This is a genomic window from Amycolatopsis sp. FBCC-B4732, assembly GCF_023008405.1.
Classification (GTDB): domain Bacteria; phylum Actinomycetota; class Actinomycetes; order Mycobacteriales; family Pseudonocardiaceae; genus Amycolatopsis; species Amycolatopsis pretoriensis_A.
On record NZ_CP095376.1, the window covers coordinates 7517967 to 7573263 of the forward strand.

At 69.2% G+C, this 55297-nt stretch carries 59 protein-coding genes and 3 tRNA genes (1 of these 62 running past the window's edge); 11 read left to right on the plus strand and 51 right to left on the minus strand.

Annotated features, from left to right (window positions below; translation table 11 throughout):
- The 17 genes from rplN to MUY14_RS33430 all read right to left on the minus strand — a co-directional run.
- Positions 1-212, minus strand: partial view of a 50S ribosomal protein L14 gene (gene rplN, locus MUY14_RS33350; RefSeq protein ID WP_004558867.1) — the 5' portion only. The gene continues 157 nt to the left of window position 1, outside the view; 212 of the gene's 369 nt are visible here — the first part of the coding sequence; the start codon lies at positions 210-212; the stop codon falls past the left edge of the window.
- A 78-nt stretch (positions 213-290) separates the two neighbouring features.
- Positions 291-569, minus strand: coding sequence for a 30S ribosomal protein S17 (rpsQ, locus tag MUY14_RS33355; protein WP_247015086.1), 279 nt, complete (start codon positions 567-569; stop codon positions 291-293).
- Complete coding sequence (gene rpmC / locus MUY14_RS33360) at positions 566-811, minus strand: 50S ribosomal protein L29 (protein WP_086675500.1); 246 nt, start codon at positions 809-811, stop codon at positions 566-568. Before rpmC ends, rpsQ begins: the two co-directional genes overlap by 4 nt.
- The gene (rplP, locus tag MUY14_RS33365) at positions 811-1230 is read right to left on the minus strand and encodes a 50S ribosomal protein L16 (RefSeq protein WP_004558864.1); all 420 of its coding nucleotides are present in this window, start codon (positions 1228-1230) and stop codon (positions 811-813) included. The genes rpmC and rplP overlap by 1 nt, the downstream gene beginning before the upstream one ends.
- Positions 1231-1233: 3 nt before the next feature.
- Complete coding sequence (rpsC, locus tag MUY14_RS33370) at positions 1234-2061, minus strand: 30S ribosomal protein S3 (RefSeq protein ID WP_086857324.1); 828 nt, start codon at positions 2059-2061, stop codon at positions 1234-1236.
- Positions 2061-2477, minus strand: coding sequence for a 50S ribosomal protein L22 (rplV, locus tag MUY14_RS33375; RefSeq protein WP_247015088.1), 417 nt, complete (start codon positions 2475-2477; stop codon positions 2061-2063). Before rplV ends, rpsC begins: the two co-directional genes overlap by 1 nt.
- Before the next feature lie 31 nt (positions 2478-2508).
- Complete coding sequence (rpsS, locus tag MUY14_RS33380; RefSeq protein ID WP_003102083.1) at positions 2509-2790, minus strand: 30S ribosomal protein S19; 282 nt, start codon at positions 2788-2790, stop codon at positions 2509-2511.
- A 17-nt stretch (positions 2791-2807) separates the two neighbouring features.
- The gene (rplB, locus tag MUY14_RS33385; protein ID WP_086675502.1) at positions 2808-3644 is read right to left on the minus strand and encodes a 50S ribosomal protein L2; all 837 of its coding nucleotides are present in this window, start codon (positions 3642-3644) and stop codon (positions 2808-2810) included.
- 15 nt (positions 3645-3659) lie between these two features.
- Entirely contained in the window at positions 3660-3971 is a 312-nt protein-coding gene (gene rplW / locus MUY14_RS33390; RefSeq protein WP_003102087.1) for a 50S ribosomal protein L23, read from the minus strand.
- Positions 3968-4657, minus strand: coding sequence for a 50S ribosomal protein L4 (gene rplD, locus MUY14_RS33395; protein WP_247015090.1), 690 nt, complete (start codon positions 4655-4657; stop codon positions 3968-3970). The genes rplW and rplD overlap by 4 nt, the downstream gene beginning before the upstream one ends.
- A complete protein-coding gene (gene rplC, locus MUY14_RS33400; RefSeq protein ID WP_247015093.1) occupies positions 4654-5310 on the minus strand; it encodes a 50S ribosomal protein L3 in 657 nt (218 codons plus the stop codon). The genes rplD and rplC overlap by 4 nt, the downstream gene beginning before the upstream one ends.
- 34 nt (positions 5311-5344) lie before the next feature.
- Positions 5345-5650, minus strand: coding sequence for a 30S ribosomal protein S10 (gene rpsJ / locus MUY14_RS33405; protein ID WP_003102098.1), 306 nt, complete (start codon positions 5648-5650; stop codon positions 5345-5347).
- 421 nt (positions 5651-6071) lie between these two features.
- Entirely contained in the window at positions 6072-7265 is a 1194-nt protein-coding gene (gene tuf / locus MUY14_RS33410; protein ID WP_247015095.1) for an elongation factor Tu, read from the minus strand.
- A gap of 132 nt (positions 7266-7397) precedes the next feature.
- Positions 7398-9497: an elongation factor G gene (fusA, locus tag MUY14_RS33415; protein ID WP_247015097.1), complete on the minus strand. Its 2100-nt coding sequence runs from the start codon at positions 9495-9497 to the stop codon at positions 7398-7400.
- A 74-nt stretch (positions 9498-9571) separates the two neighbouring features.
- A complete protein-coding gene (gene rpsG, locus MUY14_RS33420) occupies positions 9572-10042 on the minus strand; it encodes a 30S ribosomal protein S7 (RefSeq protein ID WP_003102106.1) in 471 nt (156 codons plus the stop codon).
- Entirely contained in the window at positions 10042-10416 is a 375-nt protein-coding gene (gene rpsL, locus MUY14_RS33425; protein ID WP_003102113.1) for a 30S ribosomal protein S12, read from the minus strand. Before rpsL ends, rpsG begins: the two co-directional genes overlap by 1 nt.
- 689 nt (positions 10417-11105) lie before the next feature.
- Complete coding sequence (locus MUY14_RS33430) at positions 11106-11261, minus strand: hypothetical protein (RefSeq protein WP_086857727.1); 156 nt, start codon at positions 11259-11261, stop codon at positions 11106-11108.
- Positions 11262-11417: 156 nt separating this feature from the next.
- Between MUY14_RS33430 and MUY14_RS33435 the strand changes: the two genes are divergently transcribed.
- The 4 genes from MUY14_RS33435 to MUY14_RS33450 are packed head-to-tail and all read left to right on the plus strand — an operon-like array spanning position 11418 to position 14140.
- A complete protein-coding gene (locus MUY14_RS33435; RefSeq protein WP_247015099.1) occupies positions 11418-11981 on the plus strand; it encodes a YbaB/EbfC family nucleoid-associated protein in 564 nt (187 codons plus the stop codon).
- The gene (locus MUY14_RS33440) at positions 11981-12322 is read left to right on the plus strand and encodes a hypothetical protein (RefSeq protein WP_247015101.1); all 342 of its coding nucleotides are present in this window, start codon (positions 11981-11983) and stop codon (positions 12320-12322) included. The genes MUY14_RS33435 and MUY14_RS33440 overlap by 1 nt, the downstream gene beginning before the upstream one ends.
- A 13-nt stretch (positions 12323-12335) precedes the next feature.
- Complete coding sequence (locus MUY14_RS33445; protein WP_247015103.1) at positions 12336-13526, plus strand: WXG100 family type VII secretion target; 1191 nt, start codon at positions 12336-12338, stop codon at positions 13524-13526.
- Positions 13526-14140, plus strand: a complete 615-nt coding sequence (locus MUY14_RS33450; RefSeq protein ID WP_247015105.1) for a hypothetical protein — start codon at positions 13526-13528, stop codon at positions 14138-14140. Before MUY14_RS33445 ends, MUY14_RS33450 begins: the two co-directional genes overlap by 1 nt.
- Here the strand turns inward: MUY14_RS33450 and MUY14_RS33455 are convergent.
- A complete protein-coding gene (locus MUY14_RS33455) occupies positions 14124-14348 on the minus strand; it encodes a hypothetical protein (RefSeq protein ID WP_247015107.1) in 225 nt (74 codons plus the stop codon). The genes MUY14_RS33450 and MUY14_RS33455 overlap by 17 nt on opposite strands.
- A gap of 58 nt (positions 14349-14406) precedes the next feature.
- Between MUY14_RS33455 and MUY14_RS33460 the strand changes: the two genes are divergently transcribed.
- Complete coding sequence (locus MUY14_RS33460) at positions 14407-14886, plus strand: GNAT family N-acetyltransferase (protein WP_247015109.1); 480 nt, start codon at positions 14407-14409, stop codon at positions 14884-14886.
- Here MUY14_RS33460 and MUY14_RS33465 read toward each other — a convergent pair.
- From MUY14_RS33465 to MUY14_RS33490, 6 genes are all read right to left on the minus strand, one after another.
- Positions 14879-15346: a hypothetical protein gene (locus MUY14_RS33465; RefSeq protein ID WP_247015110.1), complete on the minus strand. Its 468-nt coding sequence runs from the start codon at positions 15344-15346 to the stop codon at positions 14879-14881. The genes MUY14_RS33460 and MUY14_RS33465 overlap by 8 nt on opposite strands.
- A gap of 52 nt (positions 15347-15398) precedes the next feature.
- Positions 15399-15629, minus strand: coding sequence for a hypothetical protein (locus tag MUY14_RS33470; RefSeq protein ID WP_247015113.1), 231 nt, complete (start codon positions 15627-15629; stop codon positions 15399-15401).
- 14 nt (positions 15630-15643) lie between these two features.
- On the minus strand, positions 15644-15850 hold the full coding sequence (locus MUY14_RS33475; RefSeq protein ID WP_247015115.1) for a hypothetical protein: 207 nt from the start codon (positions 15848-15850) through the stop codon (positions 15644-15646).
- Between the two features lie 25 nt (positions 15851-15875).
- Entirely contained in the window at positions 15876-17564 is a 1689-nt protein-coding gene (locus MUY14_RS33480) for a hypothetical protein (RefSeq protein WP_247015117.1), read from the minus strand.
- 71 nt (positions 17565-17635) lie between these two features.
- Complete coding sequence (locus MUY14_RS33485; RefSeq protein WP_247015119.1) at positions 17636-19483, minus strand: selenium-binding family protein; 1848 nt, start codon at positions 19481-19483, stop codon at positions 17636-17638.
- Between the two features lie 309 nt (positions 19484-19792).
- Positions 19793-20434: a zinc ribbon domain-containing protein gene (locus MUY14_RS33490; RefSeq protein ID WP_247015121.1), complete on the minus strand. Its 642-nt coding sequence runs from the start codon at positions 20432-20434 to the stop codon at positions 19793-19795.
- 139 nt (positions 20435-20573) lie between these two features.
- On the opposite strand from MUY14_RS33490, the gene MUY14_RS33495 reads away from it, so the two are divergent.
- On the plus strand, positions 20574-21347 hold the full coding sequence (locus MUY14_RS33495) for a M15 family metallopeptidase (protein ID WP_247015123.1): 774 nt from the start codon (positions 20574-20576) through the stop codon (positions 21345-21347).
- Positions 21348-21650: 303 nt separating this feature from the next.
- Here the strand turns inward: MUY14_RS33495 and MUY14_RS33500 are convergent, their stop codons facing one another.
- The 15 genes from MUY14_RS33500 to rplJ form a co-directional block, all read right to left on the minus strand.
- A complete protein-coding gene (locus MUY14_RS33500; protein WP_247015125.1) occupies positions 21651-25562 on the minus strand; it encodes a DNA-directed RNA polymerase subunit beta' in 3912 nt (1303 codons plus the stop codon).
- Between the two features lie 93 nt (positions 25563-25655).
- Positions 25656-29159, minus strand: a complete 3504-nt coding sequence (locus MUY14_RS33505) for a DNA-directed RNA polymerase subunit beta (protein ID WP_247015127.1) — start codon at positions 29157-29159, stop codon at positions 25656-25658.
- A 746-nt stretch (positions 29160-29905) separates the two neighbouring features.
- On the minus strand, positions 29906-30892 hold the full coding sequence (locus MUY14_RS33510) for a hypothetical protein (RefSeq protein WP_247025376.1): 987 nt from the start codon (positions 30890-30892) through the stop codon (positions 29906-29908).
- Between the two features lie 85 nt (positions 30893-30977).
- Positions 30978-31556, minus strand: coding sequence for a hypothetical protein (locus MUY14_RS33515; protein WP_247015129.1), 579 nt, complete (start codon positions 31554-31556; stop codon positions 30978-30980).
- 36 nt (positions 31557-31592) lie between these two features.
- Positions 31593-32858, minus strand: a complete 1266-nt coding sequence (locus MUY14_RS33520) for an MCE family protein (RefSeq protein ID WP_247015131.1) — start codon at positions 32856-32858, stop codon at positions 31593-31595.
- Entirely contained in the window at positions 32858-34036 is a 1179-nt protein-coding gene (locus MUY14_RS33525) for an MCE family protein (RefSeq protein ID WP_247015133.1), read from the minus strand. The genes MUY14_RS33520 and MUY14_RS33525 overlap by 1 nt, the downstream gene beginning before the upstream one ends.
- Positions 34033-35214 carry an MCE family protein gene (locus tag MUY14_RS33530; RefSeq protein ID WP_247015135.1) on the minus strand — a complete coding sequence of 394 codons (1182 nt, stop codon included), beginning with the start codon at positions 35212-35214 and terminating at the stop codon, positions 34033-34035. Before MUY14_RS33530 ends, MUY14_RS33525 begins: the two co-directional genes overlap by 4 nt.
- Positions 35211-36197: an MCE family protein gene (locus MUY14_RS33535; RefSeq protein WP_247015137.1), complete on the minus strand. Its 987-nt coding sequence runs from the start codon at positions 36195-36197 to the stop codon at positions 35211-35213. The genes MUY14_RS33530 and MUY14_RS33535 overlap by 4 nt, the downstream gene beginning before the upstream one ends.
- Positions 36194-37222: an MCE family protein gene (locus MUY14_RS33540; RefSeq protein WP_247015139.1), complete on the minus strand. Its 1029-nt coding sequence runs from the start codon at positions 37220-37222 to the stop codon at positions 36194-36196. Before MUY14_RS33540 ends, MUY14_RS33535 begins: the two co-directional genes overlap by 4 nt.
- Positions 37219-38556, minus strand: a complete 1338-nt coding sequence (locus tag MUY14_RS33545; protein ID WP_247015141.1) for an MCE family protein — start codon at positions 38554-38556, stop codon at positions 37219-37221. Before MUY14_RS33545 ends, MUY14_RS33540 begins: the two co-directional genes overlap by 4 nt.
- Complete coding sequence (locus tag MUY14_RS33550) at positions 38553-39389, minus strand: ABC transporter permease (RefSeq protein ID WP_003060266.1); 837 nt, start codon at positions 39387-39389, stop codon at positions 38553-38555. Before MUY14_RS33550 ends, MUY14_RS33545 begins: the two co-directional genes overlap by 4 nt.
- Before the next feature lie 4 nt (positions 39390-39393).
- The gene (locus MUY14_RS33555) at positions 39394-40146 is read right to left on the minus strand and encodes an ABC transporter permease (RefSeq protein WP_013222532.1); all 753 of its coding nucleotides are present in this window, start codon (positions 40144-40146) and stop codon (positions 39394-39396) included.
- A gap of 38 nt (positions 40147-40184) precedes the next feature.
- On the minus strand, positions 40185-41384 hold the full coding sequence (locus tag MUY14_RS33560; RefSeq protein WP_247015143.1) for an ABC transporter ATP-binding protein: 1200 nt from the start codon (positions 41382-41384) through the stop codon (positions 40185-40187).
- A 387-nt stretch (positions 41385-41771) separates the two neighbouring features.
- The gene (gene rplL / locus MUY14_RS33565) at positions 41772-42158 is read right to left on the minus strand and encodes a 50S ribosomal protein L7/L12 (RefSeq protein WP_247015145.1); all 387 of its coding nucleotides are present in this window, start codon (positions 42156-42158) and stop codon (positions 41772-41774) included.
- 52 nt (positions 42159-42210) lie between these two features.
- Positions 42211-42765: a 50S ribosomal protein L10 gene (gene rplJ, locus MUY14_RS33570; protein ID WP_247015147.1), complete on the minus strand. Its 555-nt coding sequence runs from the start codon at positions 42763-42765 to the stop codon at positions 42211-42213.
- A 277-nt stretch (positions 42766-43042) separates the two neighbouring features.
- Between rplJ and MUY14_RS33575 the strand changes: the two genes are divergently transcribed.
- A complete protein-coding gene (locus tag MUY14_RS33575; protein ID WP_247015149.1) occupies positions 43043-43945 on the plus strand; it encodes a hypothetical protein in 903 nt (300 codons plus the stop codon).
- Positions 43946-43949: 4 nt separating this feature from the next.
- Here the strand turns inward: MUY14_RS33575 and MUY14_RS33580 are convergent, their stop codons facing one another.
- The 6 genes from MUY14_RS33580 to MUY14_RS33605 all read right to left on the minus strand — a co-directional run bounded on the left by MUY14_RS33580 (position 43950) and on the right by MUY14_RS33605 (position 47552).
- Positions 43950-44723, minus strand: a complete 774-nt coding sequence (locus MUY14_RS33580) for an alpha/beta fold hydrolase (RefSeq protein ID WP_247015151.1) — start codon at positions 44721-44723, stop codon at positions 43950-43952.
- 70 nt (positions 44724-44793) lie between these two features.
- Positions 44794-45513 (minus strand): 50S ribosomal protein L1, encoded by a 720-nt coding sequence (gene rplA / locus MUY14_RS33585; RefSeq protein WP_247015153.1) that lies wholly within the window; start codon positions 45511-45513, stop codon positions 44794-44796.
- A gap of 80 nt (positions 45514-45593) precedes the next feature.
- The gene (gene rplK / locus MUY14_RS33590) at positions 45594-46031 is read right to left on the minus strand and encodes a 50S ribosomal protein L11 (RefSeq protein ID WP_003079266.1); all 438 of its coding nucleotides are present in this window, start codon (positions 46029-46031) and stop codon (positions 45594-45596) included.
- Between the two features lie 75 nt (positions 46032-46106).
- Complete coding sequence (nusG, locus tag MUY14_RS33595) at positions 46107-46949, minus strand: transcription termination/antitermination protein NusG (RefSeq protein WP_247015155.1); 843 nt, start codon at positions 46947-46949, stop codon at positions 46107-46109.
- A 63-nt stretch (positions 46950-47012) separates the two neighbouring features.
- A complete protein-coding gene (gene secE, locus MUY14_RS33600) occupies positions 47013-47453 on the minus strand; it encodes a preprotein translocase subunit SecE (RefSeq protein ID WP_247015158.1) in 441 nt (146 codons plus the stop codon).
- A gap of 26 nt (positions 47454-47479) precedes the next feature.
- Positions 47480-47552, minus strand: a tRNA-Trp gene (locus MUY14_RS33605).
- Positions 47553-47758: 206 nt separating this feature from the next.
- Between MUY14_RS33605 and MUY14_RS33610 the strand changes: the two genes are divergently transcribed.
- The 4 genes from MUY14_RS33610 (at position 47759) to MUY14_RS33625 (ending at position 50997) form a co-directional block, all read left to right on the plus strand.
- The gene (locus tag MUY14_RS33610) at positions 47759-48688 is read left to right on the plus strand and encodes a TIGR03619 family F420-dependent LLM class oxidoreductase (protein WP_247015160.1); all 930 of its coding nucleotides are present in this window, start codon (positions 47759-47761) and stop codon (positions 48686-48688) included.
- 64 nt (positions 48689-48752) lie between these two features.
- Positions 48753-49103 (plus strand): GntR family transcriptional regulator, encoded by a 351-nt coding sequence (locus tag MUY14_RS33615; RefSeq protein WP_247015162.1) that lies wholly within the window; start codon positions 48753-48755, stop codon positions 49101-49103.
- Entirely contained in the window at positions 49100-50056 is a 957-nt protein-coding gene (locus MUY14_RS33620) for a hypothetical protein (RefSeq protein ID WP_247015165.1), read from the plus strand. The genes MUY14_RS33615 and MUY14_RS33620 overlap by 4 nt, the downstream gene beginning before the upstream one ends.
- Positions 50057-50091: 35 nt before the next feature.
- The gene (locus MUY14_RS33625; protein WP_247015167.1) at positions 50092-50997 is read left to right on the plus strand and encodes an SGNH/GDSL hydrolase family protein; all 906 of its coding nucleotides are present in this window, start codon (positions 50092-50094) and stop codon (positions 50995-50997) included.
- Between the two features lie 26 nt (positions 50998-51023).
- On the opposite strand, the gene MUY14_RS33630 is transcribed toward MUY14_RS33625, so the two are convergent.
- From MUY14_RS33630 to MUY14_RS33655, 6 genes are all read right to left on the minus strand, one after another.
- The gene (locus MUY14_RS33630; RefSeq protein WP_247015169.1) at positions 51024-51422 is read right to left on the minus strand and encodes a MaoC family dehydratase; all 399 of its coding nucleotides are present in this window, start codon (positions 51420-51422) and stop codon (positions 51024-51026) included.
- Positions 51419-51868 carry a MaoC family dehydratase N-terminal domain-containing protein gene (locus MUY14_RS33635; protein ID WP_247015171.1) on the minus strand — a complete coding sequence of 150 codons (450 nt, stop codon included), beginning with the start codon at positions 51866-51868 and terminating at the stop codon, positions 51419-51421. The genes MUY14_RS33630 and MUY14_RS33635 overlap by 4 nt, the downstream gene beginning before the upstream one ends.
- Positions 51869-51946: 78 nt before the next feature.
- The gene (gene rpmG / locus MUY14_RS33640) at positions 51947-52111 is read right to left on the minus strand and encodes a 50S ribosomal protein L33 (RefSeq protein ID WP_005152047.1); all 165 of its coding nucleotides are present in this window, start codon (positions 52109-52111) and stop codon (positions 51947-51949) included.
- Between the two features lie 49 nt (positions 52112-52160).
- A tRNA-Met gene (locus tag MUY14_RS33645) sits at positions 52161-52233 on the minus strand.
- 50 nt (positions 52234-52283) lie between these two features.
- Positions 52284-52356, minus strand: a tRNA-Thr gene (locus MUY14_RS33650).
- An 80-nt stretch (positions 52357-52436) separates the two neighbouring features.
- Positions 52437-55091: a bifunctional diguanylate cyclase/phosphodiesterase gene (locus MUY14_RS33655; RefSeq protein ID WP_247015173.1), complete on the minus strand. Its 2655-nt coding sequence runs from the start codon at positions 55089-55091 to the stop codon at positions 52437-52439.
- Between the last annotated feature and the right edge of the window lie 206 nt (positions 55092-55297).

Sequence of the window (55297 nt, forward strand, 5' to 3'; positions counted from 1 at the left end):
CGACGACGCTCCTTGACCGTGCGGACGATGACGGCCTTGACGACGTCGCCCTTCTTCACCCCGGCGGCCGGGATGGCGTCCTTCACGGTGGCGACGATGATGTCGCCGATGCCGGCGTAGCGCCGCCCGGAACCACCGAGAACGCGGATGCAGAGGATTTCCTTCGCACCCGTGTTGTCGGCTACCCGAAGCCGCGACTCCTGCTGGATCACGTCAACTCCTGTATGTCGCGCCGGTTCTCGCCCGACGAGCGAGCCTTGCGGAACTAAGAACTCTCGAAAGAGCCCTGCTTACTTGGCCTTCTCCACGATCTGCACGAGGCGCCACCGCTTCGAAGCCGACAGCGGGCGGGTCTCCATCAGGGTGACCCGGTCGCCCACGCCCGCCTCGTTGTTCTCGTCGTGCACCTTCACCTTGGAGGTGGAGCGGACGACCTTCGAGTAACGGGGGTGCTTCTTGCGGTCCTCGAGCTCGACCACGATCGTCTTGTTCATCTTGTCCGAGACGACGTAGCCCTCGCGGACCTTGCGGTCGTTCCGGGCCGGCGTCTCGGTGGTGGGCTCGCTCATGCGGCACCTTCACTCTCGGCGTCGGGGGCAACGGACAGGCCGAGTTCGCGCTCGCGCATGACCGTGTAGATCCGCGCGATGTCCGTGCGGACGGTGCGCAGACGGCGGTTGTTGTCGAGCTGCCCGGTCGCCATCTGGAAGCGGAGGTTGAAGAGCTCCTCCTTGTATTCCTTCAGACGCAGGACGAGCTCTTCCGCGGTGAGCTCACGCAGCTCCGATGCCAGAGCACCAGCGTTCGCCATCAGAACTCACCACCTTCACGGGTCACGATGCGGCACTTCATGGGCAGCTTGTGGATCGCGCGGCGGAGCGCCTCACGGGCGGTCTCCTCGTTCGGGAACGAGATCTCGAACATCACGCGGCCCGGCTTCACGTTGGCGATCCACCACTCGGGCGAACCCTTACCGGAACCCATGCGGGTCTCGGCCGGCTTCTTCGTCAGCGGGCGGTCCGGGTAGATGGTCGTCCACACCTTGCCACCACGCTTGATGTGACGGGTCATGGCGATACGAGCGGACTCGATCTGCCGGTTCGTCACGTAGCTGTGCTCAAGCGCCTGGATGCCGTACTCGCCGAAGCTGACCTTCGTGCCACCCTTGGCGGCGCCGTGGCGCTTCGGGGAGTGCTGCTTCCGGTGCTTGACCCTGCGCGGGATGAGCACGTCTCAGCCCTCCGTCTTTTCTGCGGTCTCGGTGGCCGGGGCCGCCGGGGCCTCGGTCGTGGCGGCAGCGGCGGCCCGACCGGCTTCGGTCGAGGTCGCCGTGGTGCCCGACGCGCCGGAACGACGCGGGCGGGACGGCCGGTCGCTGCGCTCGCGACGCGGCGCGCGCTCGGCGGCGTCACGGGCTTCGCGGGCCTTCAGGCCACCGACGAGCTCACCCTTGTAGATCCACACCTTGACGCCGATGCGACCGAACGTCGTCTTGGCCTCGAAGAAGCCGTAGTCGATGTCGGCGCGCAGCGTGTGCAGCGGGACGCGGCCATCGCGGTAGTGCTCGGAGCGGGACATCTCGGCACCGCCGAGACGACCGCCGCACTGCACGCGGATGCCCTTGACCTGCGGCGAGCGCATGGAGGTCTGGATCGCCTTCCGCATCGCGCGGCGGAACGCCACGCGGTTGGAGAGCTGCTCCGCGACCGCCTGGGCGACCAGCTGGGCGTCGGCCTCGGGGTTCTTGACCTCGAGGATGTTCAGCTGGACCTGCTTCTTGGTCAGCTTCTCCAGCGCGCCACGGATCCGGTCGGCCTCCGCGCCGCGGCGGCCGATGACGATGCCCGGCCGGGCGGTGTGGATGTCGACGCGGACGCGGTCACGGGTGCGCTCGATCTCGACCTTGGAGATGCCGGCGCGCTCCATGCCCGTCGCCAGCAGCTTGCGGATCTTGACGTCCTCGGCCACGTACTCGGCGTACTGCTTGTCGGCGTACCAGCGCGACTTCCAGTCCGTGGTGATACCCAGGCGGAAACCGTGCGGGTTGATCTTCTGGCCCACTACCGGCCACCTGCCTTCTTCTTGCTCTGCGCCTTCTGCGTGACGGCCGGACGCGACTCCACCTCGACGGTGATGTGGCTGGTCCGCTTGCGGATCCGGTACGCACGGCCCTGGGCCCGCGGCCGGATGCGCTTGAGGGTCGGGCCCTCGTCGGCGTACGCGTTCTTGACCCAGAGGGTGTCCGGGTCCAGCTGAAGGTTGTTCTCGGCGTTGGCCACGGCGCTGGCGAGCACCTTCGCGACCGGCTCGCTGGCCGCCTGCGGGGCGAACCGGAGCACGGCCAAGGCGTCGGCGGCGCTACGTCCCTTGATGAGCTCGATCACCCGGCGCACCTTGGTCGGCGAGTCCCGGACGAAGCGAGCCCGCGCGTAAGCCGTAGGCAGGGCCTCGACCGTCGCGTCGTTCTGGGCGTTCATCGCTACTTCCCTTGTCTGGTTTCGTGCCCGCTCAGCGGCGGCGCGACTTGCGGTCGTCCTTGATGTGGCCCTTGAAGGTCCGCGTCGGGGCGAACTCGCCCAGCTTGTGACCCACCATGGCCTCGGTGACGAACACCGGGACGTGCTTGCGGCCGTCGTGCACGGCGATCGTGTGCCCCAGGAAGTCCGGGATGATCGTCGAGCGGCGCGACCAGGTCTTGATGACCGTCTTCTTGCCCGATTCGTTCAGCGCGTCCACCTTCTTGAGCAGGTGGTCGTCCACGAACGGGCCCTTCTTAAGGCTGCGTGGCATTGCTTCTACCTCCCTGCTCAGCGCTTGTTCTTGCCGGTGCGGCGGCGGCGGACGATGAGGGCGTCGCTCGGCTTGCGCCGGCGCGTACGACCCTCGGGCTTGCCGTTCGGGTTGACCGGGTGGCGACCACCGGAGGTCTTACCCTCACCACCACCGTGCGGGTGGTCGACCGGGTTCATGACGACACCGCGGACCGTGGGGCGCTTGCCGCGCCAGCGGTTGCGGCCGGCCTTGCCCCAGTTGATGTTGGCGTGCTCGGAGTTGCCGACCTCGCCGACCGTGGCGCGGTTGCGCACGTCCACGTTGCGGATCTCGCCCGAGGGGAGACGCAGCTGGGCGTACGGACCGTCCTTGGCGACGAGCTGCACCTTCGCGCCCGCGGACCGCGCCATCTTCGCGCCGCCACCGGGGCGGAGCTCGATCGCGTGGATCACGGTGCCGACCGGGATGTTGCGCAGCGGCAGGTTGTTGCCCGGCTTGATGTCGGCCCGGGGGCCGTTCTCGACGGTGTCGCCCTGCTTCAGCTTCTCCGGCGCGATGATGTAGCGCTTCTCGCCGTCGGCGTAGTGCAGCAGCGCGATGCGAGCCGACCGGTTGGGGTCGTACTCGATGTGCGCGACCTTGGCGGGGATGCCGTCCTTGTCGTTGCGACGGAAGTCGATGACTCGGTACGCGCGCTTGTGGCCGCCACCCTTGTGCCGGGTGGTGATCTTGCCGGACGAGTTGCGACCGCCCGAACCGCTCAGCGGACGAAGCAGCGACTTCTCCGGGGTGGAGCGGGTGATCTCGGCGAAGTCCGAGACGCTCGAACCGCGACGACCCGGGGTCGTCGGCTTGTACTTGCGGATGCCCATTGTCAGCTCAGTCCTTTACGCGGTGGGTCCGCCGAAGATCTCGATCGCCTTGCTCTCGGGCGAAAGAGTCACGATGGCGCGCTTGGTGTCCTTGCGCTTGCCGAAGCCCGCGCGAGTCCGCTTCCGCTTGCCCTGACGGTTGGCCGTGTTGACGCTGACCACCTTGACGCCGAACACCTTCTCGACCGCGATCTTGATCTGGGTCTTGTTGGCGTCCGGGCGGACGATGAACGTGTACTTGTGGTCCTCGAGCAGCCCGTAGGACTTCTCGGAGATGACCGGCGCGAGCAGGATGTCGCGGGGGTCCGGAATGGCGACCGAACTCACTTCTCGTCACTCCCTTCCGTGACCTCGCCCGACCGCGCGGAAGCCTTGACGGTCTTGCCGCGGGCGGGGCCGGCGACGAACACGTCGTACGCGGCCTTGGTGAACACGACGTCGTCGTTGACCAGCACGTCGTAGGTGTTGAGCTGGTCGGCCCAGAGGATGTGCACCTCGGGCAGGTTCCGCAGCGAAACCCAGCTCAGCTCGTCGTCCCGGTGCAGCACCACGAGCACGCGCTTCGCGGCCGTGACGGCGGCGAGGGCGGACTTGGCGGCCTTGGTGTTCGGCTTCTCGCCGGTCACCAGTTCGGTCACGACGTGCAGCTGGCCGGCGCGGGCCCGGTCGGAGAGAGCGCCACGCAGAGCGGCGGCCTTCATCTTCTTCGGGGTGCGCTGGGAGTAGTCACGCGGCGTGGGGCCGTGGACGACACCACCGCCGACGAACTGCGGCGCGCGGGTCGAACCCTGGCGGGCACGGCCGGTGCCCTTCTGCCGGTACGGCTTCTTGCCGCCACCGGAGACCTCACCACGGGTCTTCGTGTCGTGCGTGCCCTGGCGCGCGGCGGCCTGCTGGGCCACCACCACCTGGTGCATCAGCGCGACATTGGCCTGCACGTCGAAGATCTCCTCGGGGAGGTCCACGGTGCCGTCGGCTTTACCGGCCGGGGTCTTCAGCTCGACGCTTGTCATTCGGAGTTACCACCCTTCGCGGCGCTGCGCACGAACAGCAGGCCGCCCTTGGGACCGGGCACGGCGCCCTTGATCAGCAGCAGGCCGTCCTCGGCACGCACGGCGTGCACGGTCAGGTTCTGCGTGGTGACCCGGTCGTTGCCCATCCGGCCTGCCATGCGCAGGCCCTTGAAGACGCGGCCGGGGGTGGCGCAACCACCGATCGAACCCGGCTTGCGGTGCACGGCCTGGGCACCGTGGCTCGCGCCCTGGCCCTTGAAACCGTGGCGCTTCATGACGCCCGCGTAGCCCTTGCCCTTGCTGGTCCCGGTCACGTCGACCTCGACGCCGGCGGCGAACACCTCGGCGGTGATCTCCTGGCCGACCTCGTAGGTCTCGGCGTCCGTGGTGCGCAGCTCGGCGAGGAACCGGCGCGGCGTCACGCCCGCCTTGTCGAAGTGGCCGGTGCGCGGCTTGTTCACCTTGCGCGGGTCGACCGCGCCGAACGCCAGCTGCACGGCCCCGTAGCCGTCCTTGTCCTGCGTCCGAACCTGGGTGACCACGTTCGGACCGGCCTTCACGACGGTGACCGGGACAACCCGGTTCTGTTCGTCGAAGACCTGGGTCATGCCGAGCTTGGTGCCCAGGATGCCCTTCATCTGCCTGTCAGACATGAGTCTCTTACTCTCCGCCGCTCGCCCGCCGCTACTACTGGATGTTGACGTCGACGCTCGCCGGCAGGTCGATGCGCATGAGCGCGTCGACCGTCTTCGGCGTCGGGTCGAGGATGTCGATCAGACGCTTGTGCGTGCGCATCTCGAAGTGCTCGCGCGAGTCCTTGTACTTGTGCGGCGAGCGGATGACGCAGTAAACGTTCTTCTCGGTGGGCAGCGGCACCGGCCCGACAACACGGGCGCCGGTGCGCGTGACCGTCTCCACGATCTTGCGCGCCGAGGTGTCGATCGCCTCGTGGTCGTAGGCCTTGAGCCGGATGCGGATCTTCTGTCCCGCCATGGTGGCTGCTCGTTCCTTGTCGTCTCGTGCCGCTATCTCACAAACCCCGCCCGGATGTCGCCACCCTGGCTGGGTTTCCGCAGTTCAACGGCCCTGTCCCCGGTCCACGCGGTCGGGCGTGTCGCGCCCGACGCACAGACGGATCCCGCGGGATCGTCGTCTTGCCTGGTCTTCCTCAACGTGAGGAGGCTATGAGCCGGCTGCCTTTTTGCAAGAACGCCGTCTCACCGCCTTTGCCCGCTCGCCTACCCGAAGGAAGAGGCTCGGCGGACCGTGGCCACTCGCGCCAGGGCGGCCGGACCCTCGTGGAGAAAACTCCGACGTGGATCGGCCGCCCCAGGACGAGCAACCCGAATAGTGTCGCACACGTGATTTGACGCCCCTGAGCCGGGGGTGTATTACCCCCGGCCGGGGCGTCGAATCACTTGTTGATCTTGGTGACCTGGCCCGCGCCGACGGTCCGGCCACCCTCGCGGATGGCGAAGCGCAGACCCTCGTCCATCGCGACCGGCTGGATCAGCGCGACCGTGATGTCGGTGTTGTCGCCCGGCATGACCATCTCGGTGCCCTCGGGGAGGGTCACGACGCCGGTCACGTCGGTGGTGCGGAAGTAGAACTGCGGGCGGTAGTTGTTGAAGAACGGGGTGTGACGGCCACCCTCGTCCTTCGACAGGATGTAGACCCGGCCCTCGAAGTCGGTGTGCGGGGTGGTGGTACCCGGCTTCACGACGACCTGGCCGCGCTCGACGTCCTCGCGCTTGATGCCGCGGACGAGGAGGCCGACGTTGTCGCCCGCCTGGCCCGAGTCGAGCAGCTTGCGGAACATCTCGACACCGGTGACGGTGGTCTTGGTCGACTTCTCGCGGATACCCACGATCTCGACCTCTTCGTTGACGTTGATCTGGCCGCGCTCGACGCGACCGGTCACCACGGTGCCACGACCGGTGATGGTGAAGACGTCTTCGATCGGCATCAGGAACGGCTTGTCGAGCTCGCGCACCGGGTCCGGCACGTTGTTGTCGACCGCGCTCATCAGCTCGAGAACGGCGTCGGCCCACTTCTCGTCGCCCTCGAGGGCCTTGAGACCGGACACGCGCACGACCGGGGCGTCGTCGCCGGGGAACTCCTGCGAGGACAGCAGCTCGCGGACCTCGAGCTCGACGAGCTCCAGGATCTCCTCGTCGTCGACCATGTCGGCCTTGTTCAGCGCGACCACGATGTAGGGCACGCCGACCTGACGGGCGAGCAGCACGTGCTCACGCGTCTGCGGCATCGGGCCGTCGGTCGCCGCGACCACGAGGATCGCGCCGTCCATCTGCGCCGCACCGGTGATCATGTTCTTGATGTAGTCCGCGTGACCGGGGGCGTCGACGTGCGCGTAGTGACGCTTCTCGGTCTGGTACTCGACGTGCGAGATATTGATCGTGATGCCGCGCTGCTTCTCTTCCGGCGCGTTGTCGATCTGGTCGAACGCCCGCGACTCGTTCAGCTCCGGGTACTTGTCGTGCAGCACCTTGGTGATCGCCGCGGTCAGAGTCGTCTTGCCGTGGTCAACGTGGCCGATGGTGCCGATGTTGACGTGCGGCTTGGTCCGCTCGAATTTCGCCTTCGCCACTGGAATGTCCTCCTGGACTGATTTGCTTCGTGCTCAGCGGGCGGCGTGGCTGCCGCCCGCTGAATGTTCCTTCGTCGGTGCTGCGGACGTTCAGGAGAGTCCCTTAATGCCCGCGAGCGCTGGGGGGAGGAGTTACTCCCCCGTCGCCTTCGCGATGATTTCCTTCGCGACGTTCGCGGGAACCTCGGCGTAGGAGTCGAACAACATGGAGTAGTTCGCCCGGCCCTGGGTGCGGGACCGGAGGTCACCGACGTAGCCGAACATCTCCGACAGCGGGACCAGCGCCTTCACGACGCGGATACCCGCCCGCTCCTCCATGGCCTGGATCTGACCACGACGGGAGTTGAGGTCACCGATGACGTCACCCATGTAGTCCTCGGGCGTGGTCACCTCGACCGCCATCATCGGCTCCAGGATCACGGGTTGGGCCTTCTTCGCGGCTTCCTTCATCGCCATGGAACCGGCGATCTTGAACGCCATCTCCGAAGAGTCGACCTCGTGGTAGGCACCGTCCAACAGGGTGAACTTCAACCCGACGAGCGGGTAGCCGGCCAGGACGCCGTACTGCATCGCGTCCTGGGCGCCGGCGTCCACCGACGGGATGTACTCCCGCGGCACGCGGCCACCGGACACCTTGTTGTCGAACTCGTAGAGCGCGCCGTCGGTGCGCTCGAGCGGCTCCAGCTTCACGATGACCTTCGCGAACTGGCCGGAACCACCGGTCTGCTTCTTGTGGACGTAGTCGAGCTTGTCGACCGTCTTCTTGATCGTCTCACGGTAGGCGACCTGCGGCTTGCCGATGTTCGCCTCGACCTTGTAGTCGGACTTCATCCGGTTCACCAGCACCTCGAGGTGCAGCTCGCCCATGCCCGCGATGATCGTCTGGCCGGTGTCCTCGTCCAGCTTGACCTGGAACGTCGGGTCCTCTTCGGCCAGCTTCTGGATCGCCAGGGACAGCTTCTCCTGGTCGGCCTTCGTCTTCGGTTCGATCGCGACCCGGATGACCGGCTCGGGGAACGTCATCGACTCCAGCACGATCGGGTTCTGCGGGTCCGCCAGGGTGTCACCCGTGGTGGTGTCCTTCAGCCCGATGACCGCGTAGATGTGGCCGACCTGGGCGTCGTCGACCGGGTTCTCCTTGTTGGAGTGCATCTGGAAGATCTTCCCGATGCGCTCCTTGCGCTCCTTGGTCGCGTTGACGACCTGCGCCCCGGCGGCGACCTTGCCCGAGTAGACCCGGATGTAGGTCAGCTTGCCGAAGAACGGGTGCGCGGCGATCTTGAACGCGAGCGCGGCGAAAGGCTCGTCGACCGACGCCTTGCGGGACGCCACGGTCTCACCGTCGGGCAGCAGGCCCTCGACGGCCGGGACGTCCAGCGGGGTCGGCAGGTAGTCGATGACCGCGTCGAGCATGGGCTGCACGCCCTTGTTCTTGAACGCGGAACCGGCCAGCACCGGGAAGACCTGGCTGCTGATGGTGAGCTTGCGGATGCCGGACTTGATCTCGGCTTCCGTGAGCTCCTCACCCTCGAGGAACTTCTCCATCAGCGCGTCGTCCGCCTCGGCGACGGTCTCGACGAGCTTCTCGCGGTACTCCGCGGCCAGCTCGGCCAGCTCGGCGGGGATCTCCTCGACGGAGTAGTCCTCGCCCTTCTGGACCTCGCCGCGCCAGGTCAGCGCCTTCATGCGGACCAGGTCGACGACGCCTTCGAAGTCGTTCTCGGCGCCGATCGGCAGCTGGATGACCAGCGGCCGGACACCGAGGCGCTCGACGATGGTCTTCACGGTGTAGTAGAAGTCCGCACCGAGCTTGTCCATCTTGTTGACGAAGCAGATGCGCGGGACGTCGTACTTGTCCGCCTGCCGCCAGACCTGCTCGGACTGCGGCTCGACGCCTTCCTTGCCGTCGAAGACGGCGACCGCACCGTCGAGCACCCGGAGGTTGCGCTCCACCTCGACGGTGAAGTCGACGTGGCCCGGGGTGTCGATGATGTTGATCTGGTGGTCGTCCCAGAAGGTGGTGGTCGCAGCCGAGGTGATGGTGATGCCCCGCTTCTGCTCCTCCTCCATCCAGTCCATGGTGGCGGCGCCGTCGTGGACTTCACCGATCTTGTAGTTGACCCCGGTGTAGAACAGGATCCGCTCGGTGGTGGTCGTCTTGCCGGCGTCGATGTGGGCCATGATGCCGATGTTGCGGACCTTGTTCAGGTCGGTCAGCACTTCACGTGCCACGAGAGTGTTCCCCTGTTCTCAAGCTTGGGGCCCGGCATGGCTGGCCCAGAAGACGGGCGGCGATGCCGAACTACTTACCAGCGGTAGTGCGCGAAGGCCCGGTTGGACTCGGCCATCTTGTGCGTGTCCTCGCGACGCTTCACGGAGGCACCGAGGCCGTTGGAAGCGTCCAGGAGCTCGTTCTGCAGGCGCTCGATCATCGTCTTCTCGCGGCGAGCCTGCGAGAAGGAGACCAGCCAGCGCAGCGCCAGGGTGGTGGAGCGGCCCGGCTTGACCTCGATCGGCACCTGGTAGGTGGCGCCACCGACGCGGCGGCTCTTCACCTCGATGGTGGGCTTCACGTTGTCGAGGGCGCGCTTCAGCGTGACGACGGGGTCGGTACCCGTCTTCTCGCGAGCGCCTTCGAGCGCGCCGTAGACGATGCGCTCGGCCAGGGACCGCTTCCCGTCCTTCAGCACCTTGTTCACCAGCTGGGTGACCAGCGGGGAGGCGTAGACGGGGTCGGAGATCAGCGGCCGCTTCGGGGCCGGACCCTTGCGGGGCATTAGCTCTTCTCCTTCTTCGCGCCGTACCGGCTGCGCGCCTGCTTGCGGTTCTTGACACCCTGCGTGTCGAGCGAACCGCGGATGATCTTGTAACGGACACCCGGAAGGTCCTTCACACGACCACCGCGCACGAGCACCATCGAGTGCTCCTGCAGGTTGTGGCCCTCACCGGGGATGTAGGCGGTGACCTCGATGCCGCTGGTCAGCTTCACACGCGCGACCTTGCGCAGCGCCGAGTTCGGCTTCTTGGGGGTGGTCGTGTACACGCGGGTGCACACGCCGCGCCGCTGCGGGCTCCCCTTGAGGGCCGCGGTCTTCTGCTTGGCAGCCTTGTCCTGGCGGCCCTTGCGGACCAGCTGCTGGATCGTGGGCAATGGACCAGCTTCCTGTCGTGATCTGCTTCTTCGTGTCTTCACCGGCCCCCGCGGTCGGGCGTGTCGGCCCGCGTCACGGTCTGACGACCGGTAACTTCCCGGAGGGATTTCCGTCGGAACCCCGACCTGCCGAAGCCGGTGACCGGGTGCCTGAGCACCCCGCCCATGCCGCACGGCACGCGGAGCGGCCCGACGCATGCCGGGCACGGTCTCCAAAGATACCCGCCCGGATCCGGACGGAGCGCGGCGGGGGGTCTGAAGGTCGGCGAACGTTCAGCCTACCTCTCGGCACCGCCCGGCCGGGGGATGTTCCGGAGTCCGGTCACCCCGGTGTGGCGCCGCACTTCCCGGCACGCGCTTCTCCCGCCGACAGTGTTCTCAACGCGTGTGACCCCCGGGATGTTCCAGGGGCCGCGCGGACGGGCGCTCCCCCTCCCGCGGCGCTCCGGCCCCGGCCACGACGCGGGCGCCGGCGGTCGTGCCGCTCCCGGTTCCCGGCGATGCGGCACCGCGCCGGCCGCGTCCGGGCCACGAACCGCCTCCTCGGCGGTCGCTACCCGGACCACTCCGCGACCGGCGCCCGGAGCTCGCCCTTCGTCCGGCGACGTGAACGACCCGTTCACGTCGCCGGACGAGGTGAACGAGTCGTTCACGGCACCGCGGGCGGCTCGGTCCGGGCGCGCGGTGCGTCAGTCCTCGTCGGGCTTCGCGTGGTCCGGCTTGCCCGGGTTCGGGTCCCGCGAGAGGTCGATCAGCGGGTGCACCCCCGCCCCCTCGGGTGCCGCGTGGCTCCCGGTCGACTTCGGCTCCTCGTCGGGCCGGCCGGCCCCTTCGGTGCTGGTCATCACACACTCCTAGCGTTCATCCCTGCTTCCCCTTGCGGCCGGAAACCTACCCATTACCCGACCGGGTGACGCAGTGGGATCGGATCGGCCGTTCCGTGCGTCACACCGCCACCGAAGGGCCACGATGAGTGGACAGGCGATCGGAGGGACGAGGGCATGGCGGCCGAGTTCGACCGACTGGTGACCGAGTTCGAGCGGTTCCAGTCGAGCATCCGGGACGTCGACGACCGGTTCGCCGGTCTCGGCGCGATGCAGCAGGAGCTGTCGGAACTCCAGGCGAGCGCGTCGTCGCCGGACGGCGGGGTGACCGTCGTCACCGGGCCGGGTGGTGCGGTCCTGGACGTCAAGTTCACCGACGCCGCGCTGGCGAAGGGGCCGCAGGCGCTGTCCGCGGCCCTGATGGCGACGCTGCGGGAAGCCGTCGGCGAGGCGGCCCGGCGGCAGGCGGTGCTCGTCCAGGAGCACCTCGGCGACGAGCTCGGCCTGGTCGACCAGGTCCTGGAGACGCAGGCCGAGGCGTTCGGAACCACCGTCGAAGAAATGCGGTCGAAGCTGGCGGAAGGGACGCCGTCGCGGGAGCGGCCGTCCGCGCCGGAGGACTTCTCCGAGGAGCGGGTGCTGCGCCAGGCCGGCGACGCCCCGCCGCCACCGGCACCGCCTGCGAGCGGCGGTACCGCGGGCGAGTCGTTCCTGCGGAACCTGTTCGACGAGGAGGACTGATGCCCGACGGGACCGGCGGCTACCAGGTCGAGGTCGACGCGCTGCACAAGTACGTCGGTGTGCTCGGCCAGTACAAGGACCAGGGCGCGAAGTTCACCGAGAAGGTCGGGCAGTCCGACGTCGGCGACAAGTCGTGGGGCGTGGTCGGCCTGTTCACCAAGCACGGGTACGACGAAACGCTGCGGGAGCTGCGCGACCTGCTGGCCTCGATGGCCGAGGGCCTGACCTCGGCGCAGGGCAAGTTCACCGACGCGGCGAACGTCTACCAGGGCACCGAAGACGACCACAAGGCCTTCTTCGGGCAGGTCGAGGTCCTGCTCGACGGCCCGAAGAAGCCCTGAGGGGGCCACGACGATGGCGGAGTTCCAGGACGTCGCGAGCGGCGTCAGCGTGAAGAGCGACGACCCGGGCACCGTGCTGGGGGTGAACGTCGACAACGCGGTCAAGGCGACGCCGTTCGTGGGCGGTGCCGTGACCGCCGGCAAGGACGTCGTCTCCGTGTACCAGGCGGTCACCGCGCCCCACCCCGACGGTGTCGACATCGCGCTCGGGGTGGCCTCGATCGCGACCGACACGACGTCGTTCATCCAGTCCAGCGCGAGCACCATCACCGACATCGCCACCGACCCGCTCGGCTGGCTCGTCGGGCAGGGGCTGAACTTCCTGATCAGCGCGGTCCAGCCGATCCAGGACGCGATCCACTTCGTCAGCGGCGACGGGCCCGCGCTCGCCACCGCGGCCGGCAACTTCGGCGCCATCGCCACCGGGCTGGACGAGCTGGCGAAGAACTTCGCCGCGGTCGCCGACACGTCGCTGGCGGGCTGGAAGGGCGACGCCGGCGACGCGGCGCGAAGGTCGCTCGGCGAGTTCGCCCACGGCATCGGCGGCGTCTCCGCGAAGTCCGGCGACATGGCGCAGATGCTGCAGCTGAGCAGCATGCTGATGAGCTTCGTCGAGGACCTGATCAAGGCGATCCTCACCGAGCTGGTCACCTGGCTGATCATGATCTGGATCCCGGCGCTCGCGGCCGCGGTGCCCACCTGCGGGGCGTCGGTGGCCACCGCGGGCACGGCGTCGGAGGTCAAGCTCGGCACGACCGCCGCGAAGACGACGAAGAAGGTCTCGAAGGTCCGCGAGCTGCTGCAGAAGATCCTCGAGTGGCTGCAGAAGATGAAGGCCAAGCTGGCCGCCACGAAGCTGGGCAAGGTGTTCGCCGACGGCAAGACCGCGGAGAAGCTCGCGGAGATCGCCGAAGGCAACGCGGGCAAGAGCATGGTCGACAAGCTCAAGGGCGCCGAAGGCATGATCGGCAAGCGGGCCGGCGAGAACGCGCTGTCCGAGATCGCGAAGAAGGGCGGCGAAGCCGCGGCCAAGGGCGTCTTCGGGTTCAACCCAGCCAACCCCGGCGACAACCCGGCCAAGACGCTGAACGACCACCTCGGCAAGCTCAACAGCCACGTCAAGAACGCCAAGAAGGCGAGCGACCACGGCGAGACCGGCCGGACCCAATCCGACGACGAGACGCGCGAGGACCTGGACTTCTGATGGCAGGCGTGGTGGCGGTCGTCCTGATCGTGGCGGTGTTCGCGGTGGTGGCGTCCCTCTGGTGGCGGTCGCGCACGAAGTTCGTCGAGAGCCGCAAGGAGCACTGGTTCAAGGCCTTCGCGGCCGAGCGCGGCGGCACCTTCGACAGCGGCGTCCCCAGCGACGCGCGGGCGGTCCCGACCTTCGGCGTGCGCCACCCCAGCGGCCGGCCGCTGGCCGGGAGCACCCACACGAAGTGGGTCGAGTTCCGCCACCGCGACCGGCCGGCGATCGCCGTCGACGCCCAGGAGCCGTACCGGCACTTCGACGACCACACGTACTTCCGCGACATCCACGTCACGCAGGTGCGGGTCCCGGCCTCCCCCGAGCTGCGGATCACCGCGGGGACGGGCCTGTCGGTGCCGTCGGACCCGCGGCTCGAGGGCGAGCTGACCCGGTGGCTGGCCGCGAACCCGCGTTTCGCCGGGCGGGACGTCGTCGTCGAGCACGGCTCGGCGCGGACCTGGGGCCAGGGCTGCGCGACCCGGGCGAACATCGTGGCCGAGGCCGACTACCTCGGCGAACTGGCGGACGCGCTGCCCGCCGTGCTGTGGAGCGTCAGCGGCGACGCGTAGTGAGGTGCGTCAGGCCCGCCGAAAGCGCGAACACCAGGCCCAGCCCCACGACGTAAGGGCCGGCCAGCAGGGCGAACCCGGCGCCGATGTTGGCGTCGGGCTGGTCGGACGTCGCCCGGAAACCGATCGCGCCGACCGAAAGCAGGATCGCCCCCACGGTGATCAGGAGGACGGCCACCACCGTGAGGCGCTTCGTGACAGTCGTCATGTCCCCATGGTGCCGGGGCACGGGCCAATTCGCTGGACAGCGTCCCCAGGATGGGTACGTGAACTGGACGATCACCCGGACCGACGTGGCCCACCCGGACGCCGTCGCGATCATGCGCGAGTACATGGACGAAGTCGCTTCGCGCTACTTCGGCCGCCCGATCACCGAAGCCGAGCTCACGCACTACGTCGCCGAGGAGCCCGGCACCGATCTGGTGCCGCCCGCCGGGGCGTTCTTCGTCGGCAGGCGCGACGGCGAGGTCGCGGGGTGCGCCGGGACGCGTGTCGTCGAGCCCGGGATCTCCGAGCTGACGAAGGTCTTCATCAAGCCCGCCCACCGCGGCACCGGCGGCGGCCCCGCGCTGGTGGCGGCCGCCGAGGAGGCCGCGCGCGGGTTCGGCTCGGCGCTCATGCGCCTGGACACCCGCCACGACCTCGTCGAAGCCCGCGCGCTCTACGCGAAGATCGGCTACGACGAGGTCGAGCCCTTCAACGACGGGCAGTTCGCCGAGCACTGGTTCGCGAAGGCGCTCAGCTGAGCCGTCCGGTGCACGCGGCGACCTCGCCGGGCGCCGACTTCTGCGACGTCACCACGCGGCCGCCGAGCGAGATGCGGCACTCCACCGCGCCGCTCCCCTGCCCGAGCAGCTGCACCGAACCGGCCGACGCCCAGCTGAGCTCCTTCCGCCACGGCAGCGGGACTTCGAGCTCCTGGTGGACCAGGCCGAGGCCGTTCGAGTCGTAGACGACGGTCGCCGTGCCGGTGCCCGCCAGCTCGTAGGTCACCTGGTAGCCCGACGGTGCCGGCGGCGTCGAGGTGTACGTCGCCGTCGCCATGACCGTGCGCGGCGGGACCGACGACAGCGACGGCTCCCCCACCACGGCGACCGCCGGGGCCGGTGGGGACGAGCCGTCGTCGCCGAGGATGAAGATGCCCGCGGTCACCGCCGCGATCGCGATCACCGCGACGGCGAGCCTGCCGGTCAGCTGCCGGTTCATGGGGACTCCCCAGGGAAAGGGCGGCCCCCGGGGTGCGGGGGCCGCCCGCGGGTCAGAAGGAGGGCAGGAGCTTGCCCGGGACACCGTTGACCGACTGGATGAGGCCGAGCACCGGGACGCCGAGCGGGGCGAACGTCCAGATGTTGTTCAGGCCGCTGGTGTCCGGCTCGTCGACCACGACGACACCGGGGGCGTCGGCCGCGAGCGCCGGACCGGCCGCGGTGAACAGGGCGGCACCGGCGAGGACGGCGGCACCGGCCGCGCGAGCGAGGGTCTTCTTCACGGGTTCTCTGCCTTTCAGGAAACAGCGGTGATCAGGTCGAAGACGGGCGCGAGCAGGTCGACCGGCTGGCCGAGCGGCCCGAGCACGCCGCCCAGGTCGACGCCGGGCACGAGCCAGACGGAACCGTCGGTCGGGCCGGCACTGGCGACCCCCGCGGCCAGGCCCGTGAACGCCGTCGCCGCGACGAGCGGCAGCAGCACGCGGGCAGCAAGACGCTTCATACTTTTCCTTTCCTACCAAGGGATTTCAGCGGAGAACCGACGTGATCGGCACGATGGTTCCGTCGGGTACCCACTGGCCCGCGTAGTCGCGGTCCATCACCATTCCGGTGGCGTGGGGTTCGGTGGGGTACATCGGCATGGCGTTGACCTGGGCGGCGGCGAAGATCTGGACGTCGCCCGCGGCGGCACCGCCGGCGCCGAGCCAGTTCCGGAAGCCGCCGAGGGTCGGGCTTTCGCCGCCGAAGCGGTTGCCGACCGCCACGGCGTACCCGACCGCGGTCGCCTCCCGCGGGTCGAACCGCAGCGGCAGCGACGCGCTCGCGACGGCGTTGACGATCGGCCCGTTCAGCAGCCACGGCGCCAGGTACAGCCCGTACTGGTGGGTGGGTTCGAGACGTTGCAGCTCGGCGGCCCGCGTCATCGCCGGGTAGCCGGCGGCCCAGCCGGAGACGACGACGAGCGCGGTGTCGGGCCCGGCGTCCGGCCGCACGGCGAGTCCGGTGCGCGCCGCGGTTTCGCGCACCAGCTTCGCGGCCGCGATCCCCCGCGGGGAGTCGTCCTCGACCAGCGTGAGCGCGGACGGCTTGCGCCCGGCGAGGAATTCGACCAGCTTGACCAGCGCTCCCCCGTCCGCCGGCGTCAGCGCGTCGGCCGGGCAGGCACCCAGCACGTCCGCGCGGCCGGCGACCAGGCCGCCGAGCGCGGCCGACGCGCACTCCGGCGCGTCCGCGTCGGTGATCGCCGGGCCGGGCGCGGTCCCGGCGTCGACCTCGACGACCGTCGCCGTGCCGCCGTGGCGGATCTCCAGGTCGCTGCGGCCGGGCGGCAAGTCGACGTCGGCCCACGTGCCCTCGGCGCCGGGCCGCGCGACGGCCTTCGTGACCAGCCCACCAGCCCCCACGGACAGGTCGTTTCCCGCGCTCGGCGGGAAGTGGACGACGTTGCGCCCCGGCCGCTGCGGACTGACCAGCACCGGGAACCCGGCGTCGTCGGCGAGCAGCGGCACGCCCGGCACGGGCAGCGGCGGGGGTGCCTGGATCGCGCCAAGCGCGCTCCAGGCGAGGAACCCGAGCGCGACCGCCGTCGCGCCGAAGCGGTAAGCGCGGCCGTTGAAGACCCCGGCGAGCACGCTCACCACGACCGGCAGCACCACGACGGCGACCACCGCGAGCCCGAAGGGCGTGCTGTAGAGCCGCCGGTCGAAGCCGAGGCCGGACAGCCCGAACCGGACCGCGCCGGCCAGGACGAGCAGGCCGCCGAGGGTGAGCGCGAGGGGCCCGGGCCGGACGGCCGCCGCCGTCGTCACCGGCCCGAGCAGCGCGAAGCCGAACCACACGGCCGCCGCGGCGACGAACACCGTGTCGATCGCGAACTCGACGCCGGTGCCGCCCAGGGACGTCTCCAGCACGACGAGCACCAGCAGCGCGGCCGACGTCCAGCGAGTGGCCCGCGGGAAGACCGGCACCGCCACCGCGAGCACGACGTGGATCGCCAGCGCGACCACGTTGACGTCGACGGCGAAGGCCGACACCACGGCGAGCAGCGCCGAGACCCCGCCGAGGACGTACAGCGTGTGCCGCGGCCGCTGCCCCGGCGCCCGCAGCAGGCCGCCGCCGGCGAGGAACGCCGTGGCCGGCAACAGGGCCAGCCGCAGCACCAGCGCCAGTACGTCCACAGTGGACGAACCCGACGGCGCAGTGTGGTCGTGTTCCATCAAGACTCCTCGGTGCGAGTTGTCGTGAGTGGTTAGGGCGGTCAGAACCGCCCTAACCACTCACGACCGCGTTACCTGATGTCGGCGTCCGCGACCACGAACAGCTCGGAGTGCGGCTTGGCGTTGCCGAAGTCCCCGTGCGGCCACGACTTGCGGTTGAAGTTGATCCCGACCTGCCCGGTGAACTCGTCCCGGAAGTTCGGGTCGACCGCGACCTTCCCGTCCGGCCCGAGGTTCAGCAGGTTGACCTTGTGGTCACCGTCCAAACCGGACCGGGCGACGAAGTAGTTCGACACCGCGAGGTGCTGCGGCGACGTGGTTTCGCGGTAGAAACCGTCGCTGCCGAGCGCCCAGTTGTCGTAGGCGCCCCAGTGCGGGCCCGCGCCCGGCGTGCCGGGGTTGACCGGGGCCGCGCCGACGACGGTCGGCAGGTCGCCGCCCCCGCCCTGCTGCGCCTTCGCCTTGGTGTCGACCCGGCCCTGGATGTCCTCGATCCGGTCACCGGCGGCGACCAGCTTCTGGATGTCGAGGACGTAGACGCCGCCGGTGGTGCCGGGGTCGTCGGCCGAGAGGGTGCCCTTCTGCCGCCCGACGATCGCGCGGTAGAGGTACTTGTCGTCCGGGCTCGTCTGGATCCAGCCGCCGTTGGAGCTGGCGCCGTTGGAGTCGTTGCCGGCGTAGATGGACTTGTTCGCGGCGCCGTCGTCGAACACCTCGATCCAGTGCGGCTCGGCCGCGGTGATGTCCGGCGTGTAGAACACCGCGCCGCCCTGCATGGTCTGGGCGAACGCGCCCTTGTGACCCGGCAGGTTGGTCACGGTGGTCTCCATGACCGCGCGGCTCTCGGCGTGCAGCGGGTCGGCCGGATCGGCGCGCGGGCCGTCGGCCAGGTACGACACCGACTTCAGCTTCGGGTGGTTGCGGTCGGAGATGTCCCACGTCCGCACGGTCGGCCGCCGCAGGTACGGCGACGGCTGCTTCACCGGGTCGAGGATGATGTTGCGCGGCTCGGCGTAATCGGACGTGACGAGCGTGTTCAGGTCCTCGCGGGCCTGGATGCCGTGCGGGTTGGCGCAGGTCGGCTTGCCCAGCTGCGGCAGGTTGTCGCAGAGCTTCTGGTTGTCGCCCTGCGGGGTCGCAGCCGGCGACTCGGACAGCACCTCGGCGTTCTTCCCGAAGTGGACGACTTCGCCGGGGCTGCCCGCGAAGCCGTTGCCGACCTGCGTGGAGCCGTCGGCGTAGGAGTGCGGGCCGGGCACGACCGGGCCGCCCATGTACGTGCCGTACGCGGTGCCGTCCTTGAGCACCCAGTAGGCGTCCGGAACGCTGCCGCCGAGGGTGTTCGTCGGCAGGCTGACGCCCTTGAGCTTCAGCTGCGGCAACGCACTGACGTCGAAGGCGTACGTCGCGGCGGCGAACAGCGCGCCGGCGTAGACGGTGTCGCCCCGGTGCCACACGTACTGCATGTGGTGCGGCTCGTTCTCGACGAGCGGCCCGACGGTGGCGGTGTTGACGACCTTGCCGTAGGTCGGCGAACCCTGCGTCGCGTCGATCACGGCGAGGAAGTCCGGGCCGGGCAAGGCGTTCTTGAGCTTGTTGAGGCCGCCGCCGAGTGTGCCCGGCAGGTTCTTGACGTCCTTGACGAGCGTGTCGGCGATGTTCTCGTCACCGGCCCAGACGAGGAGCCACTTCTTGGGCGTGCCGCCCTCGGCGCGCGCGAGATCCTTCGTCACCAGGTGGTTCTGCACCCAGTACTGCTTGCCGTCGGCCGCCGTCTTGGCATCGGTGACGGTCTGGACGTCGGCGTAGGCGCCGGTGGCCGAGCCGGTGTACGTGACGGCGCCGACCGCGAGCGCGAGCGCGGCGGCGCCGGTCACCACCTTTCGCCATCGACCCGGACGCAACGGAGTTGATCGCATGGTTCTCCCAATTCTTTCTCACGGACGAAAACCGTTGGGACACAACGGAAAGCCGACGTCAGCAGACCTGGACGGGATATTCGCGCGAAGCGGGCGAAGCGTCCAGCCGTGATCAAAGATTGAGACTCGCCACGATCAGGTGAATCTCCCACGAAGTGGGCCGAATTGACGCGTACCACTGGACCGAATGGGTGGCTACGTCGTCTAGACCAACCGGGCGCGTCACGGTTGGTCACAATGGCGCAGCCCCGGCGCCTGAACGCCGGGGCTGCGAGTTATGGATTCGTTATGAAGTGCTGGGAACTCCGGTCAGAGTTTGGCGCCGCAGTCCGAGCAGAACAGCGCTCCCGGCTTGTTGGTCTCGCTGCCGCAGCCGCCGCAGCCGACCTTCAGGGCCAGGGAAGTGCCGCAGGACGAACAGAACTTGCCGCCGTCGGCCTTCAGCCCGCAGCCGGGGCACGAAACCTTGGCGCGGGTGTCGAGGTCGAGGCCGGACGTCCAGTCCTTCTCGCGGGCCTTGTCCCAGATCTGGTCGCGCTGGGCCGACGCCTGGGCGCGCGAGATCTCCTCGGCGACGCTCGGCGAGCAGCGCAGGCACTGGCCGATCTCCTCGTTCCAGCACTGGTCGTGGCACATCCAGTCGCCGCAGCCGCGGCACTGGCGGAAGCTCGGGGTGATCTCCTTGACCGCCGCGGCCAGCGCGCGGTCCTTCGCCGGCGAGTTGGTCGCGCGGTCGTAGCGCCACTGGTCGGCCGAGTTGCTCAAGTCCCGCAGCGTGCCACCGAAGAACGAGCCGACCGTGCGAAGCACGCTTCGCCCGGTTTCCATGTTGTCGCGCTGGAAGGCGGAACGGAAGCCGTTGCCGCAGCGTTCACAGCGGAACTCGAACTGGTACCCCTGCGTGTTCGAGAGGTCCGAGAAGTTGTCCGTGAAGGGCACAGAGTCAGCCACGGCCCATCTTCGCCAGCCGGCCGCGCCGCCGGGGACGAGAGATTTGCCGACAACGACGTGGCTACCAGCCGTTACGGATCCCGAAGTGCTGCCCGAAAGGCGGCTGAATGTCCGGCATCGGAGGTGCTAAAGGAGAGGGATGCCGATCTTCCGGGCGCTCGCCGCCGTCACCCTCGCCGCCGCCACGGCCGTCGCCGTCCCCACCGCGGCGCAGGCCACGTCCCCCGGCTTCGTCGCGCTCTCCGACGTCGCCCCTTCGATCCTGCAGGACATCCGCTACGCGACACCGCACAACTTCGTCGGCCGGCGCGTCGACGGCTACCTCGCCCCCAGCTGCCTCCTGACCCGCCAGGCCGCCGACGGGCTGCGGAAGGCCCAGCAGCGGCTGCGGAAACGGGGCTACACGCTGAAGGTCTACGACTGCTACCGCCCGCAGCGCGCGGTCGACCACTTCGTGCGGTGGGCGAAGGACCTCGCGGACGAGAAGATGAAGGCCGAGTTCTACCCGGACGTCGCGAAGGACCGGCTGTTCGCCGAGGGGTACATCGCGGAGAAGTCCGGGCACAGCCGCGGCAGCACGATGGACCTGACGCTCGTCCGGCTCCCGCCGCGGTTCCAGCGGCCGTACGTCCCCGGCGAGCGGCTCGAGCCGTGCTTCGCCCCGCGGGATCAGCGCTTCCCGGACAACACGGTCGACATGGGCACCGGTTACGACTGCTTCGACCCGTTGGCGCACACGGACAACCCGGCGATCACCGGGGTCGCGCGGGAGAACCGCGACCTGCTCCGGAGCACGATGGCCGCGGTGGGATTCCGGAACCTGCCCGAGGAGTGGTGGCACTTCACGCTGAACGACGAGCCGTTCCCGGACACGTACTTCGACTTCCCGGTGACCCGCCACGCCCCGCGCTGACCGCGGAGGCCCCGATCCGCCGGAGGCCTCCGATTCCGTCGGGCCGCGTTCCGCCGCCGGCTGGCGCCGGACACCAGAGCGCCGCCGAGCACCAAGGCGATCAGTGCCGGCGCGCCGAGCCCGAGTGCCTCGGCGCCCGTGCAAGCGGCAGGAGTACAGCCGAAGTGCCCCTTCACGTCGGTGGTCAGCTCACCGGTGACCGGGCAGTGCCGGCCGGAACGAGGACGACCTTGACCCCGGTGACCCGGGAACGGGAAAGGCCCCCGCCGGAAACCCGGCGAGGGCCTTTCTCGTGACTCAGCTTCAGCGGAAGTCGCGGCCGAAGTCGTAGTCGTCCAGCGGGACCGCGGCACCGGTACCCGTACCGAACACGTCCGGGGTGTAGTAGCCGTCGTCGTAGGACGGGATCGCGTACGCCGCGACCCGGGCCTCTTCCGTCGGCTGCACCTGGATGTTGCGGTACTTGTTGATGCCCGTACCGGCCGGGATCAGCTTACCGATGATCACGTTCTCCTTGAGGCCCACGAGCCGGTCCGAGCGGCCGTTGATGGCCGCGTCGGTCAGGACGCGCGTGGTCTCCTGGAACGACGCCGCCGACAGCCACGAGTCCGTGGTGAGCGACGCCTTCGTGATGCCCATCAGCACCGGACGGCCCGAAGCCGGCTCGCCGCCCTCGGCGACCGCGGCCCGGTTCGTCGCCTCGAACTTGGTCCGCTCGGGCAGCTCGCCCGGGAGGAAGTCCGTGGCACCGGAGTCGATGATCGTCACGCGGCGCAGCATCTGCCGCACGATGACCTCGATGTGCTTGTCGTGGATCGACACACCCTGCGCCCGGTACACCTTCTGGACCTCGTCCGTCAGGTGCATTTGCGCCTCGCGCGGCCCCATGACCCGCAGGACCTCGTGCGGGTCCGGCGTGCCCTCGAGCAGCTGCTGACCGACGTTGACGTGGTCGCCGTCGCCCAGCGGGCCGTTCGGGGTGTTCGCGAGCCGCTGACGCTTGGACAGCTTGTCGAAGACGATCTCTTCGCCGCCGTCGTCCGGGATCAGCGTGATCTTCCAGAACCGCTCGCTCTCTTCGATGCGCACGCGGCCATCGACGTCGGCGATCGGCGCCTTGCCCTTCGGGACACGAGCTTCGAAGAGCTCCTGCACCCGGGGCAGACCGGTCGTGATGTCGTCACCGGCGACACCACCCTGGTGGAACGTACGCATCGTCAGCTGCGTACCCGGCTCACCGATCGACTGGGCCGCGACGATACCCACGGCCTCGCCGACGTCGACGAGCAGACCGGTCGCCATCGAGCGGCCGTAGCAGGTCGCGCAGATGCCGACGACCGACTCGCAGGTCAGCACCGAACGGACCTTGACCTTCGAGATGCCGCTGGAGAGCAGCTTGTCGATGGCCGGGTCGCCGATGTCGTCGCCGGCGTTCAGCACGACGTTGCCCTTGGCGTCCACCGCGTCCGTCGCGAGGTTCCGCGCGTACACGGAGGTCTCGACGTGCTGGTCGCGCAGGACCTTGCCGTCGCCGATGTCCTCGCCGATCGGCATCATGATGCCGCGGGTGGTGCCGCAGTCGGTCTCGCGGACGATGACGTCCTGCGAGACGTCCACCAGACGCCGGGTCAGGTAACCCGAGTCGGCGGTCCGCAGCGCCGTGTCCGCCAGGCCCTTCCGGGCACCGTGCGTCGCGATGAAGTACTCCGCCACCGACAGGCCTTCACGGAAGTTGGCCTTGATCGGACGCGGGATGTACTCACCCTTCGGGTTCGACACCAGGCCACGCATGCCGGCCAGCGACCGGACCTGCGTCATGTTGCCCGCCGCGCCCGACTTCACGATCACGGCGATCGGGTTGTCGTCCGGAAGCGCCGTCTCCATGATCTTGTGGACCTCTTCGGTGGCCTGCGTCCACACCTTGACGAGCTCGTTGTTGCGCTCGGTGTGCGACAGCTGACCACGCTGGTAGCGCTTCTCCACCTGGGAGGCCTTGCCCTCGTACTCGTCGAGGATGGCGGCCTTGCCCACCGGGGTGAGCACGTCCGAGATGGCGATGGTGACGCCCGACCGGGTCGCCCAGTAGAAACCGGCGTCCTTCAGCCGGTCCAGGGTCTGCGCGACCTGGGTCATCGAGTACCGCTCGGCGAGGTCGTTCACGATCGCGGCCTGACGCTTCTTCGGCATCGGCTCGTTGATGAACGGGTAGTCCGCCGGCAGCAGCTCGTTGAACAGCACGCGACCCAGGGTCGTCTCGGCCAGCCACGCCTTGCCCGGCTCCCAGCCCTTCTCCACGAGCGCCGCTTCGTCGGCCTTCGCCGGCTGACGGTCGGTGATGCGGATCTTGACCGGGGCGTGCAGGCCCAGTGCCTTGCGGTCGAAGGCCATGATGGCCTCGGCCGTCGACGAGTACGCGTTGCCCGCGCCCTCGGCCTTCTCGTTGAGGCGGGTCAGGTGGAACAGGCCCGTCACCATGTCCAGTCGCGGCATGGCGAGCGGACGGCCCGACGCCGGCGAGAGGATGTTGTTCGCCGACAGCATCAGGATCCGGGCCTCGGCCTGCGCCTCGGCCGACAGCGGCAGGTGCACCGCCATCTGGTCACCGTCGAAGTCCGCGTTGAACGCTTCGCAGACCAGCGGGTGCAGCTGGATGGCCTTGCCCTCGACCAGCTGCGGCTCGAAGGCCTGGATGCCGAGGCGGTGCAGGGTCGGCGCGCGGTTCAGCATCACCGGGTGGCCGGTGATGACCTCTTCCAGCACGTCCCACACCTGCGGCCGCGAGCGCTCCACCATCCGCTTGGCGGACTTGATGTTCTGCGCGTGGTTCAGGTCGACCAGCCGCTTCATGACGAACGGCTTGAACAGCTCGAGCGCCATGTCCTTCGGCAGACCGCACTGGTGCAGCTTCAGCTGCGGGCCGACGATGATGACCGAACGGCCCGAGTAGTCGACGCGCTTGCCGAGCAGGTTCTGGCGGAACCGGCCCTGCTTGCCCTTGAGGAGGTCGGACAGCGACTTCAGCGGCCGGTTGCCCGGGCCGGTGACCGGACGCCCGCGGCGGCCGTTGTCGAACAGCGCGTCGACGGCCTCCTGCAGCATCCGCTTCTCGTTGTTGACGATGATCTCGGGCGCGCCGAGGTCGATCAGCCGCTTGAGGCGGTTGTTGCGGTTGATCACGCGGCGGTACAGGTCGTTCAGGTCGGAGGTCGCGAAGCGGCCACCGTCCAGCTGCACCATCGGGCGCAGGTCCGGCGGGATCACCGGGACGGCGTCGAGCACCATGCCGCGCGGGTCGTTGCCGGTCGCCTGGAACGCGGCGACGACCTTGAGCCGCTTCAGCGCGCGGAGCTTCTTCTGCCCCTTGCCGTTGCGGATGGTGTCGCGCAGGTTGTCGGCTTCCGCGGCGACGTCGAACTCGGTGGCCAGCTTCTGGATGGCCTCCGCGCCCATGCCGCCGGTGAAGTACTCGCCGTAGCGGTCGACGAGCTCGCGGTAGAGCAGCTCGTCGGCGATCAGCTGGCGGGTGTCGAGCTTCGTGAAGGTCGTCCAGACCTCCTCGAGGCGGTCCAGCTCGCGACCGGCGCGGTCACGCAGCTGGCGCATCTCGCGCTCGCCGCCTTCCTTGACCTTGCGGCGGACGTCGGACTTGGCGCCCTCCGCCTCCAGCTCGGCCAGGTCGGCTTCCAGCTTCTGCGCGCGGGCTTCGATGTCCGCGTCGCGCTTGGTCTCGAGGTTCTTGCGCTCGACGCCGATCTCGTTCTCGAGGGTCGGCAGGTCGTTGTGGCGCAGCTCCGTGTTCACGCCCGTGATGACGTAAGCAGCGAAGTAGATGATCTTCTCGAGGTCCTTCGGCGCCAGGTCCAGCAGGTAGCCCAGGCGGGAGGGAACACCCTTGAAGTACCAGATGTGGGTGACCGGGGCGGCCAGCTCGATGTGGCCCATCCGCTCGCGGCGCACCTTGGCGCGGGTCACCTCGACGCCGCAGCGCTCACAGATGATGCCCTTGAAGCGGACGCGCTTGTACTTGCCGCAGTAGCACTCCCAGTCCCGGGTCGGACCGAAGATCTTCTCGCAGAAGAGGCCGTCCTTTTCGGGCTTGAGCGTCCGGTAGTTGATGGTCTCCGGCTTCTTGACCTCGCCGAAGGACCACTGACGGATGTCGTCAGCAGTGGCGAGACCAATGCGGAGCTCATCGAAGAAGTTGACGTCCAGCACGTCTAGATCCCCTTGGGGTTGTTTCGGCTAGAGAGGGGGTGGCGGGCGAGCGTCGGGGCCTGCGGGAGGCCGGCCCCGACGCTCAGCTCGCGATCAGTGCACGACGTCGTCCACCGAGGGCGACTCGTTGCGGGACAGGTTGATGCCCAGGTTGGCCGCGGCGCGCTCGAGGTCCTCGTCGTCGGAGTCGCGCATCTCGATGGCCGCACCGTCGCTGGAGAGCACCTCGACGTTCAGGCACAGCGACTGGAGCTCCTTGAGGAGCACCTTGAACGACTCCGGGATGCCCGGCTCGGGGATGTTCTCCCCCTTGACGATGGCCTCGTACACCTTGACGCGGCCGACCACGTCGTCCGACTTGATCGTCAGCAGCTCCTGCAGCGTGTAGGCAGCGCCGTACGCCTGCATCGCCCAGCACTCCATCTCACCGAAGCGCTGGCCACCGAACTGCGCCTTACCACCCAGCGGCTGCTGCGTGATCATCGAGTACGGACCGGTGGAGCGGGCGTGGATCTTGTCGTCGACCAGGTGGTGCAGCTTCAGGATGTACATGTAGCCGACCGCGACCGGGTACGGGTACGGCTCGCCGGAGCGGCCGTCCAGCAGGGTCGCCTTGCCGTTCTCCTTGACCATGCGCTCGCCGTCGCGGTTCGGCTTGGTCGCCCCGAGCAGCCCGGTGAGCTCCTCTTCCTTCGCGCCGTCGAACACCGGGGTCGCGGTGTTCGTGCCGGGCGCGACGTCGTAGAGCTCCTCGTTGAGGTTCTTCGCCCAGTCCGGGTCGCCCTCGATCGTCCAGCCCTGCGAGGCCAGCCAGCCCAGGTGCAGCTCGAGGATCTGGCCGATGTTCATCCGTCGCGGCACACCGTGCGTGTTCAGGATGATGTCGACCGGGGTGCCGTCCTCCATGAACGGCATGTCCTCGACCGGCAGGATCTTGCCGATGACGCCCTTGTTGCCGTGGCGGCCGGCGAGCTTGTCGCCCGGCTGGATCTTGCGCTTCTGGGCCACGTAGACGCGGACCAGCTCGTTGACGCCCGGGGGCAGCTCGTCGTCGTCCTCGCGCGAGAACACGCGGATGCCGATGACCTTGCCGGTCTCGCCGTGCGGCACCTTCAGCGAGGTGTCGCGGACTTCGCGGGCCTTCTCGCCGAAGATCGCGCGGAGCAGGCGCTCTTCCGGCGTCAGCTCGGTCTCGCCCTTCGGCGTGACCTTGCCGACCAGGATGTCGCCGTCGCGGACCTCGGCACCGATGCGGATGATGCCGCGCTCGTCGAGGTCGGCCAGGACCTCCTCGGAGACGTTCGGGATGTCCCGGGTGATCTCCTCGGCGCCCAGCTTGGTGTCGCGGGCGTCGATCTCGTGCTCCTCGATGTGGATCGACGTCAAGACGTCGTCCTGCACCAGGCGCTCCGAGAGGATGATCGCGTCCTCGTAGTTGTGGCCCTCCCACGGCATGACCGCGACGAGCAGGTTCTTGCCGAGCGCCATCTCACCGTTTTCGGTGGACGGGCCGTCGGCGATGACCTGACCCTGCTCGACCCGGTCACCCTCGTTGACGATCGGGCGGTGGTTGAAGCAGGTGCCGTGGTTGGAGCGGCGGAACTTGTACAGTCCGTAGCTCTTCCGCGTGCCGTCGTCGTGCATGATCGTGATCAGGTCCGCCGAGAGCTCCTCGACGATGCCGGACTGCTCGGCGACGAGCACGTCACCGGCGTCGACCGCGGCGCGCAGCTCCACACCCGTGCCCACGTACGGGGCCTGGTTGCGCAGCAGCGGCACGGCCTGGCGCTGCATGTTCGCACCCATCAGGGCGCGGTTCGCGTCGTCGTGCTCGAGGAACGGGATCATCGCCGTCGCGACCGAGACCATCTGCCGCGGCGAGACGTCCATGTAGTCGATGTCGAGCGGGTCGATCAGCTCGACCTCGCCGCCCTTGCGGCGGGCCATGACCCGGTCTTCGACGAAGGTGCCGTCGTCCGAGATCGGCGCGTTGGCCTGGGCCTTGACGTACCGGTCCTCTTCGTCCGCGGTCAGGTAGTCGACCTGGTCGGTGACCCGGCCCTCGACGACCTTGCGGTACGGCGTCTCGATGAAGCCGAACGGGTTGACCCGCGCGTACGAGCAGAGCGAGCCGATCAGGCCGATGTTCGGGCCTTCCGGCGTCTCGATCGGGCACATGCGGCCGTAGTGCGACGGGTGGACGTCCCGGACCTCCATGCCGGCGCGCTCACGGGACAGACCACCCGGGCCGAGGGCCGACAGACGACGCTTGTGCGTCAGGCCCGACAGCGGGTTGTTCTGGTCCATGAACTGCGACAGCTGCGAGGTGCCGAAGAACTCCTTGATCGCCGCGCCGATCGGGCGGATGTTGATCAGGGTCTGCGGCGTGATCGCCTCGACGTCCTGCGTGGTCATGCGCTCGCGCACGACGCGCTCGGTGCGGGAGAGGCCGACCCGGATCTGGTTCTGGATCAGCTCGCCGACCGTGCGCAGGCGCCGGTTGCCGAAGTGGTCGATGTCGTCGGTCTCGACCGGGATCTCGGTGCCGTTCTGCGCGTCCATCTTGTCCTCGCCGGCGTGCAGCCGGACCAGGTACTCGATGGTCGTGACGATGTCCTCTTCGGTCAGCGTCCCGGTGTCGTAGGCCGTCGACAGGCCGAGCTTCTTGTTGACCTTGTATCGGCCGACCTTGGCCAGGTCGTAGCGCTTCGCCTTGAAGAACAGGTTCTCCAGCAGGGTCTGCGCGCTCTCCTTGGTGGGGGGTTCGCCCGGGCGCAGCTTGCGGTAGATGTCGAGCAGGGCCTCGTCGGTGCCGGCCGTGTGGTCCTTCTCGAGGGTGGCCAGCAGCGTCTCCGAGAAGGAGAAGCGCTCGCGGATCGCCTCGGTGGTCCACCCCAGCGCCTTCAGCAGCACGGTGACCGGCTGGCGGCGCTTGCGGTCGATGCGGACACCGACGGTGTCGCGCTTGTCGACGTCGAACTCGAGCCACGCGCCGCGGCTCGGGATCACGCGGACGCTGAAGACGTCCTTGTCGGTCGTCTTGTCGACGTCCTTCGAGTAGTAGACGCCCGGCGAGCGGACCAGCTGGGACACGACGACACGCTCGGTGCCGTTGATGATGAACGTGCCCTTGTCGGTCATGACCGGGAAGTCGCCGAGGAAGACCGTCTGGCTCTTGATCTCGCCCGTGTTGTTGTTGACGAACTCGGCCGTGACGAACAGCGGCGCGGCGTACGTCATGTCCTTGTCCTTGCACTCCTCGATCGAGGCCTTGACCTCGTCGAAGCGCGGGGCGGAGAAGGACAGGGACATCGAACCGGAGAAGTCCTCGATCGGGGAGATCTCGTTCAGGACCTCTTCGAGGCCGCCGACCGGGTTTTCTTCACCTTCTTCGACACGGCGTTCGAACCACGCTTCGTCCCCGGTGAACCACTGGAACGACTGGATCTGGACGTCGAGCAGGTTGGGCGTGTTGAGCGGTTCGCGAATCTTTGCGAAGGAAACCCGCTTGGGCGCGCCGGGGATTCCCGTGGACTCCGAGCGAGATTCAGCCGAGGTGGTCGCAGCAGTGGCCTGGTTCGCGGGAGAGACTGCCAAGATGCGTCCTTCCGGGGACAATGAGCGGTGACGGCCGCCATAGCAACAGCTATGAGCGACTGTCAAGGGTGCCGTGTGCCCACTATCCTAACTACCGGCTCCGGGCAGCCTGAAAGAGGGCAGCGCAAAGAGGCAGTCTAGCCCGAACGTCGCGGTCTGTCCAGGGGGCGCTCCCGATGGGGCCCAGCCTGCCTCGCGACGTCTTCAGGTATGCCTCCAGGCGAGCCGGTTGTCCCTCCCGCAAGGGCCGCCGGTTTCGCCGTCGGGAGTAAGCGTGAACCCAGCGGCGCCGAGAGTCAAGATGCCACACGGGGGTCGGCCCGGTTGGCGCAGCGTTGAAGAGGGTCAGCGGAGCGTAAGCGACCGAATATCATGCAGGTTACCGGCTGGTAGCGCCAGTAAAGCGGCTCGACCTGCAGGTATTCCACGGATTTCGTCGTCGCTCGTGTGCCGCACGACACCCGGCACGGGCGGAGAAGTTCTCCGAAGAGCGCGCGAAAGGGTGTCGCGGAGGGCCGGATCGGGCGGCCCGGCGCGTGTCCCAGCGGTCACTCGCGCCCCAGGCGTCACGGCGGCCGGACGGGCCCGCGAGGGGTCTCCGAAGGGCCCTCTCGCGGGCGTTCGGGGCGCCGCCCGGCCCGGCACCCCACCGAGCCGGTGAACGACGTACAAGAGCGGCTGGCCCCGAGACGCGACGAAGGGCCCCTCCCCCTCGGCTCGCGAGCGGACGGGACCCTTCGGCGGAGCTACTTCGTCGGCGAAGGCGACGCCGGCGGGGCGGAGGACGCCGGGGCCTGGGTGGCCGCCGGGACCTTCGGCGCGTTGTACGTGTCCATGTCCGTGATCTTCCACTTGTCGCCCTGCAGCTGGGCGTTCAAGTGCAGCTGGGCGGTGCCCGCGGTGGTCTTCTTCGTGTCCGTGCGGGTCGAGGTCTGGTCGACGAAGACCATCACCTTCGCCAGGTCGCCGTTCAGCATGATGACGGCGGAGCGCGTGACCTTGCAGGTCACGACCATCTTCTGCGCCGGCGCGAGCCGCTTGACCTCGCCCATCAGGGAGTTGTACTTGGCGCGGACGTCGTCGTTGGCCAGCAGGTCGTTCGCCGCGTCCTCGGTCTTCTTGATGTTGTTGAAGTCGTAGGAGAACAGCGCCTCGGCCGCCTTCGAGACGGCGTCCTTGACCTGCGCCGTCTTCGCGACGTCCAGCAGCGCGGTGTTGCTGGTCGCCGAGGAGACCTCGACCTCTTCGGACTTGAACCAGAACGCCAGGCCGCCCAGCACCAGCGCGACGAGCACCAGCGCGCCCGCCACGACGTACGGCTTCTGCACCCGTGCGCCCGTGGCCGGCTCCGCCACCGACGCCGCGTCGGCGACCTCGACCTCGGACTCCTCCGTCGGCTTCGCGATCCCCGTGTCGCGCTTCTTCCGGCGCGGCGCGGGGCGGGCGGGCGGAGCTTCCTCGTCCGCCGCCTCGGCCGGCTCGCCGGTAAGGGCGTCGACCTCCGGCTCCTCCTCGGTGCCGACCGCCGCGAACACCGCCGTGTCCTCGGCCGACGGCGCCGTGTCGAGCTGCCCGCTCGCGGCTTCGAACGACTCGGGCCGGGCCGCGGGCCGCGGTGCCGGGCGCGGGGCCGGCCGGGGGCGCGGCTTTCGCGGCTCGGCGGGCACAGCGGGGAGCTGGCCGGTCCGCTCGGCGGCGGACTCGTCCGCCGGCGGCTTGCGCAGTCCGGCCACGCGCGGCCGGCGCGACGGCGGGGTGCTGCTGCTGCGAGGCGGCTGGCGGCGGGAGGGGGGCACTACGGGCTCCTTACGGGTGACGCTACTGGCCGGCCGCGACGAGCGGGACGCTGTCGATGCCGGACAGCTTCCAGGTGTCGCCCACGCGGGTCATCGACACTTCGAGGCGCAACGGCTTCGCGCTGCTCTTGTCGCCCTGGGTGACGGTCGTGGCGATGGCGGCGAGGAAGCTGGCCTTGCCTTCGTGGTCGTCCAGCTCCTCGACGGCGATGTCCTGGACGTCCGTGGTGACCTTCGTCTTGGCGTCGGCGAGCGCCTTGCGGAACGTCGGCGCCGACTGGTCGATCTGCTGCGCCATCTTGTCGTCCGACACCGACTTCTGCCGGGCGAAGAAGCCGTCGAGGTCGGTGTAGTCGACCTCGGTGTAGGCCTTCAGCGCGTTGCCGCCCGCCTTGACGACGGCCTCGCGCGAAGCCGCCAGCCCGGCGTTGTCGTCGGCCGCGGCCGCCCACCACTGGATCCCGAAGAACGCGGCGGCGATCAGCGCGGCCAGTGCCAGCGCGCCGGCGCCGAGCACCAGGATCCGCGACGAGGACGGCTCCCGGGCCGGCGTCGGGGTGGCGTCCGCCGCTTCGACGGCGGACGGCTCGTCCGTACTCATGGCACTCCAGGGTAGGGGTCGGTCATCAAATCCACGTCAGGCCAGTCCGAGCAGCGCGCCCAGGCTGGTGAGGCTGACGCCGGGGCTGCCGACGATGCCCGGCACGCCCCGGCTGTTGCGCTCCTCCGCCAGCTCCTCGGCCGGCCGGTTCGCGTTGGCCGAGACGTCGGCGTCGGACGGCTTGACCGGCACGCCGCCGTACGGCGCGTTCTGCGCACCGCGGACGTTGATCGGGCTGCCCTTCGGTTCGGCACAGTACGCGTTGTCGTCCGCGGGCCGGGGCGTCGTGTTGTCCCCGGTCCGGTACTGCGAATACGGCATGTAGCCCTTGGTGCAGGCGGGCGGGTTGAACAGGTTGAGCACCAGGCCCAGGTGGGCGGTCCCGTCACCGGGGGCGACGCTGCTCGCGGCGCCGGCCAGCGCCGGGTAGGTGACCAGGCCCTGCTCGATCCCGTCGAGCCGGGTCACGGTCAGGTTGGCCGTGGTGAGCAGGTTCGCCGTCAGCGCGCCCAGGCCCGGCCCGGACTCCTTCAGCACCTGGCTGACCTGCGCGGCCACCTGCGGCGTGATGCCGATGAGCTTGCGCAGGTCACCGTCGGAGTTCTTCAGCGTGCCGGTGAGCTCGTTGAGGCTCTTGCTGAACGACGCGAAGTTCGCCGCCTCGTCGTTCTGCGTGTCGAGCACCTTGCCGCCCTGGTCGAGCAGCTGGATCGTCTGCGGCAGGTACTCCTGCGCGGTCGTGGTGAAGCTGCGCGCGGTGTCCAGGAGCTTCTGCAGGTCGCCGCCGGTGCCGCGGAAGGCGTCGTAGGACTCGTCGACGACCGTGCGCAGCGAGTCGACCGGGACCGACGCCGCGAGCGAGTCGAGGTCGCCGATCAGGCGGTCGGTGCTGACCGGGGTGGTCGTCTTGGCCGCCGGGATCACCGAGCCCGCCGCCAGGTACGGGCCCTTGTCGGCCTTCGGCTTCAGGTCGACGTACTGCTCGCCGACCGCCGACCGGTTGGCGACGACGGCGTCGAGGTCCGCCGGCACCTGGGGCGCCGACGGGTCGATGTTCAGGTCGGCCTCGAGCCCGGTCGCGGTCAGCCGCATTTCGCCGACCCGGCCGATGTTGTAGCCGCGGTAGGTGACTTCGGCGTTGGTGAAGATGCCGCCCGACTCGTTGAGCTGCAGCTTCACCGTGTAGCCGTCGTTGCCGAACACGGTGCCGAGCCCGGCGAACCGGACCAGCGCGTACACGATCGCGACGACGGAAATGACCGCGAAGGCGATCAGCTGGAGTTTCGTCCTGCGCACCAGCATCAGCCCGCACCTCCCGACAGGAGCCCGAAGAGGTTGCCGAGGCCCGGCTGGGACTGCCCGGCCTGCCCGCTTTCGCCCGGGATCGGCAGCGGCGGCGGCTGGTTGGCGGGGGTGCCTTCGACGCCGCCGGTGAGCCCCGGCAGCGGGATCTGGCCGGCGAGGGCGTTCTGCCTGCTGTTGCCCAGGTTCTCCACGACGGTCTTCAGGTTCAGGTCCACCTTCGCGAACAGGTTGAAGTAGTCGCCCTTGACGTCGTTGACGGCCTGGTCGCTGAACGGGAACGTCAGCAGGATCTGCAGGGCCTTCGGCAGGTCGTTGCCCGCCTCGCCGAGCTTCTGCAACGTCGGGGTCAGCGCCTTCAGGTCGGCGACGAGGTCCTTCTGCGACCGGTTCACGGTGTCGGTGGCGACGCCGGAGAGGTTGTCCAGGGCCTGCAGCATCGTGACCAGCTGGCCGCGCTGCGACTCCAGCACGCCGAGGCCGGGCGCGAGGTTGTCGACCGCGCCGACCAGCTTGTCCTTCTGGCCGTTGAGGGTCGAGGACAGCCGGTTCAGCCCGTCGAGCGCGCGGGTGATGTTGCGCGACTGCTGGTCGAGGTTCGTGACCAGCTGGTTCGCGTTGTCCAGCAGCGCCTTGATGTCCGGCTCGCGGCCGGACGTGGCGTTGTTGAGCTCCTTGGTGATGGTGTTGAGCTGGTCGACCCCGCCACCGTTGAGCAGCAGCGAGAGCGCCCCGAGCAGCTCTTCGACCTCGACGCTGCGGTTCGTCCTGGCCAGCGGGATGGTCGCGTTGTCGGCGAGCTTGCCCTGGGCCTGGTCGTCGCCCGGCGAGGCCAGCTCGACGTACTTCTCGCCGAGCAGGCTCGACTGCTTGACGTTGGCGATCGCGTTGGCGGGCAGCTTGACGTCGCCGTTGACCTTGAGCGTGACCAGCGCGTGCCAGCCGTCCTTGGTCAGCCCGACGTTCTCGACCCGGCCGATCGGCACCTCGTCGACCTTCACCCCGGCCTGCGGGGTCAGGTCGAGCACGTCCCGGAACTCGACGTTCACCGTGTACGGGTGGTCGCCGAGGTCGGCGCCCCCGGGCAGCGGCAGGTCGTAGATGCCTTTGAACGCGCACCCGGAGAGGACCAGCGCGGAGGCCGTGGCGAGCGCGCCGACGGTCACGAGCTTCTTCACTGGCCACCTCCGTAGAGCTGCCCGGCGATGGGCAGGGGCAGCGGCGGCAGCTGACCGGACTGCAGGGCCTGCACGGTCTGCGCCAGCGACGGCAGCGGGACCACCCCGTCGACCAGGCCGGCGATGCCCTCGCAGGCGTTGCCGAGCACGTCCGGGATGCCCTTGCCGGCCTGCTTGAGCAGCCGGCAGATCATCACCAGCGGGGGCTGGGTCAGCTCGTTGAGGTTCGGCCGGGCGTCGAGCGTGCCCGCCGAGCCGTTGTAGGTGTTGACCAGGTTGCTCAGGCCGACCGGGGCGACGTCGAGGATCTCGGCGAGCGAGCCGCGCTGGTCGACGAGCACCTTGGTGACGCCGGCCAGCTTGTCCACGTTGGACTTGAGCCGGTCGTGGTTGGCGTCGATGAACGACTGCACCGCGGTGAGCGTGGTGCCGAGCTGCTGCACGGTCGCGGCCAGGTTGTCCTTTTCGGACGCCAGGTAGCCGCTGACGTCGGCGAGCTGGCTCTCGAAGTTCCGGACCGACTTGTCCGAGTCGGCCAGCGTCTGCGAGAACTTGCCGAGGTTCTCCACCGTGGAGAACAGGTCGTCCTTGTTGCCGGCCAGCGTCCCGGCCGCCTGGCCGAGCTTGGTGATCGTGTCGTGCAGGACCTGGCCGTTGCCGTCGACGTTGGCCGCCGCGGTGTTCAGCAGGTTCGACAGCGACCCGTTCTTGTTGGCGCCGTTCGGGCCGAGGGTCTCGCTGACCCGGGCCAGGCTGGCGGCGAGCTGGTCGACCTCGAGGGGCACCTCGGTGCGGTCGAGGCCGATGACCGCGCCGTCGGAGATCCGCGGGCCGCCGGTGTAGGCCGGGGCGAGCTGGACGTACCGGTCGGACACCAGCGACGGCGCCACGATGAGCGCCTTCGCGTCGGCCGGGACGGCGACCTTCCGGTCGTACTCGAACTCGACCTTCACCTGGTTGCCCATGGGCTGGATCTTGGTGACCGTGCCCATGTCGACGCCGAGCATCCGCACGCTGTTGCCCTCGTACAGGCCGACGGCGCCGGCGAAGTACGCGGTCAGGTGGTTGCGGCCGGCGTCCTTGAGGGTCCACCAGATCCCGCCGGCGACGACGAGCGCGAGGACGATCGCGATGGTGAAGCCCCGGGTCAGGGCCAGTCCGAAGCGGGTGTCACTCATTTCGTGTAGCACCCCTCTTCGTTGATCGGGCCGAACGACGGCAGGAGCAGGCCGCAGATGTAGTTGTCGAACCAGCGCCCGTTGCCGATGGTGTTGGTGAAGACGCGGATGAACGGCGCGAACTTCTTGATGCCGTCGGCCAGCGAGTCCTGGTTGCGCTGCAGCATCGACGTCAGCTGGTCCAGCGAGGTGAGCACCGGGTCGAGCTGCTTGTCGTTGTCGTCGATCAGGCCCTGCAGCTGCGTGGCCAGCTCACGGGAGCCGTTGAGCAGCGAGGTGATCGCGTCCTCGCGCTTCGACAGCTCGTCGAGCAGCTTGTTGCCGTCGGTCAGCAGCTTCTGCACCTCGGCGTCGCGGTCGACCAGCGTCTGCGACACCTCGCGGGTGTTCGCCAGCAGGTTGGACAGCTGCTGGTCGCGCGAGGCGATGGTGTCCGAGAGCTTCGACAGGCCCGACAGCGCGCCCTTCACGTCCTGCGGCGTGTTGGCGAAGGTCTGCGAGATGGTGTCGAAGCTCTGCGCGAGCTGCTTGGTGTCGATGTTGTCCACGGTCTGCGAGAGCCCGCGGAAGGCGTCGAGCACGTCGTAGGGGGCCATCGTGCGGTCCCGCGGGATCGCCGTGCCCGGGTCGAGCGCGCCCTGGCCCTGCGGGTCCAGCGACAGGTACTTCTGCCCGAGCAGCGTCTTGATCTTGATCGCGGCGCTGGTCCGGTCGCCCAGCCAGGCGTCCTTGACCTTGAACGACACCTTGACCGACGCGCCGTCGAGCTCGATGTCGCTGATCTTGCCGACCTTGACGCCGGCGACCCGGACGTCGTTGTCCTTCTGCAGCCCGGAGGCTTCGCTGAACTCGGCGGTGTAGGTGGTGCCGCCGCCGATCACCGGCAGGTCGTCGGAGTTGAGCGCGGCGAGGAAACCGAGGCCCAGCACGACGATGCCGACGAGGGCGATCGGGACGGGGTTGCGCTTCTGGAAGGACTTCATCCCTTGCACCTCTCGCGGTTGAGAGGCACCAGCGGGATCGGCACATCGTTGATCAGCGGCGGCAAGCTGACGCTCCCGGTGAACTCGCAGGCGTAGAAGTTGAACCAGGAGCCGTAGTCCGCGGTGCGGGTCAGCGTGCTCACCTTGGTGGGCAGGAACTGGATGAAGTGCTCCAGCTCCGGTTCGTTCTTGTTGAGCTGGTTCGTGAGGGTGCCGAGCGCGCTGATGTCGTTCTTCAGCGGCTCGCGGACCTCGCCGAGCAGCCCGGACGTCGTTTCGGCCAGGTTGCCGAGGCTCTCGATGGCGTCGCCGATCGGCTTGCGGTCGGCGGCGAGGCCGGAGGTCAGCTGCTGCAGCTTGATGATCAGGTCGTTGAGCTGCGGCGTGTGCGCGTTGACCGTGTCGAGGACCGAGTTGAGGTTGTCGATGACCTCGCCGATCACCTGGTCCTTGTTCGCGATCGTGGTGGCCAGCGACGCGGTGTGCGAAAGCAGGCTTTCGACGGTGCCGCCCTCGCCCTGCAGGACCTGGATGACCTCGTACGACAGCTTGTTGACGTCGTCCGGGTTGAGCGCGGTGAAAAGCGGCTTGAAGCCGTTGAACAGCTCGGTCAGGTCCAGCGCCGGCGTGGTCCGGTCCAGCGGGATGGTGCCGCCGGGGCCGAGCGTCTTGCCGCCGCTGTTCTCGCCTTCGCCGAGGGAGACGTAGCGCTGGCCGACCAGGTTGCGGAACTTGATCTGCGCGGTCACCCCGGCCGGCAGCTGCCGGCCGGCGTCGACCTCGAACTCGACCTCGGCCTGGCGCTTGTCGACGATCTTGACGTCCTTGACCTGCCCGACCCGGACGCCGGCGATGCGGACGTCGTCGTTGGGCAGCAGGAGCGTCGCGTCGGTGAAGCGCGCCTTGTAGGCGTTGGTGCTGGTGGTGTTGATGTTGGCGATGCTGATCCCGAGGATCGTCGTGAACAGCACGGTGACGACGACGAAGACGCCGAGCTTGATCAGCGGTGCGAGCAGTCCCCTCACTTGACCGTCACCTCCGCGCCCCGGTACAGCGGGCCGACGAGCAGGGCGCTCCAGCCCGGGACGTCCGAGGCGTTCATGCCCAGCTGCGGGCCGAGCAGGTCGGCCAGGAAGCCCTGTTCCGCGCTCGAGTACGCAAGTTGATCAGCACTGTCACCGGCTCCGCTGCCTCCACCGGCCGCGTCGGCCTTGAACTTGGCCGGGTTGAGCCCCTCGCCCACCGTCTTCGGCGCGGCCTGGTGCTTGGTCCCGTCCTGGAAGGCACCGTCCGGCGGTTCCGAGGGGAACGGCTTCGGGATGTCCTTCATGTCGTAGCAGCGCGGCCCGCGCTTGTCCTCGAACCGCGGCTCTTCCTTGCCCGCCTCGTACGGCGCCCGCGGCACGATGATCTCGATCGTGGCGTGCAGGCCCGGCTTGTCGGTGCCCTTGCCGAGCGCCTGGTCGATCAGCGGCACGTTCCGGGCCATCTGGGAGATCACGCAGGGGTACTCCGGGGCGTACTTCGCCAGCAGCTCGGCCGTCGGCCGGGCGGTGTCGGCGAGGGAGATGATGTTCTCCTTGTTGTTCTGCAGGAAGGTCTGCAGGTCCAGCGACGCGGTCGTCAGGGTGCCGTAGAGGTTCGACAGGTTCTGCTGCTGGTCGACCACGGTCCGGGTGGTCGTGCTCAGGTTGTCGAGGCTCTGCACCAGGTCCGGCGCGGCGTCCTTCAGGTGGTCCGAGAACTCCGCGAGCGCCTTGAGGTTGTGCTGCAGCTCCGGCTCGTGCGGGTTCAGCTCGCCGATGTAGGTGCCCAGCTGCGTCAGCGTGTCGCCGAGCTGGTCGCCGCGGCCCTGCAGCGCCGTCGAGATCGCGGTGAGCGTCGCCGACAGCTTCTGCGGCTGCACCGCCTGCAGCACCGGCATCAGGTGCTCGAACGCCTGGTCCAGCTCGACCGCGCTGGACGTGCGGTCCTGCGGGATGACGTCGCCGCTGGCCAGCGTCTTGGCCGACGGGTCCTTCGGGATCTCCAGCGAGACGAACCGCTCGCCGAAGAGCGTCTTCGGCAGGAACCGCGCCGAAACGTTCTCCGGGATCAGCTTCGCCGACTCCGGCTTGAGCGCCAGCGTCAGCTCGGCGCCGTGGTCGGTGGCGACGATGTCCTGCACCGAGCCGACGATCAGCCCGCGCACCTTGACGTCGGACTGCTTGATCAGCTGGTTGCCGATCTTGTCGGCCTGGAGCTTGACCGTGACGAACGGCGTGAACGCCTTGTCGTAGAGCGCGATGGACAGCGCCACCCCGCCGACCATCACGGCGATGAGCAGCAGGCCGAGCAGCCTGCGTCGGAGCGTCCTCATCCCGCGATCCTTACCGTGACGTCGGTTCCCCAGATGGCGAAGCCGATGAAGAAGTTCATGATCGACACCGTGACGATGGACAGGCGCACGGCCTTGCCGACCGCCACGCCGACCCCGGCCGGGCCGCCGGTCGCCCGGTACCCGAAGTAGCAGTGCGACAGGATGATCAAGACGCTGAAGAGCAGCACCTTGATGAACGAATACAGCACGTCCTGCGGTGGCAGGAACAAGTCGAAGTAGTGGTCGTAGGTACCGGCCGACTGGTTGTAGATGTAGATGACGACCAGTCTCGACGCGAGGTACGAGCTCAGCAGGCCGATGATGTAGAGCGGGATGACCGCCACGAACCCGGCGATGATCCGGGTCGTCACCAGGTACGGCAGGCTCGGCACACCCATGACTTCCAGCGCGTCGATCTCCTCGGAGATCCGCATCGCGCCCAGCTGCGCGGTGAACCCGGCGCCGACCGTGGCGCTCAACGCGAGGCCGGCGACCAGCGGCGCGATCTCGCGGGTGTTGAAGAACGCGGTCAGGAAGCCGGTGAAGGCCGACGTCCCGATCGAGTTCAGCGCCGAGTAGCCCTGGAGGCCGACGAGGACACCGGTGAACAGCGTCAAGCCGACCATCACGCCGACCGTGCCGCCGATGACGGCGAGCGAGCCGGACCCGAAGCTCACCTCGGCCAGCAGCCGGAGGACTTCCTTGGTGTAGCGGCGCAGCGTCCGCGGCGTCCACAGCAGCGCCCGGCCGTAGAACGACATCTGGTCACCGAGGGTGTCCAGCGTCTGGAGGGGTCGGTTGGCGACGCGCTTCGCGCCCTGGAGGAACGTCATGGCGCTAGTCCAGCTTTCCGGGCACGATCTGCAGGTAGATCAGGGTGATCACGAAGTTCACGACGAACAGCAGCAGGAACGTGATGACCACCGACTGGTTCACCGCGTCCCCGACGCCCTTCGGGCCGCCGGAGGGGTTCAGGCCCCGGTAGGACGCGACGACGGCGGCGATGAACCCGAAGATCAGCGCCTTGAGCTCGCCGACCCAGAGGTCGGGCAGTTGCGCGAGGGCGGAGAAGCTCGCCAGGTACGCACCCGGCGTCCCGCCCTGCAGCACGACGTTGAAGAAGTAGCCGCCCAGCACGCCGATGACGCTGACCATGCCGTTGAGCAGCAGCGCGACCAGCATCATCGCGAGGGTGCGCGGCACGATCAGCCGCTGCACCGCGGAGACGCCGAGCACCTCCATCGCGGCGATCTCTTCGCGGATGGTGCGCGCGCCGATGTCGGCGCAGACGGCGGAGCCGCCCGCGCCCGCCACCAGCAGCGCGGTGACCAGCGGACTGGCCTGCTGCACGGTGGCGAGCACGGAGCCCGCGCCGGTGTAGGACTGCGCGCCCAGCTGGCGGGCGAGCGAACCGAACTGCAGCGAGATGACCGCGCCGAACGGGATCGCCACGAGGGCCGTCGGCAGGATGGTCACGCTCGCGATGAACCACGACTGCTGGATGAACTCCCGCAGCTGGAACGGGCGCTGGAACAGGCCGCGGACGATGTCCAGGCCGAGTGCGAACAGGTTCCCGGTCTCTCGGAGCATGCCGATCCCGGGGATCTTCGCCTGTGTTGCGGGAGAACTCACCGGCCACCTGGCCCGTTGTCACGCGGCGGCGGCATCCGGTGCGAGCCGGGTCTCGGCGGCTGGCCGCCGCCCGGGATGCGCGCCACCTGGTCGGCGGGCAGTTGCCCGTGGTGCTGGTTCGGGACGCCGTCACCCTGCGGGCGGGCGCCGGCCGGCACCTGCTGCTGTTGCTGGGCTTGGGCGACACGGCGGGGGCTGACGCCGTAGTGGCGCTGCTCCTCCGGGCTCAGGGAGGCGATGATGCCCTCCTGCGCGGGCTGCGGCAGCCGGTGCAGGACCTCCATGACCCGGTCCTTGCGGCGGACCGCGCCCATCCGGGTCGGCACACCCGGCGTCGTCTGCATCTGCGGCGGCACCCCGGAGATGTCCTCGACCCCGCCGGCGTGGTGCCCGGCGTCGAACATCGCCTTTTCGGCGGCGATCTGGGCGGAGTCCTTCTCTTCGGACATGCCGATCGGGCCCTGCATCCGGCCGTTGAGGAACTGCTTGACGACCGGCTCCTCGCTGGTCAGCAGCACCTCGCGTGGGCCGAACATGACCAGTTCCTTGCGGAAGAGCATGCCCAGGTTGTCCGGCACCGTACGGGCCAGGTTGATGTTGTGCGTGACGATCAGGAACGTCGCGTCGATCTGCGCGTTCACGTCGAGGAACAGCTGCGAGATGTAGGTGGTGCGGACCGGGTCGAGACCCGAGTCCGGCTCGTCGACCAGGATGATCTCGGGGTCGAGCACCAGGGCGCGGGCGAGGCCGGCGCGCTTGCGCATACCACCGGAGATCTCGCCGGGGAGCTTCTTGTCGGCGCCGTTCAGACCCGTCATGTCGAGCTTTTCGAGGACGATCCGGCGGATTTCCGTCTCGGACTTCTTCGTGTGCTCGCGCAGCGGGAAAGCGACGTTGTCGTAGAGGTTCATCGAGCCGAACAGCGCGCCGTCCTGGAAGAGGACGCCGAAGAGCTTCCGGATCTCGTAGAGCTTGTGTTCGGAGCACGTCACGATGTCGACGCCGTTGATCACGCAGCGCCCGCGGTCGGGCTTGAGCAGGCCGATCATCGACTTGAGGAACACCGACTTGCCGGTTCCGGACGGTCCGAGCATCGCCGAGACCTCGCCCGGGGGCAGGGTCAGCGTGACGTCCCGCCAGATGGCCTGCTTACCGAAGGACTTGGTCAGACCTTCGATGACCACCTCGGCACCCATCGCACCTCCAGGAGCTGTTCCGCGTCATTGCGCCCGCTGCCACACCCATGCCACCCCACGTCGGCGGCGGGTGCGGGCCGTGCGCCGCATTAACCCGCGTCAACCAGGTGCAACGAGCTGAGTGCGAACAGGTTACTCACCAGTTTTCTTTTCTGGCCAGACCCGGACCCATCGTCACCCCGCCGTGATCGGCAACTGCAGGGAACCTAGTCCATTCGGGGCAACGACGCAGATCCCCGCGGCCCCGCACCCGCGTTTTAGGGACCCGGGGCTATTCGGACACCGCTCCTAGGGGATGCCCGTGACCAGGCAAAACGGAAGGGGCGGGCATCCGCGTGGATGCCCGCCCCTTCTCGAGGTGGTGCTGAGGCGCTTGCGCGCCCGAGATCACTTGATGGAGATCTTGGCGCCCGCGGCCTCGAGCTTCTCCTTGGCGGCCTCGGCGGCCTCCTTGTCGACCTTCTCCAGGAGGGCCTTGGGAGCGGCCTCGACCAGCTCCTTGGCCTCCTTCAGGCCCAGACCGGAGACGACCTCGCGGACGACCTTGATGACCTGGATCTTCTTGTCGCCGGCGCCCTCGAGGACGACGTCGAACTCGTCCTGCTCCTCGACGGCGGCCGGGGCGGCACCGGCGGGGCCGGCGGCGGCGACGGCGACCGGCGCGGCGGCGGTGACGTCGAAGGTGTCCTCGAACTCCTTCACGAACTCGGACAGCTCGAGGAGGGTGAGCTCCTTGAAGGCGTCGATCAGCTCGGCGGTGCTCAGCTTCGCCATGATGGCTTCCTCTCAGAAAAACGAACTAAAAGCGTTCGGGGTGGGGGGTGGATCAGCTCTCGGCGGGTGCTTCGGCTGCTTCGGTACCGGCGGCGTTGCGCTGCTTCTCCTCCAGCGCGGCAGCCAGGCGGGCGACCTGGGACGCCGGCGCCTGGAACAGCGCGGCGGCCTGGGACAGCTTCGCCTTGAACGCGCCCGCCGCCTTGGCGAGCAGGACCTCACGGCTGTCGAGATCGGCGATCTTGTTGATCTCGTCCACGGACAGCGCTTTGCCGTCCATGTAGCCGCCCTTGATCACAAGCGCGTTGTTGTCCTTCGCGAAGTCGCGAAGCGCCTTGGCGGCGTCGACCGCTTCACCCTCGACGAAGGCGATGGCGGTGGCACCGACGAACAGGTCCTCGAGCCCCGTGACGCCCGCGTCTTCCGCGGCACGCTTGACGAGGGTGTTCTTCGCGACCCGGTACTTGGCACTGGTGCCGAGAGCGCGGCGCAGCTGGGACAGCTGGGACACGGAGAGGCCGGTGTACTGGGTAACGACGGTGGCCGAGCTGTTGCGGAAGCTCTCCGCGATCTCGGCGACGGCCGCCACCTTGTCGGGCTTCGCCATGGTCGCCTCCTCTCTTGGCTAGTGTTTCCACTGGCGTCGAGGAGCCCCCAAACGACGAAACGCCCTCGCGCAAGCAGTCGCGGGGCGTTCTTCCGGCACACGTGCCGGGGCCTCGTTCCTCCTGCGCGGGCCGCCCGGCGAGTTGCGGGACCTTCGTTCCCCACGGAAGCGGGGAAAACCAGCGGTCTTCGGTAGAACCACCGAGAAGAATACATTGTCAAGCCGACAAGCCTTCTCCGACCCCCACCTTCGCGGCGCCGTGGGGCATCATGGTCACGTGGCGGAGCAGCGCGATGACGGAAAGCCGGGCTCGGAACTCGAACCGGCGGGCTCGAACGCACCCACACCCCCGGGCGGCACCCCAGCGCTCCCACAGCCGTCGGGACAGCCGCCGGTTGATCCGGCGCAGCTGGAGCAGTTCCGCCAGTTCCAGCAGTTCCAGGACTACCTGAGGTTCACCCAGTCCCAGCAGGGCAACCAGCCGGCTCCTCCACCGGACGCCGGCGTGGTCCAGGCGCCGCCGTCCCAGCCTCCGGTGATCCCCCCGGGCTACCAGCTGGTCCCGGCCGAGCGCCGCCGCGCCCCGAGGTGGCTGAGCTGGCTCGGCAAGAAGGTCATCGCGTGGGTCTTGGCCTTGGTCATCCTCGGCGTCGCGGGAACGTGGTTGTACAACCACTTCTTCCCGAACGACTCGGGCAAGACGTCCGCCCAGCTCGCCCAGGAGGGCGGCGGGAAGTACCACACGAACCACGTGTTCTCGACGAACCCGTACGAGGCCGTGCGGTTCGTGTACCACAACATCGCCCAGGGCCGGGTCGCCGACGCTTGCGGCCGGTTCCAGAACGAGGGTCCGCGCGACATCCAGACGCAGTTCGCGCAGGACATCGCGCAGACGTTCCGCCAGAACGCCGCCCAGACCGACTGCAAGAAGGCCGTCGAATTCCTCGCCACCCAGGTGACGAACAAGAACGACTACGCCGAATCCCTGCCCTCGAGCGTCTCGGCGCCGCTGCCCGGCGACACCGTGACGATCGATTCCTGCACCTTCCCGGTCCAAGGGGGCCCGGCACTGGGCGTCTTCACGGTCTCGAAGGTCGACAAGGGGCAGTGGCTGATCACCGGTCACGCCATCGGGCCGGCGAAGTGCAGCGGAGTCCCGACGACGTCACCGACCCGCTGAGCTCCTAGCGCGGGTGCGGCGCCGACAGGAACGCCACCAGCGCCTCCGAGAACGCCGGGGACATCACCGCCGTCATGTGGTCGCCCGGGATGCGGACCAGGCGGGCCCCCGCGATCGCCGCCGCCAAGCGCTCCGGCTCCGCGGCCAGCTGGTCTTGGTCGCCCGCCAGGACCAGCGTCGGGACGCCGATCGCGGACAGGTCCAGGTGGCCCTCCTTCGACGCCAGTGCCACCGCCGCCAGTGCGCGGCGGTCGCCGCCGACCGCGTCCGCCAGCAGCCGGAACGGGACGCCCGATGGCGGGACCGTCGACGGGTCCTCCGCCAGCAGCGCCGAAGCGATGTCCGCCGGCTTCACCACGCGCAGGTCGACGCCGCCGAAGTCGACGATGCCCGAGCCGACGCCGCCCGTGGCCAGGCAGCGGATGCGCTTGTCCGCGGCCGTGGCCGTCAGGGCGATGATCGCGCCCATCGAGTAGCCGACCATCGAGACCTCGTCGAGGGCCAGTTCGTCCAGCAGGGCCGAGACGTCGCGGGCCATCGTGTCTTCGGTGTAGCAGGACTCGTCGTGCGGCTTCTCCGACCGGCCGTGGCCGCGCGCGTCCAGGGAGATCACCGTGAAACCGGCCGAGCGCAAAGCGGCGACCACGCCGGTGGAGATCCAGTTCGCGTTCGTGTCGGCCGCGAAGCCGTGTTGGAGCAGCACCGGGCGGTGGGCGCCGTCGCCCTCCCACACGGTGTAGTTCAACCGGAGGCCGTCGAACGACGCGAAAGTCGGCATGGCGTCCATCAGACACGAAGAAAGGGCGCCCCCGCAGTAAGCGGGGACGCCCTTTCTGGTGATCTCAGACTCAGACCGCAGCTTCCTCGGAAAGGAGGTTGCGGGTCCGCAGCGGGTCGACCGGGATGCCCGGGCCCATCGTCGTGGTGAAGGTGACCTTCTTGAGGTAGCGGCCCTTCGCCGAAGACGGCTTGGCGCGGAGGATCTCGTCCAGCGCGGCGGCGTAGTTCTCGACCAGCTTCTCCGTGTCGAAGGAAGCCTTGCCGATCACCAGGTGCAGGTTGGCCTGCTTGTCGACGCGGAAGTTGATCTTACCGCCCTTGATGTCCTTCACGGCCTTCTCGACCGCGGGGGTCACCGTGCCGGTCTTCGGGTTCGGCATCAGGCCACGCGGGCCGAGGATGCGGGCGATGCGGCCCACCTTGGCCATCTGGTCCGGCGTCGCGATCGCGGCGTCGAAGTCGAGCCAGCCACCCTGGATGCGCTCGATCAGTTCGTCGGTGCCGACCGCGTCCGCACCGGCGGCTTCGGCCTCGGCGGCCTTGTCGCCGACGGCGAAGACGATGACGCGGGCGGTCTTACCGGTGCCGTGCGGCAGGTTCACGGTGCCGCGGACCATCTGGTCGGCCTTGCGGGGGTCCACACCGAGACGCATCGCGACCTCGACGGTCGCGTCCATCTTGGTCTTGGAGGTCTCCTTCGCCAGCTTCGCAGCCTCGAGCGGCGCGTAGAAACGCGACTTGTCGATCAGCTCCGCAGCCTGGCGGTAAGCCTTGCTGTGCTTGGTCATGCTTCTGTCCCTAACTTCGAAAACGGATCAGTGTGGTGACGAGCCAGCACTAGGCTCTCCCACGGGTAACGCTGCAGACGTCAGGCGTCGACGACCGTGATGCCCATCGACCGGGCAGTACCGGCGATGATCTTCGCGGCCTGGTCGATGTCGTGGGCGTTGAGGTCGGTCTCCTTGGTCTTGGCGATCTCGCGGACCTGGTCCCAAGTGACCTTGGCGACCTTGGTCTTGTGCGGCTCGCCGGAGCCCTTCTCGACACCAGCGGCCTTGAGCAGCAGGCGCGCGGCCGGCGGCGTCTTCAGCTTGAAGTCGAACGACCGGTCTTCGTAGACGGAGATCTCGACCGGGACGACGTCCCCGCGCTGCGACTCGGTCGCGGCGTTGTAGGCCTTGCAGAACTCCATGATGTTGACGCCGTGCTGACCCAGCGCCGGGCCGACCGGCGGCGCGGGGTTGGCCGCACCCGCCTTGATCTGCAGCTTGATGATCGCCGCAAGCTTCTTCTTCTTGGGTGGCATTTCTTTTCCTGTCCTGTACTACGTTCCCCGCGTACCTGCCGTGGACGCGGGGACTGCGGCCGAGAAGGCCGGCCGTCAGATCTTGGAGACCTGCGTGAACGACAGCTCGACCGGGGTCTCCCGGCCGAAGATCGACACCAGGACCTTCAGCTTCTGCCCGTCGACGTTGACCTCGGAAATCGTCGCCGGCAGCGTCGCGAACGGGCCGTCCATGACCGTGACCGACTCGCCGATCTCGAAGTCGACCTCGACGGCCGGAGCGCCCAGCGGCGCGGACGCGGCGGAGTCACCCTTGCTGGCCTTGGCCGGGGCTTCGCTCTCGACCTTCGGGGCGAGGAACTTCAGGACCTCGTCCACGGTCAGCGGCGACGGCCGCGAGGTCGCGCCGACGAACCCGGTGACGCCCGGGGTGTTGCGCACCGCGCTCCACGAGGCGTCGTTCAGGTCCATCCGGACCAGGATGTAGCCGGGCAGCACCTTGCGCTGCACCTGCTTGCGCTGGCCGTTCTTGATCTCGGTGACCTCTTCGGTCGGAACCTCGATCTGGAAGATGTAGTCCTCGACGTCCAGGGTCTGGGTCCGGGTCTCGAGGTTGGTCTTCACCTTGTTCTCGTAACCGGCGTACGAGTGCACGACGTACCACTCGCCGGGCGCGGCGAGGAGCTCGGAACGCAGCTTGGCGACCGGGTCCTCGTCGTCGGCCTCGGGCTCGGCGGCCTCGTCGGTCACGTCGTCGTCGTCGGCGGCGGCGGCCTCGTCGGAAGCGCCGTCGTCATCGGAAGCGGCTTCGTCGACCTCGTCGGACACCTCGACGGGCTCCAGGTGCTCGGACTCCTCGTCACCGAGTGCCGCGTGCACCTGCTCGTCGGAAAGCTCGGTCAGGTCGTGACCGGCTGATGTGCCGTTGTCGGAGGTCACGTTCCGTCCTCTCAGTTGATCATTCCGGGTCGGTCGGGCCGGCCCGCGCGGCACGGCGGCGGGTCAGCCGAAGATCGCGCCGATGCCCTTCTTGAACGCGAAGTCCAAGACGCTCACCAGGGCCACCATGAACACCACGAAGACCAGCACGACCGCGGTGTAAGTGACCATCTGCTTGCGGTTGGGCCAGATGACCTTGCGCAGCTCCGCCCACACCTCACGGATGAAGCGCACCAGCCGCGCGAACACGGAGGCCTTCTTCGCCTTCTGGTCCCGCTTGGGAGTCGGCGCGCCCTTGGCGTCGGGGGCGGACTTCTCCCCCGACTTCCCGGCCGGGCGGGTCTTGTCGTCCGCACGTGCCGCGGACTTGCCCGCCGGACGAGCGGTCGCACGGCGCTCACGCCGGGCGGCAGCTGTGACGGGACGGGACGGGTTCTCGGGCTTCTGCCCGCTTCCGTCCTGCTCCTGCTCGCCGCCGCTGGCGTCGCTGTCGCTCACGACCACTCCTCCGCTCCACCAGTTCCGTTACGCAGGGGTGACAGGACTTGAACCTGCAACCTGCGGTTTTGGAGACCGCTGCTCTGCCAATTGAGCTACACCCCTGTGGAGCCCCGATCGCTCGGGGCCCCGGAGGACGCATTCCAGCATCCCCACCATCCAGGCGGGGATGACCGTAGTGCGTTCCAAGTCCCGAAGTCTACGGCAAGCCTCACGAGAGCCCGCAACCGCGCCCCCCGATCGACCGCCGAACCCCGGTCGGCCTGCGGAACACTCCCCGCCGGCGACGTGATCATGCCAGGATGTCCGCCATGACGGACACCCCCGGTCGGATGGTGGTGGCCGGGATGCGCCTCGGGCTCGCGCTGCCCCAGTACGGCGCCCTCGCCGACCCCGCTGCCGTCGCGCGCTTCGCGACCGCCGCGGAGGACCTCGGCTACGGGTCGCTCTGGGTCGGCGACCGGATCCTGACGCCGCGGGAGCCGTCGGACCTCTACCCGGGCGGCGGGACGCCGGAGCACCCGTACCCGGAAGAGTTCGAGACCTTCGCCGACCCGTTCACGACGCTGGCCACCGCGGCCGCCGTGACCCGGACGGCCCGCCTCGGGATGAGCGCGCTGACCGGCCCGGTCTATTCCCCGGTTCTGCTCGCCAGGGCCCTGACCTCGCTCGACCTGGCCAGCTCGGGACGGCTGGACGTCGGCTTCGGGCTGGGCTGGCTGCGCGAGGAGTACTTCGCGACCGGGGTCCCGTGGGCGGGCCGGGGCAAGCGGCTCGAAGCGGTCCTCGACGCGCTGGAGGCGTTGTGGACCGGCGACCCGGTGGCGCACGAAGGCCCGCAGTGGCGGATCGCGCCGTCGACGGTGGGCCTGCGGCCGGCGCAGGAACCGCGGCCGCCGGTGCTGCTCGGCGGGTTCTCCCCGCCGGCGCTGACCCGGGTCGGGCGCCGCGCGGACGGCTGGCTGGCCGGGTGGATGCCGAAGCAGTACCTCGACGGCCTCTGGTCGGTCGCCCGCGAAGCCGCCGAGCAGGCCGGTCGTGACCCGGACGCGCTGCGCCGGGTGCTGCGGATCAACCCGAGACAGGGCACCGGCGTCGAAACGGTCGCCGACGTCCTCCCCTGCCTCGACGTGGCCGCCGAGCTGGGCATCTCCGAGGTGCTCGTCGACCTGCACTACGTCGCGCGGGACGTCGACCACGCCCTGGAGCTGGCCGGGGACCTCATCGCCAAGGCAGGCTGAGCGCCCAGCGAAAGTGTGACGCAAGTCTCTCTTCAGCTGTAATAGTTCTATTATAGTTAGAACTATGTTGGTCCGGATCGATCCCAGCTCCACCGAGCCGATCTTCGAGCAGGTGGCGGCGTCGCTGCGCCGCTCGCTGGGCGACGGCAGCCCCGCGCCCGGGGAGCAGCTGCCGCCCGCGCGGGAGCTGGCGGCGTCGCTGGAGATCAACGTCCACACCGTGCTGCGGGCGTACGCGCTGCTGCGCGACGAGGGCCTGATCGACCTGCGGCGACGCCGGGGCGCGGTCGTGCTCGGCGGCGCGTCGTCGCGGGCCCGGCTCGCCGAGCTGGCCGGGGAACTGGTCCGCGAGGCCAAGCGCGCGGGCGTCGGCCTGGACGAACTCACCGGGGTGCTGAAGGAGAAGTACACATGACCAAGCTGATCCGGGTCCTGCTCGCCACCGCCGTGCCGCCGGGCGCCGCGCTCGCCGTCACCGGCGTCCTCGCCGACGCCTGGGCGGACCGCCTGCCCGACCCCCTCGCGACGCACTGGAACGGCGGGCCGAACGGCTCCACCCCGTTCACGGTGTTCGTCACCGCGTGCCTGGCGCTCGGCGCGGTCGCCGTCGTCCTCCTGGCGACGTCGGGGGTCACCGCGCTGCGCCGGGGCCGGCCGCTGCCCCGCCTGACCGTCGGCGTGGGCGCCGCGTTCGCCGCGCTGCCGTCCGCGGTGCTGCTTTCCGTGCTCGTCTCGAACCTCGACGCGCCGGACTGGCTCGCGGCGGGCACCGGCGCCACCGTGGTGTTCTTCATGCTGGGCGCGGCCGTCCTCGGCGCGGTCGCGGCGGTCGTGGGCGGCCCGCCGTCGCCGGTCCGCGAAGAGTCGGCCCACCGGCCGAGCGTCGGGCTCGAACCGGGTCAGCGCGCGTTCTGGTCGGGCCGGGCGGCGAACCCGGCGATGCTCTGGGCGCTGCTCCTGGTCCCCGTCGCGATCGGCCTCCTGCCGGCCGGGCTCCCCTGGCCGACGGCCGCCTGGATCGCGTTCGTCGGCGCCGCGGTCACCGCGCTGACGTACCGGCTCAAGGCGACCGTGGACGCCAAGGGCGTGACGATCCGCTTCGGCCTCCTCGGCTTCCCCTGGCGGCACCTGAAGCTGGCGAGCATCCGCGAGGCGACGGCGCGCGACCTGGCGACGTTCGGCGACGGCGGCCTCGGCCTGCGCTTCAACCCGGTGACCGGCACGACGGCGTACAAGGTGCGCGGCGGCCCCGCGCTGGCGTTGTCGCTGGAGAACGGCCGGAGCGTGCTGGTCAGCGTGGACGACCCGGAGACCGGCGCCGGGCTGGTGAACGACCTGATCGCGCGGCGGATCACCCGGATTGGCTAGCTCGCCGGGCGCACTCCTTCGGTAGAAACGAAGAAGTGGCGAAGAAAAGCGGTGGGGGCGGCTGTCTCGTCGTCGTACTCGTACTCGCACTACTCGGCTTCGGGTACTACAAGTGGCAGCACGGCTCGTCCTCGGCACCACCGGACGGCGCGGACACCGGCGGCGGTTCGGGCCGCTACGTGGCGCTGGGCGACTCGTACACGTCGTCGCCGCGCACCGGGCGGCAGGCGGGCACCCCGGCGGGCTGCGAGCGCTCGGACGACAACTACCCGCACGTGGTCTCGGCGAAGCTGAAGCCGGCCCAGTTCGCCGACGTCAGCTGCGGCGGCGCGACGACCGCGCACCTGACGGCCCCGCAGAAGACGGGCAACGGCACGAACCCGGCGCAGCTGGACGCGGTCACGAAGGACACGACGCTGGTGACGATCGGCATCGGCGGCAACGACGTCGGCTTCTTCGCGTACGCGGCGGGCTGCGCGACGGCGCACTCGACGGCGTCGCCGTGCAAGGACAAGCTGACCGCGGGCGGCCACGACCAGCTCGCCGAGCGGATCGACGCGGCCGCCCCGAAGGTCGGCGCGATCCTGGACCGCATCCACACGAAGGCCCCGAAGGCGAAGGTCGTGGTGGTCGGCTACCCGACGGTCCTCCCGGACGGCGACGGCTGCTGGCCGATCCTCCCCTTCGGCCGCGGCGACATCGCGTACTTCCGCGAGGAGCTGGGCAAGCTGAACAAGATGCTCGAGGACCAGGCGGACGCCCACCGCGCGGGCTACGCGGACACGGCGACCCCGGGCAAGGGCCACGACGTCTGCTCGGCGTCGGACACGCGGTGGGTGGAGGGCCTGCTGCCCGCCTCGCCGGCCGCCCCGCTGCACCCGAACGCGAGGGGTGAGCAGGGCATGGCCGACGCGGTGCTGTCGGTGCTGAAGCTGCCTTAGCCGGTCGACCGGCGGGCGGCGGAGGCTCAGGTGCGGACGAGCGCCTGGGGCTTCCCGAGCACCGTCTTGCCGTCGAACTTCACCACGAGGTCGATCCGCGCCGTGCCGTCGTCCTTGACGTCGCCGACCTTGCCCGTGATCTCCACCAGGGCGCCCTCCGGCGTGTTCGGGACGACCACCGGGCGGGTGAAGCGGGCGCTGAAGTCGACCAGGCGGCCCGGGTCGCCGAGCCAGTCCGTCACCACGCGGCCGGCCACCGCCATCGTCAGCATGCCGTGGGCGATGACGTCCGGGAGGCCGACGTCCTTCGCGAACGCCTCGTTCCAGTGGATCGGGTTGAAGTCGAGCGCCGCGCCGGCGTAGCGAACCAGCTGTTCACGGGTGATCCGGACCTCGAGGGCGGGCAGTTCGTCGCCGGTGTTCACGCGTCCTCCCCCCGCACCACGAGCTGGGCGCGCGTGGTGGCGATGTGCGCGCCGTCGCCGTCGGTGATTTCGGCGCGCAGGTTGATGAAGTCGTTGCCGGCCCGGGCCATGATCCGGTCGATGTGGGTCGTCAGCAGCAGCGTGTCGCCGGCGTGGGCCGGGCGGCTGTAGGTGAACTGCTGGTCGCCGTGGACCATCCGCGAGTAGTCGAGGCCGAGCTCGGGATCCGTGACGATCGAGTTGATCGACGCGAGGTTGATGATCGTGAGGAACGTCGGGGGCGCGACGACGTCCGGGTGGCCGGCCGCGCGGGCCGCCTCCGGGTCGCGGTAGAGCGGGTTGGCGTCGCCGATCGCGTCGGCGAACTCCCGGATCTTCTCCCGGCTCACTTCGTAGCTGGTCTGCGGCGGGTAGACCCGCCCGGTGAACGACTCGTCCAAAGGCACGCCGGCCAGGCTACCAACAGCAAAGAGCCGCCCAGGTGGTCCTGGGCGGCTCTTCGAAGCTGGTGTGAACGCGCTACGTCAGCGGGTTTCCTTGTGCGTCCGGTGCGTACCGCAGTTCGGGCAGAACTTCTTCATCTCCAGGCGATCCGGGTTGTTGCGCCGGTTCTTCTTGGTGATGTAGTTGCGGTGCTTGCACTCTTCGCACGCCAGCGTGATCTTGGGTCGCACGTCGGTGGCAGCCACAGCGTTTCCTTCTCTCTCAGGTCCGGGGGCCAGCCCCGTCGTTACCGCGTAGCGGTGGCCGGACTTGAACCGGCGACACAGCGATTATGAGCCGCTTGCTCTGCCAACTGAGCTACACCGCCCTTACATGACCCAAGCCGCGACACGCAGGCGTGACGCGGCTGAGGTCGTGAGCCCCTTTACGGAATCGAACCGTAGACCTTCTCCTTACCATGGAGACGCTCTGCCGACTGAGCTAAAGGGGCCTGGCCTCTCGCGAGGACTTGGAAAGGTTAGCAAGCCCCGTCACCCGGCCGTGCAACCGGGGTCGATTAACCCGAAAACCTCAGGTCAGCAGGGTCAGCACGGTCTCCGAGTGCCGCCCCGGCGAGCGCGCGGTGCGGGCCTGCAGCCACGCCTCCAGGCGGTCTTCCGGCAGCGGCCGCGAGATCAGGTAGCCCTGCGCGACGTCGCAGCCCATCGCCTCCAGCTGGTCGCGGGCGACGTCCTCCTCGACGCCTTCCGCCACCACCGTGAGCCCGAGCGAATGGCCGAGCTCGACGATCGAGCGGACCACCGCGAGGTCGCCGAGGTCGGTGCCCATGCCGAGGACGAAGCTCTTGTCGATCTTGACCTGGTCGACCGGCAGCTGCCGCAGGTAGGCCAGCGACGAGTAGCCCGTGCCGAAGTCGTCCACCGCCAGCACGATGCCCAGCGAGTGCAGCTCGCGCAGGATCGGCAGTGCCTTCTGCGGGTCGGACATCACCCCGGACTCGGTCAGCTCGAACGTCAGCAGCTCCGGCGGGATGCCGTGGTGCTCCAGCTCGCGGGCGACCTTGTCCGGGAAGTCCTCGTCGGCCAGGTTCCGCACCGACAGGTTCACCGCGACCGAGATCCGCAGGCCTTCGTCGAGCCACTTGCGGCAGCGCTTGAGCGCCTCGCCGAGCACGAACGACGTCAGCACGCCGATCAGGCCGGCCGCCTCGATGGCCGGGACGAACTCGTCCGGGCCGAGCCTGCCGAACTCCGGGTGCACCCAGCGGACGAGCGCCTCGACGCCGGCCACCTGCCGGTTCGGCAGGGTGATCTTCGGCTGGTAGTGGACGCTGACCTGGCCGTCCTCGAGTGACTGCCGGAACTGCGTGACCATCTGGAAGCGGCGCAGGAAGATCTGGCCCATGCTCGGCACGTAGCCGCGGACCTCTTCGCCGCCCTTCGTGGCGCGAACGGCGACGTCGGCGCGCTGCAGCAGGCCTTCGATGTCGACGACGTCGCCCGACTCCTCGGGGGTCGTCGTCGCGTAGCCGATCATCGCGTTCGCCTCGACCGAGAGCCGGTCCACCGGGTACGGCGCGGAAAGCCCTTCGCGCAGCCGTTCCGCGGCGTCGTGGGCCTCCTCCGGCGGGCAGCCGACGAGCAGGGCCGCGAAGGACGCGCCTTCCAGCCGGGCGAGCGGGACGTCGGGGCCGAGCGCGTCGCGGATGCGGCGGGCGGCGGCGATGACCATCCGGTCGGCCCACGCGTAGCCGAGCGCGTCGCTGACCGTGGAGAAGACGTCGAGGTCGATGCGCAGCACCACGGCGTGCGCGTAGTCCCGCAGCGGTTCCTTCGCCACCTGCCGGAAGCCCAGCCGGTTGAGGTGCCCGGTGAGCGGGTCGTGGTAGGCGTCGTGGCGCAGCGTCGCCAGCAGCCGCCGGTTGTCCAGCGACGTCGCGAGGTGGCTGGCCATCGTGCCGAGCAGCTGGACGTCGTACTTGCCGAACCCGCGCCAGCGCGAGAGCCGGTCGTGCGCCTCGACGACGCCGAGCAGCTGGTTCGCGCTGCGCAGCGGGACGACGAGCGCCTCCTGCGCGCCGCGGTCGAGCAGCGCCGCGCGGACGTCGGGGTTGGCCTCGGTGATCCGGAAGTGCCGGACGTGCGCGCCGGGCAGCCGCAGCAGCGGGTCGTCGGCGGCGGGGTCGGCGGGCGGCAGGTCGTCGCCCGCGACGACGACCCGCAGCGGGTCCTTCGCCTCGAGCCGCAGCCGGAGCACGACGCGGCCCGCGGCGAGCTGGTCCTTGATGCGCTCGGCGATCGTCGCCCACTCGCGGACGTCGACGCCGCCGACGAGCTCGTCGGCGCGGCCGGCCGGGCGGGCCGCGGCCAGCTGGCCCGAACGGGCGACCATCAGGCTGACGTCGGAGAGCGCTTCCATGTCCCGCTGCTCCCGCAGCAGGTCCGAATAGGCCCAGTACAACGCGGTCAGGCCGAGGAAGACGGCGAGCACCAGCGGCCACGCCTTGGGCGTGTTCGAAATGACGAGGTAGCCGGAGAGGCCGACGGACGCGTTGACGAACCCGACGACCAGGATCCGCGCGGTCAGCCGGACGGCGGTGCTGACCCGCATCCGGCGCCGCAGCACGCGGACCGCGGCCAGCGCGAGCAGCGTGCTCACCAGCGGCGCGGTCAGGGTGCCCGCCAGCGCGGCCACCCACGGGAACTTGTCGCCGCCACCCGCGCCGACGGCGTACTTGACCAGTCCGGCGACGGCGAACGCGCCGGTGATCTCGAGCAGGAACGCGCCCGCGTTGTAGAGGACGCGGCCGGAGACCTTCCGCGCGAGCAGCGTGCCGATGCCGGCGACCAGGTGCGCGGCCAGCACGACTTCGAACGGCGCGACGAAGAACCCGATGACGAGCGGGATCTCGGTGAAGGAGATGGTCCACGAGATGCCGCTGCGGACGTCGACGTTGATGCCGAGCTGTTCGGCGAGCAGGAACGCGACCGCGAGGACCGGCCCGATCCAGAGCAGCTTGCTGTCCCAGTGGAACGGTTGCCACGAGCCGACGGCGAACGCGGCGACGAGCCCGAGGCTCAGCACCGCGAAGGTGTACACGCGGAAGCGGCGTTCGTCCGTGCGGGCTTCGGCGGAGGCGGCGGGTTGGGGTGGTGTCCCGGAAGCGGCTCCCGGCCCGGGCTGCGCCTGCGCGACGGCGTCGCCGTGGGCGTTGGTGTCCGGCATCCGACCTTCCCTCCCAGCTTGTCCACCGGTGTTGATCCGTGACTTCGGGTGTGGACAAGGGCCATACCGTACCCCGTAGGGCGTACCCGTGTCCCTTTCGAGACAGTAGGAGATCACCCCAGGGTTAACAATGCCTCGAACGCGCTGACCTGCGTGGACCAAGGGGTGAAACATCGGGTGGCGAACCAGGGGTCGGTCCTCTGCGC

What these genes read in the sequence shown, in the direction of transcription:
- rpsQ (WP_247015086.1), bottom strand. Translation starts at nt 569, where the DNA reads ATGAGCGAGCCCACCACCGAGACGCCGGCCCGGAACGACCGCAAGGTC.
- rpmC (WP_086675500.1), bottom strand. Translation starts at nt 811, where the DNA reads ATGGCGAACGCTGGTGCTCTGGCATCGGAGCTGCGTGAGCTCACCGCG.
- rplV (WP_247015088.1), bottom strand. Translation starts at nt 2,477, where the DNA reads ATGAACGCCCAGAACGACGCGACGGTCGAGGCCCTGCCTACGGCTTAC.
- rpsS (WP_003102083.1), bottom strand. Translation starts at nt 2,790, where the DNA reads ATGCCACGCAGCCTTAAGAAGGGCCCGTTCGTGGACGACCACCTGCTC.
- rplB (WP_086675502.1), bottom strand. Translation starts at nt 3,644, where the DNA reads ATGGGCATCCGCAAGTACAAGCCGACGACCCCGGGTCGTCGCGGTTCG.
- rplD (WP_247015090.1), bottom strand. Translation starts at nt 4,657, where the DNA reads ATGACAAGCGTCGAGCTGAAGACCCCGGCCGGTAAAGCCGACGGCACC.
- rplC (WP_247015093.1), bottom strand. Translation starts at nt 5,310, where the DNA reads ATGTCTGACAGGCAGATGAAGGGCATCCTGGGCACCAAGCTCGGCATG.
- rpsJ (WP_003102098.1), bottom strand. Translation starts at nt 5,650, where the DNA reads ATGGCGGGACAGAAGATCCGCATCCGGCTCAAGGCCTACGACCACGAG.
- rpsG (WP_003102106.1), bottom strand. Translation starts at nt 10,042, where the DNA reads ATGCCCCGCAAGGGTCCGGCCCCGAAGCGGCCGCTGATCTCCGACCCC.
- MUY14_RS33430 (WP_086857727.1), bottom strand. Translation starts at nt 11,261, where the DNA reads ATGACCAGCACCGAAGGGGCCGGCCGGCCCGACGAGGAGCCGAAGTCG.
- MUY14_RS33435 (WP_247015099.1), top strand. Translation starts at nt 11,418, where the DNA reads ATGGCGGCCGAGTTCGACCGACTGGTGACCGAGTTCGAGCGGTTCCAG.
- MUY14_RS33440 (WP_247015101.1), top strand. Translation starts at nt 11,981, where the DNA reads ATGCCCGACGGGACCGGCGGCTACCAGGTCGAGGTCGACGCGCTGCAC.
- MUY14_RS33445 (WP_247015103.1), top strand. Translation starts at nt 12,336, where the DNA reads ATGGCGGAGTTCCAGGACGTCGCGAGCGGCGTCAGCGTGAAGAGCGAC.
- MUY14_RS33450 (WP_247015105.1), top strand. Translation starts at nt 13,526, where the DNA reads ATGGCAGGCGTGGTGGCGGTCGTCCTGATCGTGGCGGTGTTCGCGGTG.
- MUY14_RS33455 (WP_247015107.1), bottom strand. Translation starts at nt 14,348, where the DNA reads ATGACGACTGTCACGAAGCGCCTCACGGTGGTGGCCGTCCTCCTGATC.
- MUY14_RS33465 (WP_247015110.1), bottom strand. Translation starts at nt 15,346, where the DNA reads ATGAACCGGCAGCTGACCGGCAGGCTCGCCGTCGCGGTGATCGCGATC.
- MUY14_RS33475 (WP_247015115.1), bottom strand. Translation starts at nt 15,850, where the DNA reads ATGAAGCGTCTTGCTGCCCGCGTGCTGCTGCCGCTCGTCGCGGCGACG.
- MUY14_RS33480 (WP_247015117.1), bottom strand. Translation starts at nt 17,564, where the DNA reads ATGGAACACGACCACACTGCGCCGTCGGGTTCGTCCACTGTGGACGTA.
- MUY14_RS33485 (WP_247015119.1), bottom strand. Translation starts at nt 19,483, where the DNA reads ATGCGATCAACTCCGTTGCGTCCGGGTCGATGGCGAAAGGTGGTGACC.
- MUY14_RS33495 (WP_247015123.1), top strand. Translation starts at nt 20,574, where the DNA reads ATGCCGATCTTCCGGGCGCTCGCCGCCGTCACCCTCGCCGCCGCCACG.
- MUY14_RS33515 (WP_247015129.1), bottom strand. Translation starts at nt 31,556, where the DNA reads ATGAGTACGGACGAGCCGTCCGCCGTCGAAGCGGCGGACGCCACCCCG.
- MUY14_RS33520 (WP_247015131.1), bottom strand. Translation starts at nt 32,858, where the DNA reads ATGCTGGTGCGCAGGACGAAACTCCAGCTGATCGCCTTCGCGGTCATT.
- MUY14_RS33530 (WP_247015135.1), bottom strand. Translation starts at nt 35,214, where the DNA reads ATGAGTGACACCCGCTTCGGACTGGCCCTGACCCGGGGCTTCACCATC.
- MUY14_RS33535 (WP_247015137.1), bottom strand. Translation starts at nt 36,197, where the DNA reads ATGAAGTCCTTCCAGAAGCGCAACCCCGTCCCGATCGCCCTCGTCGGC.
- MUY14_RS33545 (WP_247015141.1), bottom strand. Translation starts at nt 38,556, where the DNA reads ATGAGGACGCTCCGACGCAGGCTGCTCGGCCTGCTGCTCATCGCCGTG.
- MUY14_RS33550 (WP_003060266.1), bottom strand. Translation starts at nt 39,389, where the DNA reads ATGACGTTCCTCCAGGGCGCGAAGCGCGTCGCCAACCGACCCCTCCAG.
- MUY14_RS33555 (WP_013222532.1), bottom strand. Translation starts at nt 40,146, where the DNA reads ATGCTCCGAGAGACCGGGAACCTGTTCGCACTCGGCCTGGACATCGTC.
- MUY14_RS33560 (WP_247015143.1), bottom strand. Translation starts at nt 41,384, where the DNA reads ATGGGTGCCGAGGTGGTCATCGAAGGTCTGACCAAGTCCTTCGGTAAG.
- rplL (WP_247015145.1), bottom strand. Translation starts at nt 42,158, where the DNA reads ATGGCGAAGCTGAGCACCGCCGAGCTGATCGACGCCTTCAAGGAGCTC.
- rplJ (WP_247015147.1), bottom strand. Translation starts at nt 42,765, where the DNA reads ATGGCGAAGCCCGACAAGGTGGCGGCCGTCGCCGAGATCGCGGAGAGC.
- MUY14_RS33580 (WP_247015151.1), bottom strand. Translation starts at nt 44,723, where the DNA reads ATGCCGACTTTCGCGTCGTTCGACGGCCTCCGGTTGAACTACACCGTG.
- rplA (WP_247015153.1), bottom strand. Translation starts at nt 45,513, where the DNA reads ATGACCAAGCACAGCAAGGCTTACCGCCAGGCTGCGGAGCTGATCGAC.
- rplK (WP_003079266.1), bottom strand. Translation starts at nt 46,031, where the DNA reads ATGCCACCCAAGAAGAAGAAGCTTGCGGCGATCATCAAGCTGCAGATC.
- MUY14_RS33610 (WP_247015160.1), top strand. Translation starts at nt 47,759, where the DNA reads ATGACGGACACCCCCGGTCGGATGGTGGTGGCCGGGATGCGCCTCGGG.
- MUY14_RS33615 (WP_247015162.1), top strand. Translation starts at nt 48,753, where the DNA reads ATGTTGGTCCGGATCGATCCCAGCTCCACCGAGCCGATCTTCGAGCAG.
- MUY14_RS33620 (WP_247015165.1), top strand. Translation starts at nt 49,100, where the DNA reads ATGACCAAGCTGATCCGGGTCCTGCTCGCCACCGCCGTGCCGCCGGGC.
- MUY14_RS33655 (WP_247015173.1), bottom strand. Translation starts at nt 55,091, where the DNA reads ATGCCGGACACCAACGCCCACGGCGACGCCGTCGCGCAGGCGCAGCCC.